This window comes from Enterobacter sp. WCHEn090032 (assembly GCF_003986875.1).
Lineage (GTDB): Bacteria > Pseudomonadota > Gammaproteobacteria > Enterobacterales > Enterobacteriaceae > Enterobacter > Enterobacter sichuanensis.
Genome location: NZ_RXRN01000005.1, coordinates 57,672 through 115,342, shown reverse-complemented (window position 1 = coordinate 115,342; position 57,671 = coordinate 57,672). Strand labels below are relative to the sequence as shown.

The window sequence follows — 57,671 nt, the reverse complement described above, 5'->3', positions numbered from 1 at the left end:
CACTGGTCGCTGATGGCCGACGTCGATGACTACGGCGAGTGGAAAACCGGGAAACGCATCACCGGGATCAGCTTCTCCGGCAACATCTTCTTCCTGAAGCTGGGGCTGGCGATTGCCGGGGCAATGGTCGGCTTCCTGCTCTCCTGGTACGGCTACGATGCCGGGGCGAAAGCGCAAAGCGCGGATGCGATTAACGGTATTGTCCTGCTGTTTACCGTCATTCCGGGCATCGGGTATCTCATTACCGCAGGCGTGGTGCGTCTGCTGAAGGTTGACCGTGAAACGATGAAGCGGATCCAGGAGGACCTGGAGAAGCGTCGCAACAACTATCGCGAGCTGAACGAGTATCAGGAACTCAGCATCGCTGAGACAAAATAAGGAAAGTCGCATGCAAACCTGGCCAAACCCGTTTATTGAACAACGCGCCGATCCGTATATTTTGCACCACGAGGGGCAATACTATTTTATCGCCTCCGTGCCGCAGTACGACAGGCTGGCGATCCGTCGCGCGGACTCGCTGGAAGGGCTACGCGACGCTGAAGAGGTGACGGTCTGGCGAAAACCCGAGACCGGCCCGATGAGTCAACTCATCTGGGCCCCGGAACTGCACCACATCGACGGCAAGTGGTACATCTATTTTGCCGCGGCGCACACGCAGGCGCTCGATGCGCTCGGGATGTTCCAGCACCGCATGTTTGCCATTGAATGTGCCGACCGCGATCCGCTTACCGGCAGGTGGGTGGAAAAAGGGCAAATCAAAACCCCGTTCGATACCTTCGCCCTGGACGCAACCACCTTTGTTCATCAGGGTAAGCGCTGGTATCTGTGGGCGCAAAAAGCGCCGGATATCAACGGAAACTCCAACCTCTACCTGTGCGAAATGGCGAACCCGTGGACGCTGAAAGGCGAGCCAGTGATGCTCAGCAAGCCGGAATATGACTGGGAATGCCGTGGGTTCCGGGTCAACGAAGGCCCGGCGGTACTGGTTCACGACGATAAGCTGTTTATCAGCTATTCCGCCAGCGCCACCGATGAAAACTACTGCATGGGTCTGGTGTGGATAGACCGCAACGCCGATCCGCAAAACCCGGCGAACTGGCACAAATCTCCGCGCCCGGTATTCGCCACCAGCTATGAAAACCGCCAGTACGGGCCGGGCCATAACAGCTTCACGAAGACCCCAGACGGGGAACATGTGCTGGTGTATCACGCCAGAAACTACACCGAAATAGAAGGCGATCCGCTATACGATCCCAACCGCCACACCCGCCTGAAGCGCGTTCGCTGGAACGAAAACGGGATGCCTGATTTCGGCATCCCGCCTGCGGATACGCTTTAATCGTTACGGCGCGCTGGCTTACACCAGCGTGCCGTAAATCGTCAGCAGCGCCACCACAACCACCACCACAAACGAGGTCTTCTTCGCCATTGAGACGGCGGCTTTCGGCGTTTCAATTTTGTCGGTATGCGGCTCGCGCGCCAGGGAGAACTGCGCCAGACGTGTTAACACCTGGTACTGTGAGGTATGGCGGTCGGCAAGAGAAGCGAACCATGCGGGCAGCGCTTTTTCGCCGTGGCCAATTAACGCATACACCACGCCCACCAGACGCACCGGGAGCCAGTCGAGCACATGCAGGATGGCATCAATCCCGGACAGCAAACGTTCATGCGGCGTCAGGTAACGGGCAAGCCAGGTCTGCCAGGCGCGAAGAAAAGCATACCCCATCAGCAGGACCGGTCCCCACGGCCCGCCCACCACAAACCAGAACAGCGGCGCCAGGTAGTAGCGGAAGTTAATCCACAGCAGCGCGTTTTGCAGCTCGCGCAGGAATTCGCGTTCATCGCAATCCGGCGGCACGCCGTGGATCAGCGTCAGTTCGCTCGCCATGGCACCGCGCGCGTGGGCATCATCACGCGACGCGGCTTTAAGATAAGCGTGGTAGTGCAAACGCACCTTCCCTGCGCCAATGCACAGGACACCGAGCAGGATCCACACCACCAGCAGCGGCACGTTGAAAAACAGTCCGTACAGCGAGCGCAGCAGCAGGAAGGTAATGACCATCACCCCGGCCATCATCAGCAGCGTACGCAGCATAGAAAAGTGCTTAATCCGGCGGAAAAGCACCTCCAGCCGGTGGTCCAGATGCCAGTGCTCGCCGAGTTTAAACAGGCGTTCAGCGATGATAACCAGCAGCATGGTAAACAACGTCATGGTATCTCCTTATTCTGACGACGCGTTGAGCATGGCGCGAAACCGGGGCCAGTCAAAGGCCGGTCCAGGATCGGTTTTTCGCGTCGGGGCAATATCACTGTGTCCCGTAATATTGTCGGCGATGGCCGGATAGCGCCCGATAAGCACGCGGGTCACGGCCACTAACTGTTGATACTGTGAATCGGTATAGGGCGTGGTATCCGTGCCTTCCAGTTCGATGCCGATGGAGAAATCGTTGCAGCGTTCGCGCCCATGATACAACGACACCCCGGCATGCCAGGCGCGCTTATCAAAAGGAACGTACTGAACCACTTCACCATCACGGCGAATCAGGCAGTGAGCCGACACGCGCAGATGCGCAATCTCAGCGAAGAAAGGATGCGCATCGGGATCTATCGTTCCCGTGAATAACGCGTCAATCCACGGACCGCCAAATTCACCCGGCGGGAGACTAATATTATGAATAACCAGCAGTGTGGGCTTTTCATCCTCCGGGCGGCAGTCGTGGTGCGGCGAGGGCACATGCCGCGCATCCACCAGCCATCCGTTTTCTAACAACATGCTGGAACTCCTTATGTATGGTGCTGTTACTCGGTTCAGAGTAGCATGTTTCAATATTATGATTCGTTACCAATTTGGAGTTTTATCATGCCGCCTCGCCGCTACAACCCCGACCACCGACGTGAAGCGCTTCTGGAACGTATTAATATGGATATTCCGGCAAGCGTCGCCCATGCCCTGAAAGAAGACCTGGGCGGCGACGTGAATGCCGAAAAGGATATTACCGCACAATTGTTGCCAAAAGAGACACGCTCTCACGCGGTGATTATCACCCGTGAAGAGGGCGTTTTTTGTGGCAAGCGCTGGGTTGAAGAGGTCTTTACCCAGCTGGCGGGCGATGATGTGCAGATCGTCTGGCATGTTGAAGACGGCGATGCGATCGCCGCAAACCAGCCGCTGTTTGAACTCGACGGCCCGTCCCGCGTGCTGCTGACCGGCGAACGTACCGCCCTTAACTTCGTCCAGACGTTGTCCGGTGTGGCAAGTGAAGTCCGTCGCTACGTTAACCTGCTGGCTGGCACCCGTACCCAGCTGCTGGACACTCGCAAAACGCTGCCGGGCCTGCGTACGGCGCTGAAATACGCGGTACTCTGCGGCGGTGGCGCAAACCATCGTCTGGGATTATCTGACGCCTTCCTGATTAAAGAGAACCACATTATTGCCTCTGGCTCCGTGCGTCAGGCGGTGGAGAAAGCCTTCTGGCTGCACCCGGACGTGCCCGTTGAAGTGGAGGTCGAAAACCTGGAGGAGCTCGACCAGGCAATTAAGGCCGGGGCTGATATCATCATGCTCGATAACTTCGAAACAGAGCAGATGCGCGAAGCCGTCAAGCTCACCAACGGCCAGGCACAGCTTGAAGTGTCCGGGAACGTCACCTTCGACACGATCCGTGAGTTCGCCGAGACGGGCGTGGATTACATCTCCGTCGGGGCTCTGACCAAACACGTTCGTGCTCTCGACCTTTCCATGCGTTTCAAATAATGATGGCTCCCCTCTCCACCTGGAGAGGGGAATGCCTGCCCCGCTCGCAATTCCGTTGTACTTCTCTGCAACGCAGAATGAATTCTCTGAAGCCCCTTTCCCGTTCCCTTTTTTGCCCCTCGTTTCTGCCCTTTCGCGCTGACAAAGTAGCGCCACTTAACCTAAGGAGCAGATATGGACAAACAACACGGATTCACGCTCATTGAGTTGATGGTGGTCATTGGCATTATTGCGATTCTGAGCGCCATCGGCGTCCCCGCCTATCAGAACTACCTGCGCAAAGCGGCGCTGACCGATATGTTGCAAACCTTCGTCCCCTACCGCACCGCCATTGAGCTGTGCGCACTGGATCATGGCGGCGTGACAGGCTGTGACGGCGGCAGCAACGGCATCCCTTCCCCGACGACAACGCGTTATATCTCGGGCATGAGCGTAACGCAGGGCGTCGTGTCATTAACGGGCCAGGAGAGCCTGACCGGGCTGGAGGTGGTGATGACGCCCCAGTGGAGCAGCGGCAACGGTATGACGGGCTGGAAACGCAGCTGCAATATCAGTAACGACAGCGAGCTCAAACAGGCCTGCGAAGACGTTTTCCGCTTCGACAATAACTGAGGAGCGGCTAATGAAAACCGATCAACTCGTGGCACTTTGTCTGCGCCATCATGCTCTGCTGCTCACCAGCGACAGTGACAGGGTAAGCATCGCCGTCGTGGGAACCCCCGCCAGTGAACTGATGGAAGCCCTGCGCTTCGCGACCCAGAAACGGGTTGATATCGAGTGCTGGAGCGCAGAACGCATGGAAAAACACAGGCAGCTCATGTCGCAATCGCATCTGCCCGTCGTTTCGCAAACACACTCAACGGTCGATATCCTCAACCACACGCTGCAGCAGGCAATAAACCAGCGCGCATCCGACATTCATATCGAACCGGGAGAGCATGCCTGTCAGATCCGTTTACGTATCGATGGGGTGCTTTACCCGCAACCTCCGCTTTCCGCCTCGCTGGCCAGCCAGTTCAGCGCACGTTTAAAAGTGCTGGGTAATCTGGATATTGCAGAGCGCCGCTTACCGCAGGACGGTCAGTTCACGATTGAGCTGGCAAACGAGCCGGTCTCATTTCGGATTGCCACGCTTCCCTGCAGCGGTGGCGAGAAAATTGTACTGCGTCTTCTGCATCAGGTTCAGCAGGCGCTGGAACCGAAAGCGCTCGGCATGAGCGCTGAACAACTGGCCCGTTTTAATGGGGTACTCCACCAGCCGCAGGGGTTGATTCTGGTCACCGGCCCCACCGGCAGCGGCAAAACCGTGACGCTCTACAGCGTGTTGCAGGCGCGTAACACCCCGGAGGTCAACATCTGTAGCGTGGAGGATCCCATTGAGATCCCGCTGGCGGGGTTAAACCAGACACAGATAAATCCCCGGGCGGGTTTAACCTTTCAGAGCGTGCTCAGGGCGCTGCTGCGTCAGGATCCCGACATCATTATGGTTGGTGAAATTCGTGACGGTGAAACGGCCGGGATTGCCATTAACGCCGCGCAGACCGGACACCTGGTGCTGTCGACACTGCACACGAACTCAACAACGGAAGCCCTGACGCGTCTGGAGCAGATGGGCGTGGCGCGCTGGATGATATCTTCCGCACTCTCGATGGTAATTGCCCAGCGTCTGGTCCGGCGTCTGTGTCCCCACTGTCGTCGGGAAGCCAGCGAACATGCAGATTTACCTCGCACAGAGTGGCCCAGACCGCTTCCCCGCTGGCAGCCCACCGGCTGCGATCGCTGTTATCACGGTTTTTATGGCCGGGTGGCCATTTTTGAAGTGCTCACGATCGACAATGACCTGCGACAGGCCATTGCCCGCGGAGCGGGAACAGAAGTGATCGAGGCGAGCGCCCGGCAGACGGGAATGGTTTCTCTTTTTGAGCACGGCTGCATGGCTGTTGAAGAAGGGTTGACCACGATTGAAGAGTTGATTCGCGTCCTGGGCATGCCCGATGCCTGCTAACCGGCTCTGGCGCTGGCGAGCGCTCACCCAGCAAGGAGAACCCCGAAGCGGGACGCTCTGGGCTACAGACCGCAATGCGGCCTACAGCAGGTTGATGCGTCACGATCTTCATCCTCTGACGCTGACCCGCTGCGCGCAGCGACACCGCTGGCGGCCACATCACTGCTATGAGATGTTTCGCCAGCTCGCCACGCTGCTGCAGGCTGGGCTGACGTTGTCCCACAGCCTGCAAATGCTGGCAGACCAGCATCCGTCAAAACCCTGGCAGGCGCTGCTGCAAAGTCTTGCTGATGAACTCAGTGAAGGATGCCCCTTTTCTGAGTCACTCAAAAAGTGGCCTGCGGTTTTTAGCCCACTGCATGTCTCGATGGTAAAGGTCGGAGAGCTAACCGGGAAGCTGGAGGCGTGCTGTCGTCAGCTCGCACAGCAACAAAAAGCGCAGCAGCAACTCAGTGCGAAAGTGAAAAAGGCGCTGCGCTACCCGGCGATCGTTCTGACGCTAGCCGCCCTCGTCGTGCTGGCGATGGTCACCCTGGTCTTGCCCGAGTTCGCCGCGATCTACAAAACGTTTAACACTCCGCTCCCGTGGCTGACACAAAAGGTCATGGCAATGGCAGCATTTATGCAGTCCTACGCCCTCGTGTTGTTTGCCGTGATACTGGCAACCGTCGCTGGCGCGTGGGCTCTGCGGCAGAATCCTCGCTGGCAGCGCATTCTGATGCATATGCCAGTGATGGGGTCGCTGGCACAGGGCCAAAAGCTGGGACACATTTTTACCGTTCTGTCGCTCACGCAGCAGGCGGGGATTGCCTTTTTGCAGGGGCTGGAGAGCGCAGAGGAGACCGTTGATAGTCGGTACTGGCAGGGAATACTCCACACGATTCGGGAGGACGTTGAAAAAGGTTTCCCCGTCTGGTCATCCTTTCAGAGAGCGGCCATGTTTACCCCGCTGTGTATCCAGCTTTTACGAACCGGTGAAATGTCTGGAGCACTGGACAGCATGCTGGCAAATCTGGCCCGCCATCACACGGAACAGACCTTGCAACGGGCCGATAATCTGGCGGCGCTTCTGGAGCCATTGCTTCTGATTGTAACGGGGGTCATCATCGGCACGCTGGTGGTCGCCATGTACCTGCCGATTTTCCATCTGGGGGATGCGATGAGTGCGGGATAGTGCTGACGTGCTGGCGCACGGAGATGCGCCAGCGAAAACTCTTACAGGCTGTTGAAAACGCGGTTTTCCTGTTCCTGAACGCGAATAAACGTCGTGCGTTTCGTCAGCTCTTTCAGGCGGGATGCCCCCACGTAGGTGCAGGCGGAACGCAGGCCACCGAGGATATCACGTGCGGTATTTTCAACCGGGCCGCGCAGGGGCAGCTTCACGGTTTTGCCTTCTGCCGCGCGGTATTTTGCCACGCCACCAACGTGACGGGTCATTGCAGACTCAGAGCTCATTCCATAGAACAGCATAAATTTCTCGCCGTTCTCTTCAACCACGGTACCACCGCTCTCTTCGTGACCGGCCAGCATGCCGCCGAGCATCACGAAGTCCGCGCCGCCGCCGAAGGCCTTGGCGACATCACCCGGCATGGTGCACCCGCCGTCGCTGATGATCTGGCCGCCCAGCCCGTGCGCCGCATCGGCACATTCAATAACCGCGGAGAGCTGAGGATAACCGACGCCGGTCTTAACGCGCGTGGTGCACACGGAGCCCGGCCCAATGCCCACTTTCACGATATCTGCACCGGAGAGGATCAGTTCTTCACACATTTCGCCGGTCACCACGTTGCCCGCGATGATGGTTTTCGTCGGCCAGGCTTCACGCGCCTTGCTGACGAACTGCACGAAGTGCTCGGAGTAACCATTCGCCACATCAATACAAACGAAGCTGAGTGCCGGGTTCGCATTCAGGATCTGTTTGGTCTTTTCGAAATCGGCATCCGAGGTCCCGGTGGAGACCATCACATGCTTCACCACATCAGCAGACGCGGACGCAACAAATGCATTCCACTCTTCAGGGCTGTAATGTTTGTGTACGGCAGTCAGAATGTCGAACTGTGCCAGGGCGGTTGCCATCTCAAAGGTTCCCACAGTATCCATGTTGGCAGCGATGATCGGCACGCCAGACCAGGTCTGACCGGAATGTTTAAAGGTGAACTGACGTTCGAGTTCAACGTCTGAGCGACTTTTCAGTGTAGAGCGTTTAGGGCGGATGAGAACGTCTTTGAAACCTAACTTCAGATCTTCTTCGATACGCATGTGCGGATTCCTGGGGTTAGAGGCAAATATGTTAAAAGCACAACTCCAGTGACGTTATCATACGCACTAATACCTGCTCCGCAAGACTGCGAAATTCTCTTTTTTTACGCTACAATCCTATAAATTTACCTGGTAAAAAGCCGGTAAACAGGGCTAAACAGTTGCTGGCGCACCTTAGAGTTTTAATCAACTGATTTTAATAATGAATAATTCCCAGGATTTGATTTAATGGGGTATATCGTTGCATTAACCGGCGGCATCGGTAGTGGTAAAAGTACCGTTGCGGACGCGTTCTCTCGTCTGGGTATCACGATTATTGATGCCGATATCATTGCCCGTCAGGTGGTAGAACCTGGTACACCCGCGCTAAAGGCTATCGAACACCACTTTGGTCAGAGCATCCTCACTGCGGATGGCACGCTTAATCGCCGCCAGCTTCGTGAGCGCATTTTTGCTGATGCGTCGGAAAAGCGCTGGCTTAATGCCCTGCTCCACCCCATTATCCACCAGGAAACCCAGCGTCAGATTGCTGCGGCCAACTCACCCTACGTAGTGTGGGTCGTTCCACTGCTGGTGGAAAATCAGCTGCAGAAGAGAGCCGATCGGGTGCTGGTGGTTGATGTCTCTCCCGAAACGCAGATCCAGCGAACCATGACGCGTGACCACGTCTCACGTGAGCATGCTGAACAAATTCTTGCCGCCCAGGCCACGCGCGCTCAGCGCCTTGCCGTTGCGGATGATGTCATTAATAATAACGGCGCACCAGATGCCATTGCATCGGATGTTGCCCGTCTGCACGCGCAGTATCTGACGTTCGCCGCGCAGGCCGTTGCACAGGAAAAACCATAATGTCGACACACATCCTTTTTGAGCATCCGCTCAACGAAAAAATGCGTACCTGGCTGCGCATCGAATTCCTCATTCAACAGCTTTCACAACATTTGCCTGTTAACGATCATGCCACGGCGCTGCACTTCTTCCGCAATGTGGGCGATCTGCTGGATGTGATTGAGCGCGGCGATGTCCGCACAGAGTTGCTCAAAGAGCTGGAGCGTCAGCAGCGTAAATTGCAGGCATGGGCTGAAGTTCCGGGAGTGGATGTAAGCCGTATCGATTCACTTCGTCAGCAGCTTAAAACCAGTAGCAGCAATCTGATGGCCGCGCCGCGCGTCGGTCAGTTTTTGCGTGAAGATCGTCTGATCGGTCTGGTGCGCCAGCGCCTGAGCATCCCTGGCGGTTGCTGTAGCTTCGATCTGCCGACGCTTCACATGTGGCTACATATGCCGCAAGCGCAGCGTGACGTGCAGGTAAACAGCTGGCTGAAAAGCCTGGAGCCCCTGCAACAGACGCTGTCGCTGATCCTCGATCTGATCCGTAACTCAGCGCCGTTCCGCAAACAAACCAGCCTGAATGGTTTCTACCAGGATAACGGCGATGATGCCGATCTTTTGCGCCTGAATGTATCGCTTGGCGAACAGCTTTACCCACAGATTTCCGGGCATAAGAGCCGTTTTGCAATTCGCTTTATGCCGCTGGACAGTGAGAATGGCACCGTGCCGGAACGTCTCGATTTTGAACTGGCCTGTTGTTAAGGAGTGCCGATGTCTGATATCACCACCGTTAACTGCCCAACCTGTGGCAAAACCGTTGTCTGGGGCGAAGTGAGCCCGTTCCGCCCATTCTGCTGCAAACGCTGTCAGCTCATTGATCTGGGCGAATGGGCGGCGGAAGAGAAACGTATTCCAAGCGAAGGCGATCTCTCGGACAGCGATGACTGGAGTGAGAACCAGCAGTAGTCTGTAAAGCCTGCTGGCGCTTCGCTTAGCAGGCCTACGGTTGTGCGACTAACCGCAGGATCACAGGCTCATTAGCCGGCGGGAATTTTTCGGCATCACTTGCCTGAAGTTCAACCCAGTTACCCGGCTGCCCCTCTTTTCCCCAGGGTTCGCCTTCCCAGTTTTCCACCAGCCAGAACCACAGCGTGATGTGCCTGTCCGGGAACTGGTACTCGAGCTTATCAAACAGCGTGGCGCCAAGCGGAGTGATCCCCACCTCTTCCTGAAGCTCGCGAACCAGCGCCTGTTCCGGCGTTTCACCTGACTCGATCTTTCCGCCGGGAAACTCCCATTTGTTTGCCATATGGGCGTCGGCAGCGCGCTGGGTAATGAAGATTTGGTTTTGCGGGTTGCGAATAATCCCGACGGCAATTTGCAGTATTTTCATATTGTCACTTCCATAAAAAAGGCGCAGATGTCTGCGCCTTTTTGTTTTTTTATGAGCTTAGTTCAGACGGCCGTGGCACGCCTTGTACTTTTTACCGGATCCACATGGGCACGGATCGTTACGACCCACTTTACGATCCCCGGTCTGCGCGGCGATTGCTGCGGCGGCTTCGCTGTCGTCAGTCTGGTGGCTCAGCTGCTGCATCTGTGCCAGACGCTCAGCTTCTTCGCGACGCTGCTGCTCCATCGCTTCCACTTCTTCCGGCATACGCACCTGAACCTTGCTCAGGGTGCTGATCACTTCATACTTCAGCGACTCCAGCATAGAGGCAAACATAGCGAAGGACTCACGCTTGTATTCCTGTTTCGGATCTTTCTGCGCATAGCCACGCAGGTGGATACCCTGACGCAGATAATCCATCGCGGCCAGGTGCTCTTTCCACAGGGAGTCCAGGGTCTGCAGCATCACGCCTTTTTCGAAGTGACGCATCATCTCAGCGCCAACGACCTCTTCCTTACGCTTGTATACGTCCAGCGCGGTTTCAAAGATACGTTCGCGCAGGGTTTCTTCATGCAGCTCAGGCTCTTTGTCCAGCCACTCTTTGATTGGCAGATCGAGGTCAAAGTCGTTTTTCAGACGTTCCTGCAGGCCTTCGATATCCCACATCTCTTCCAGAGACTGCGGTGGAATATGCGCATCGATTGTCGCCTTAAACACATCCTCACGGATGCTGTTGATGGTTTCGCTTACGTCAGACACGTCCAGCAATTCGTTACGCTGGGTGTAAATTGCGCGACGCTGATCGTTAGCCACATCGTCATATTCCAGCAGCTGCTTACGAATATCGAAGTTGCGGCTTTCCACTTTACGCTGTGCGTTAGCAATCGCTTTGGTGACCCACGGGTGCTCGATAGCTTCGCCAGGTTTCATACCCAGCTTACGCATCATGCCGGACACACGGTCGGAGGCGAAAATACGCATCAGCGCATCTTCCATCGACAGGTAGAAGCGGGAAGAACCGGCATCCCCCTGACGACCCGCACGACCACGCAGCTGGTTATCGATACGACGAGATTCGTGACGCTCGGTACCGATGATATGCAGACCGCCGGAGGCCAGAACCGCGTCATGACGAACCTGCCAGTCGGCCTTGATCTGCGCAATCTGTTCAGGGGTTGGGTTTTCCAGCTCTGCCACTTCCGCCTGCCAGCTACCGCCCAGCATAATATCGGTACCACGACCCGCCATGTTGGTGGCGATGGTCACCGCAGCCGGATAACCCGCCTGTGCAACGATTTCCGCTTCTTTGGCGTGGAATTTGGCGTTCAGAACGTTGTGTTTGATACCCGCTTTCGTCAGCTCGTGAGAGACCACTTCGGATTTTTCAATGGAGATGGTCCCCACCAGCACCGGCTGGCCTTTCGCGGTACGCTCGCGAATATCTTCGATGATGGCCTGAATTTTTTCCGCTTCAGTCATGTACACCAGGTCCGGCATGTCCTTACGGATCATTGGACGGTTGGTTGGAACGACCACGGTATCCAGCTTGTAGATGGAGCTGAATTCAAACGCTTCGGTATCTGCCGTACCGGTCATCCCTGCCAGCTTCTCGTACAGGCGGAAGTAGTTCTGGAAGGTGATGGAGGCCAGCGTCTGGTTTTCGTTTTGAATATCCACGCCTTCTTTGGCTTCAACGGCCTGGTGCAGACCGTCAGACCAGCGACGTCCCTGCATGGTACGGCCGGTGTGTTCATCAACGATAATCACTTCGCCGTCTTTCACGATGTAGTCGACGTCGCGGGTGAACAGCGCATGGGCGCGCAGGGCGGCAGTCACGTGGTGCATCAGCATGATGTTGCTCGGGGAATAAAGAGATTCACCCTCTTCCATGATGCCTTCAGCCACCAGCAGCTCTTCAATTTTCACCAGACCACGTTCGGTCAGGTTCACCTGACGCGCTTTTTCATCTACAGAGAAGTGGCCTTCACCCTGGAAGGTGTCGGAGTCTTCTTTTTCCTGACGCAGCAGGTGTGGAATGATTTTGTCGACTTTACGGTACATCTCAGAGCTGTCTTCAGCCGGGCCGGAGATGATCAGCGGTGTACGCGCTTCATCGATCAGGATGGAGTCCACCTCATCCACCAGCGCATAGTGCAGTTTACGCTGGACGCGCTCTTCAGGGCTGAACGCCATGTTGTCACGCAGGTAATCGAAGCCGTATTCGTTGTTGGTGCCGTAGGTGATATCCGCGTTGTACGCTTCACGTTTAGCTGGCGCGGGCAGACCGGACATGTTGATACCCACCGTCATCCCGAGGAATTCGAACAGTGGACGGTTGTTTTCGGCGTCACGCTGTGCCAGATAGTCGTTGACGGTGACGACGTGTACGCCTTTACCGGTCAGGGCGTTCAGGTATGCCGGCAGCGTTGCGGTCAGGGTTTTACCTTCACCGGTACGCATTTCCGCGATGCAGCGCTCATTGAGCACCATACCGCCCAACAACTGAACGTCGAAGTGACGCATGCCAAATACACGCTTACTCGCTTCACGCACCACGGCGAACGCTTCCGGGATCAGGCTTTCTAAGGTTTCGCCTTTTTCCAGACGCGCGCGGAATTCTGCCGTTTTCGCTTTCAACTCATCATCAGAGAGCTTCTCCATCGCCGGTTCCATACCGTTGATGACAGCAACAGCTTTGCGCATACGGCGCAGGGTACGATCGTTACGACTACCAAAAACTTTAGTTAACAATTTGATTAGCATAATAAATTCTCAAACGCCCCATTGCGGGCAGATAAATTAAGGTATTGAAAAAGTTAATTTAGCTGAGGCGCTGAGGCCCGGCGCGAATGCCGTGAGCCTGGCTAATCCATGTTGTGACAGAGAATAAGACGGGAGAAACGAGCGCACGTTGCGCTGTCTGGCGAACCATGACCGGCGGCTGACTGTCCTGCGTGAGCAGCGCGTTAAGCGTGTCCAGCAGGGCAAGATGCTGCGCCTGAACCGGCAGCGTCTCTTCAGCAACAGGCATTGCATGCGGTGCCATTGCAAATGACAGATGACGAATTACCGTACGGATTGCATGCTGGTGCCAGTAATCAACGGAGAAATTCGGGCGGCGATTGGCTTCAAGCCACGCAAGGTTAGTAAAGTTAACTCGCGTGTTGAGATCGTGTTTGGTTGTGGAGGTCTTCGCCGGCGTCGCCGCTTCGGCACTGTTGCTGAGCGCAGGCAAGCCGAGACTCGCCGCGACCATCCCTAATAAGAGATGCGGCCAGAAGTAACGTCTGCCAAATTGTCGCCAGCGCGTCAGTATTCCGCTCACTTGCTCCACCACATAAGCCAGCCCGGTACAGGCTGAATTCAGTTATTTTTTTAAGCGCCCAGATATTACCACTAAAGCCAATACACATCAGCAGGAATGAGGTGCCGCCGCGGGGAAAAACGGTCAAGAATGCAGCTAACGCACACATTTTCTGCGCAGAGTAAATAAGGGATAACGCAGGGGGCAATCAACGAAGGGTAAAAATAAAAACGACTGGTCTCCCTGGTCGGAGAGAGTACCAGGTTAACCAGTCGATTTTTTTACGAAACGGGATGAACCGTTACGCCAGAACCATGTTTGGTGCTTTGAAAGCCAGCGGCAGTTCCGCTTCGTCTTCAAAGGTCACATATTCCCAGGCTTCCTGTTTTGCCAGGACGGCCTGCAACAGTTTGTTGTTCAGTGCATGACCGGATTTGAACGCGGTAAATGCACCAATGATGTTGTGACCACACATGAACAGGTCGCCGATAGCGTCCAGCATTTTGTGACGAACGAATTCATCTTCAAAACGCAGGCCGTCTTCGTTCAGTACGCGATAATCGTCAACAACGATGGCACAATCGAAGCTGCCGCCCAGGCACAGGCCGCGGGACTGCAGATATTCGATATCACGCATGAAGCCAAATGTACGGGCTCGGCTGATCTGACGCATAAACGCATCGGCAGAGAAGTTCATCGCATAGCGTTGGGTGCTTGCATCAATCGCCGGATGGTTAAAGTCGATGGTAAAGTCCAACGAGAAACCATTGTACGGTTTGAATTCAGCCCATTTGTCGCCATCTTCGACGCGAACGGTCTCTTTGATGCGAACAAATTTCTTCGCGCAGTTCAGTTCTTCGATGCCGGCATCCAGCAACAGATAAACGAACGGAGCAGCACTGCCATCCATAATCGGGATTTCTGGCGCATCGACTTCAACAATAATGTTGTCGATACCCAGCCCCGCCAGGGCGGCGTTCAGGTGCTCTACGGTAGAAATCCGCACGTCATGCTCGTTCACCAGACAAGTACAGAGCATAGTATCACGCACAGATTTGGCATCGGCCGGAAAATCTACCGGTGGATTCAAGTCAGTGCGACGATAGATGACCCCGGTATTGGCCGGCGCAGGGCGTAACGTCAGTGTGACTTTCTTGCCGGTATGTAAACCGACACCCGTCGCCTGAACGATACGTTTAAGTGTCCTTTGTTTGATCATCGTATAATCTCGCCAAATTAACTATCCAACCGAGAGTGTATATCACTAACGGTGGGCCAGTTTAGCACAAAGAGCGCAAATCCCCAAATTCCAGCCAATTCTTAGTCAGCTTGCTTACGCAGGAACGCCGGGATATCCAGATAATCTGGCTCTTTCGCCGTTTGCGGCGTTGGGTCGTTCACCACCTTCGCGGCCGGTTTCTGCTCCTGAGTCAGAGGAGACATTCCGTGCTGCTGGTAACGATCCATTACCGGTTGCTGAGTCTGTTTGTTGGTCACCAGGGTGATCTCAGGACGCTTGTCCATGCCGATACCGGTCGCCACAACAGTCACGCGCAGTTCGTCGTTCATTTCAGGGTCAAGAGACGTACCGATTACCACCGTCGCATTGTCAGAGGCGAACGCACGGATGGTATTACCCACGGTTTCGAACTCATCCAGACGCAGGTCAAAGCCAGCAGTAATGTTGACCAGCACACCGCGCGCGCCAGACAGATCGATATCTTCCAGCAGTGGAGAAGAGATAGCCATTTCAGCCGCTTCTTCTGCACGGTCTTCACCGCTCGCCACGCCAGAGCCCATCATCGCGTAGCCCATTTCGGACATCACGGTGCGAACGTCAGCAAAGTCGACGTTCATCAGGCCAGGACGGGTAATCAGTTCAGCGATACCCTGCACCGCGCCTTTCAGCACGTCGTTTGCTGCACCGAACGCGTCCAGCAGAGAGATACCGCGACCCAAAACTTTCAACAGTTTGTCGTTCGGGATGGTGATCAGTGAGTCCACATGCTTGGACAGCTCGGTGATACCCTGCTCCGCGAAGGCCATACGCTTCTTGCCTTCAAAATTGAAAGGCTTGGTCACGACAGCAACGGTCAGGATCCCTAAATCTTTCGCCACTTCAGCCACAACAGGTGCTGCGCCGGTACCGGTACCGCCACCCATACCTGCTGCGATGAAGACCATGTCCGCACCTTCCAGTGCAGCGCGCAGCGCTTCGCGATCTTCTTCAGCCGCATTGCGACCCACTTCCGGGTTAGCCCCGGCTCCCAGCCCCTTGGTGATACCACCGCCGATCTGGATAGTCTGGCCTACAGCCGTCTTACGCAGTGCCTGTGCATCGGTGTTAACTGCAAAGAATTCAACACCTTCAATGCGTTCACGCACCATATGCTCTACGGCGTTACCGCCGCCGCCACCGACGCCGATGACTTTAATCACCGCGTCGTTGGTCAGTTCCATAGGTTCAAACATAATTTCTCTCTCCGTTGTGCCTGTCGCCCGAGACCGCTAATTCTCTCCGGTCTCTTAAAAAAATTAAAACTCTTTTCGCAGCCAGTTGTTCAGTCGTTTGACCCACGACCCCACTGAGACGCGTTTTTCCACTTCTGCTTCACCACTGAGATGCGTTTCCTTCCCGTAATGGAGCAGGCCAACAGCCGTTGAATAATACGGCTCCTGAGCATAATCCGTTAAACCGGTGATATTCAGCGGCGCGCCAATACGTACTTGCGTATGGAACACGCGCTGCGCACAGGCCGCAAGACCTTCAATTTGCGCTGCACCGCCGGTTAATACAATCCCCGCTGCAAGATGATGTTTCACGCCCTGCTGACGAAGCTGTTCCTGTAACTGTAAAATCTCTTCGTTGACCAGGTTGAGCAGCTCGGTATAGCGCGGCTCAATGACCTCTGCCAACGTCTGGCGCTGCAGGCTACGCGGTGGACGACCACCGACGCTTGGCACTTCAACGCTCTCATCTTTGCCAACAATAGACCCCAGCGCACAGCCATGACGCACTTTGATCGCTTCTGCATCGCTCGGTGGCGTACCGAAAGCGTAAGCGATATCGCTGGTCACCACGTTCCCCGCATAAGGGATCACTTTGGTGTGGCGCAGCGCACCGCCGGTATACACGGCCATGTCCATTGTACCACCACCAATATCGACCACACAGACGCCCAGTTCACGTTCATCTTCGGTCAGCACGGAATAACTTGCTGCAAGACCGGCGAAAATAAGTTGGTCAACTTTCAGGCCACAACGTTCAACGGCTTTTACAATGTTCTTCGCCATATCGTTGTGACATGTGATCAGGTGCACTTTTGCCTGCATACGTACGCCGGAGAGACCGACCGGGTTTTTAATGCCTTCCTGGTAGTCAATCGCGTATTCCTGCGGGATCACATGCAGCACGCGATGCTCATCGCGCACGCGCACGGACTTCGCCGTATGCACAACATTTTCAACGTCTTCCTGCGTCACTTCTTCTTCGGAAATCGGCACCATACCGATTTCGTTCTGGCAGCTAATGTGCTTGCCAGAAAGGGCCAGATAGACAGAAGAAATCTGGCAATCGGCCATCAATTCAGCCTGATCGATGGCGCGCTGGACGCATTTCACCACCGATTCAAGATCGTTTACCCCACCTTTATCCATACCACGGGACGGGCAACTGCCTACGCCAATGATATTGACCATACCGTCGGGCAGAACTTCCCCTACTAAAGCGGCAACCTTCGCGGTGCCAATCTCCAGTCCAACTACCAGTTTTCTGTCCGTCGCCTTGATCATTGTTGTTCTGCCTGTACCTGTGCCTGATTCTGTTGCTGATTAGGTTCCTCGACCGGAGCCGGTACCCAACCGACTGCTGCGCCTGAGTCATAGCGCAAATCAACGTAGCTTATCCGTTTGCCGTCAGTCTGTGCCTGCTGCTGTAAAACCGGGTAAAGTTCTACAAAACGCGCCAGACGCTTCATGGTGTCCCCGCGACCCAGGTTGAGCTTAATGCCGTTCGTTAACGTCAACTGCCAGGAGCGGCGCGCCGTCATCGCAGCATCTTTTAACGTAAACCTGTCCTTCGCCAGCACCTGACCCATTTCACGAAAACCCTGTAACACTTCGTTTTCGCTACCTTCAGGGCCATACAACATCGGTAAATTTTGCTTGTTGACACGATCGGCCGGGACGCTGAAGGAATTTCCGTCTACGTCAACCATGTGCTGATCATTCCAACGCGCAATGGGCACATATTCAACCAGATGAATCTTCAATTCATCAGGCCATTGCTTTCTTACACTCGCCTGTTTTATCCATGGCAGACGTTCAATCTGGCTCTGGATAATATTAACGTCCTGAGTCATAAAGGTGCCGGGCGACCCCAGCGCCAGAATTGACTGGCGAATATCATCGTTACGCGTGTAGTGGCGCTCACCGGTGACCACCAGCTTAGAAAGTGGCAACCGCTGCGCATCTTCCATCCAGCCCAGTACCATCCAGCCGCTGATAAACACGGTGCACAGCACCCCGAGCAGGAAAATAATGCCTGCAAGACGCGTTCCATTACTCCGGCGTGAAGAGGCGTATTCTTCTTCGTCATCGCGGTTGCGCGTGTTCAATGCAGCCTGAGACATATCAGCCCGCCTGGTCCAGAATGCGTACGACTAACTGCGAGAAGCTCATCCCCGCCTGACGAGCGGCCATCGGCACAAGGCTGTGGCTGGTCATTCCCGGGGACGTATTCGCTTCCAGCAGATAAAATTGTCCATCACGGTCCTGCATCACGTCGATGCGTCCCCAGCCGCGGCAACCCAGAATATGCCAGGCTTTAAGCACCAGGGACTGTAATTCTGTTTCACGCTCAGCATCCAGACCACAAGGGCAGAAATATTGCGTCTCATCAGAGAGATACTTTGCCTCATAATCATAGAAGGTTCCGGCCGGTTGGATACGGATTGACGGTAAAATTTCTTCACCAAGCATTGCGACGGTAAATTCCGGCCCGCTGAGCCATTTTTCAATCAGAACTTCTTCATCATGTTGAAATGCCAGCGCTAAAGCGGAGGCTAAATCGTCAGCTTTGTCGACTTTAGACATCCCCACGCTCGACCCTTCCCGGCTCGGCTTTACAATAACCGGTAAGCCCAGTTCCGCAATGCGTGTATTAACGCTATCCGGAAGGCCCAATTCAAATTCGCGACGCGTCAGTGCCACCCACGGCGCAACCGGTAATCCCGCCCCCTGCCACAGTAACTTACTGCGCAGTTTATCCATAGAGATGGCGGATGCCATCACGCCACTACCGGTGTACGGCATGCCGATTAATTCCAGCAATCCCTGCAGGGTACCGTCTTCACCCCCCCGGCCATGTAACGCGATAAAGACTTTATCGAAGCCCAGCGCTTTTAATTGCGTTACGTCGACCTCTCTTGGATCAACCAGGTGGGCATTAACGCCGCCCTCACGCAGGCCCGCCAGCACCGCAGCGCCGGAATTCAGGGAAACCTCACGCTCTGCGGAGGTACCACCAGCCAGGACAGCAATCTTATCAGCCATGATGCTCATCCTCCTGGTTTTGCGGCTTCAGTTTGATTTCCGCTAAGGTACGGGCGATTTTACCGATATTTCCCGCGCCCTGAATCAGAATCAAATCGTTACCGGTGAGGACCGGTGCCAGAATTTCCGCCACCTGTGCCGGGTCAGAAACCAGAATAGGGTCAACTTTACCGCGTCCGCGAATCGTGCGACACAGGGAACGGCTGTCCGCGCCCGGAATCGGTGTTTCGCCTGCGGAATACACGTCCAGCATCAGCAGCGTATCCACCTGTGACAGGACGCTGGCGAAATCGTCGTACAGATCGCGCGTACGCGTGAAACGGTGCGGCTGGAAGATCATCACCAGATTCTTGTCAGGCCAGCCTGCACGTGCGGCTTTAATGGTGGCGTCGACTTCGGTCGGATGGTGACCGTAGTCGTCCACCAGCATCGCAGTGCCGGTTTTACCGTTTACGGCATCCAACGGGAATTCACCGAGGAAGTCGAAACGACGCCCGGTCCCCTGGAAGCTTTCCAGCGCACGCAGGATTGCGTCGTCATCAATGCCTTCTTCCGTCGCCACGGCCACTGCCGCAGCGGCGTTAAGAGCGTTATGACGCCCCGGCGCATTCAGCGTCACGTGGAGCAGCTCTTTGTCCTGACGCGCCAGAGTGAAGTGCCCCTGCGCGCCAATCTGTTTGTACTCTTCCACGCGGACGTCAGCGTCTTCACTGAAGCCGTAAGTGGTGATTTGACGACCCACGCGCGGCAGCAGCTCGCGAATGACCGGATCGTCTACGCACATTACCGCACGTCCATAGAACGGCAGGTTATGCAGGAAGTTGATAAAGGTCTGCTTTAAGTTCTCGAAGTCACCCTGATAGGTATCCATATGGTCAGCTTCGATGTTCGTGACAATCGCCACCATCGGCTGCAGGTGCAGGAACGACGCATCGCTTTCATCCGCTTCCGCAATCAGATAACGACTGTGTCCCAGACGTGCATGCACGCCCGCGGCTTTTACCAAACCGCCGTTGACGAACGTCGGGTCAAGACCCGCTTCCGCATAAATACTGGAAACCATCGCCGTGGTCGTGGTTTTACCGTGGGTCCCGGCAATCGCAATGCCGTGACGGAAACGCATCAGTTCCGCCAGCATTTCTGCGCGGCGGATCACCGGAATGCGCGCTTCATGGGCGGCAACGATTTCCGGGTTGTCAGAGGAGATGGCGCTCGATACCACCACCACGCTCGCATCGCGCACGTTTTCCGGGCGATGGTTGAAATAGATAGTCGCCCCAAGTGACGCCAGCTGCTGCGTAACAGGGTTTGGCGCCAGGTCAGACCCGCTGATCTGATAGCCTTCGTTAGCTAACACTTCGGCAATACCGCCCATGCCAGCACCACCGATGCCAACAAAGTGAATGTGCCGGACGCGACGCATCTCGGGCACGATTGAACGCAGTTTTGCCAGTTGTTGTGTATTCATTCTCTAAACGCCATCGACTACTTAAAATTCGTGCCGCGCTTCACGCGCTGCGAGGGTTAAGCCTGGGATGCCAGGCTCACTTCTTTTGCCACCCGTTCAGTCGCATCAGGAATAGCGGTCGCGCGCGCGCGTTCTGCCATCTCCAGTAATACGTCTCTGTTCCAGCCCGCCAGGGTGGTGGCGACCGCGTCGGCGGTAAACTGTGGCTGCTCAAAAATTTTCGCCGCGCCGGCCTTCTCGAGCGGCAATGCGTTCCAGTACTGCTGTCTGTCTTTGTGCTGGAACGGCACAAACAGGGCCGGCAACCCGGCGGCGGCAATCTCGCTCACCGTCAGTGCACCTGAGCGACAAACGACGACATCGGCCCAGGCATAAGCGGCGGCCATGTCATCGATAAACTCGGTGACGTTATGCTGCGGCTGGCCTGCCTCGGCATAGGCCTGCTCAACGGTCTGCTGAGCGCCTTTTCCACTTTGGTGCCAGATGGTAACGGCATCGCCCAGCTTTGCGGCAACCTGCGGCATCGTCTGGTTTAAAATGCGCGCCCCCTGCGAACCGCCGACGACCAGCACACGAACCGGCCCTTCACGACCCGCCAGGCGAGCATCCGGCAGCGGCAGCGCCAGCACGTCGACACGCACCGGGTTACCCACCACGTCTGCTTTCGGAAACGCACCGGGAAACGCCTGCATCACTTTGGTGGCGATTTTCGCCAGCCACTTGTTGGTCAGGCCGGCAATACCGTTCTGCTCATGCAGCACGACGGGAATACCTAACGACCACGCGGCCAGCCCGCCAGGACCCGAGACATAGCCGCCCATGCCCAGCACCACATCAGGCTTAAAGCGCTTCATGATGGTGCGCGCCTGACGCCAGGCGTTAAAAATACGCACCGGTGCCAGCAGCATTGCCTTGAGGCCTTTGCCTCGAAGGCCAGAAATACGAATAAAGTCGATCTCGATACCGTGCTTCGGTACCAGATCGGCTTCCATGCGGTCTGCGGTTCCCAGCCAGCGTACCTGCCAGCCCTGATCCATTAAATGGTGCGCAACCGCCAGCCCCGGGAACACGTGTCCGCCGGTACCGCCTGCCATCACCATTAACCGCTTCGGTTGATTCATCGTGAACCTCGTGTAAACGCCTGGGCTTTTTCCAGACGCGTTTCATAATCTATGCGCAACAACAGCATGATGGCCGTCGACATAATCAACAGACTGGAACCACCATAACTGATCAACGGCAACGTCAGACCTTTGGTCGGCAGCATGCCCGCTGCGGCCCCGACGTTAACCAATGCCTGGAAACTAAACCAGATACCAATTGAGCAGGCTAAGAAGCCTGAGAAGCGGTGATCGATCTCCAGCGCTTTCCGGCCGATGGACATGGCACGGAAAGCGACGAAGAATACCATTAATAACGCTAATACCACACCGATATAACCCAGTTCTTCCGCAATAATGGAGAAGATGAAGTCAGTGTGCGCTTCCGGTAAATACTCCAGTTTTTGAACCGAGTTGCCCAGACCCTGTCCCCAGACTTCACCGCGCCCAAAGGCCATCAGCGACTGCGTCAGCTGGTAACCACTGCCGAACGGGTCTTCCCACGGGTTCCAGAACGAGGTCACACGGCGAATACGGTAAGGCTCGGCGAGGATCAGCAGCACAACCGCTGATATCCCCATCCCGATGATAGCGATGAACTGCCACAGTTTTGCGCCCGCCAGGAACAGCATGGCCAGCGTCGTTACAAACAGTACGACCACCGTACCCAGGTCAGGCTGCGCCAGCAGTAACACCGCCAGCACCAGAATCACGCCCATCGGTTTTAAGAAGCCGCGCAGGTTGTTACGCACTTCATCCACTTTACGCACCAGGTAGTTCGCCAGGTAGCAGAACAGGGAAAGCTTGGTAAATTCCGCAGGCTGAATACGCAGCGGGCCAAAGGCAATCCAGCGGGATGCCCCGTTAACGGAGCTCCCGACGACCAGAACAATCAGCAGCATAATAATCGAGGCGATCAGCATCGCCGTACTGTGCCGCTGCCAGAACTCCATCGGCAGACGCAGGGTGACCAGCGCCAGGCAGAACGCCAGGATGATGTACAGGCCATCACGCTTGGCAAAGAGGAAAGGATCGTTCGCCAGACGCTGCCCGACGGGCATGGAAGCAGACGTCACCATGATAAAGCCGACCGCCGCCAGTCCCAGCGTGAGCCAGAACAGCGTGCGATCGTACATGATCAGGCTGTCGTTATCTTTCTGACGAGAGCCCATCACCCAGCCTTTGAGTGCCGCAAACAGCCATACCAGGATCCCAAATCCTGGCAGGCGCGGCATTTTCAGGCGAGGGAGAGATAAACGCATCAGCCTAACTCCTTCGCCAGTCGGGTAAAGACATCACCACGCTGTTCGAAATTCTTGAATTGATCGAGGCTGGCACACGCCGGAGAGAGCAGCACCATATCGCCTGGCTTCACGCGAGGGGCAATCAGCCGCATCGCCTGTTCCATGGTTTCGGTCTGCTCGGCAATCTCAGGGCGCAGCTCAGCCAGCTCGCCGCCGTCACGGCCGAAGCAGTACAGGCGGATGTTATCACCTGAGAGATACGGCTTCAGGGAGGAGAAATCGGCAGATTTGCCGTCGCCGCCCAGCAGTAAATGCAGAGTACCGTCAACGTGCAGGCCGTTCAGCGCGGCCTCGGTGCTTCCCACGTTGGTGGCTTTGGAGTCGTTAATCCAGCGCACGCCGTTATGCTCCAGCGCGAGCTGGAAACGGTGCGCCAGACCGGAAAACGTGGTCAACGCTTTCAGGCTGGAGGAGCGTGGCAGCCCGACAGCGTCCGCCAGCGCCAGCGCCGCCAGCGCATTGGTATAGTTATGCTGACCAGAAAGTTTCATCTCTTTCACGTTCAGCACTTTCTCACCTTTCACACGCAGCCAGGTTTCGCCCAGCTGACGGTTCAGATGGTAATCACCCATGGTGATGCCAAAACTGATGCAGCGCTCATCCGCGCCGCGCACCGGCATGGTCAGCGCATCATCTGCATTAACGACGCAAACCTTTGCATTCTCATAAACGCGCAGCTTGGCGGCACGGTACTGCTGCAGACCAAATGGATACCTGTCCATATGATCTTCAGTCACGTTGAGGATCGTCGCAGCGGCAGCATGCAGGCTGGATGTGGTTTCCAGCTGGAAGCTTGAAAGCTCGAGGACATACAGCTCACAGCCTTTGTCCAGCAGCATCAGCGCCGGCAGGCCGATATTACCGCCGACTCCGACGTTCATGCCCGCCGCTTTCGCCATCTCACCCACCAGGGTGGTGACGGTGCTTTTCCCGTTAGAACCAGTAATCGCGATAACCGGTGCCTGCGCTTCGCGGCAGAACAGCTCGATATCGCCGATAATCTCAACGCCAGCATCCGCGGCAGCGCTCAGTGAAGGATGTGCCAGCGCCATACCCGGGCTTGCGACAATCAGATCGGCTGCCAGCAGCCAGTCATCATTCAGACCACCAAGGTGGCGTTCAACCTGTTCCGGCAGTTTTTCCAGACCCGGCGGAGAGACACGCGTATCCATCACGCGCGGCGTCACGCCACGCGCAAGGAAAAAGTCCACGCAGGACAGGCCCGTGAGACCTAACCCGATGATAACGACCTTTTTGCCCTGGTAATCTGCCATGATTAACGTACCTTCAGCGTTGCCAGGCCAATCAGCACCAGCATCAGCGAAATAATCCAGAAGCGCACAATGACGCGCGGCTCCGGCCAGCCTTTCAGTTCATAGTGATGGTGAATAGGCGCCATACGGAAGATGCGCTGTCCGCGCAGCTTGAAGGAGCCGACCTGTAAAATCACCGACAGGGTCTCAACCACAAACACGCCACCCATGATCACCAGCAGGAATTCCTGACGCAGCAGCACAGCAATAATGCCAAGCGCGCCGCCCAATGCCAGTGAACCAACGTCACCCATAAAGACCTGCGCCGGATAGGTGTTGAACCACAGGAAGCCCAGCCCTGCGCCGACAATCGCCGTACAGACAATAACCAGCTCACCCGCGTGACGCAGATAAGGGATGTGCAGGTAGTTCGCAAAGTTCATGTTACCGGTCGCCCACGCCACCAGTGCAAAACCGGCGGCTACAAAGACGGTTGGCATAATGGCCAGGCCATCCAGACCGTCGGTCAGGTTCACCGCGTTACCGGTACCCACAATCACGAAGTAGGCCAGCAGGATATAAAACAGCCCCAGCTGTGGCATCACGTCTTTAAAGAACGGCACGACCAGCTCGGTCGCTGGCGTGTCTTTACCTGCCAGATACAGCGCGAAGGCCACGCCCAGCGCAATCACCGACATCCAGAAATATTTCCAGCGCGCGATCAGCCCCTTGGTATCTTTGCGAACGACTTTACGATAATCATCAACAAAACCGATGATCCCATACCCCACCAGTACCGTCAGCACACACCAGACATACGGGTTGGACGGGTACGCCCACAACAGCACGGAAACGACAATGGCGGTCAGGATCATGATCCCACCCATGGTCGGCGTACCGCGCTTGCTGAAGTGCGATTCCGGACCGTCGTTACGCACAACCTGACCGAAAGAGAGTTTTTGCAGACGGGCAATCATGCGCGGGCCCATCCACAATGAGATGAACAGCGCAGTCAGCAGGCTGACGATGGCGCGAAACGTCAGATAGGAAAAGACGTTAAAGCCTGAATAATATTTGACCAAATGTTCGGCCAGCCAAACTAACATGTCCCGTTCTCCTGTAATGCGTGCACAACCTCTTCCATGGCGGCACTACGTGAACCTTTCACTAACACTGTCACAATTTGTTTTTCTGTAATTAATGCCTTAAGGCGCTCAATCAACGCGGCTTTATCGGCAAAATGTTCACCAACGCCGCTGGCCTGGCTAATCGCCTGGCTCAGTTTTCCTGCGCTCAGGACGCAGTCCAGCCCTGCCGCTTTCGCCGCTTCCCCTACCTGGGTATGACAGGCTTCGCTTTCGTCGCCCAGCTCTGCCATATCACCGACCACCATGATGCGGTAGCCCGGCATCTCCGATAACACCTGCACCGCCGCCGTCATGGAGCCAACGTTCGCGTTGTAGGAGTCATCCAGCAGCAGTTTGTTTTCCGCAAGCTGGACGGGGAACAGGCGTCCCGGGACGGCTTTTAAGTTTGCCAGCCCGTTTTTAATTGCCTCATGTGATGCGCCCACCGCGGTCGACAACGCCGCTGCCGCAAGGGCATTGGCAATGTTATGGCGGCCCGGAAGCGGCAACAGCACATCCACGCCCCCTGTTGGGGTCATGAGCGTGAATTCCGTACCCTGCGACGTCACATGAATATTGGTCGCGGTAAAATCACTGTTGGCCGCATTTGGCGAGAAGCGCCAGGTTTTACGCGAGCCAATGATGCTCTGCCAGTTCAGCCAGTCATTGTTATCGGCATTCATAATGGCAATGCCGTTTGCCGGCAGACCGGTGTAGATCTCACCTTTCGCTTTCGCCACACCTTCCAGTGAACCAAAGCCTTCCAGATGCGCAGCCGCCAGGTTATTAACCAGCGCGGCTTCCGGGCGAGTCAGGCTCACGGTCCAGGCGATTTCCCCCTGGTGGTTAGCTCCTAACTCGATCACGGCAAATTCATGCTCTTTGGTCAGGCGAAGTAATGTCATCGGCACGCCGATGTCATTATTGAGGTTGCCCGCGGTGTAAAGCGTATTGCCGCACTGACTCAGGATTGCCGCCGTCATTTCTTTCACGGACGTTTTGCCGGATGACCCGGTCAGGGCGACGACGCGCGTCGGCACCTGCTGACGAACCCAGGCAGCCAGTTCACCGAACGCGAGACGCGTATCTTTCACCACAATCTGTGGCAGATCGCTATCCAGCTTGCGGCTAACCAGCAGCGCACCGGCGCCATTTTCTTTGGCGTTATCCGCAAAATCGTGCGCATCAAAACGCTCCCCTTTCAGGGCCACAAACAGACAGCCGGCGGTGACTTTGCGGGTGTCCGTCGTCACAGCATCAATGGTGCGATCCTGACCATACAGGTCGCCCTGCAGGATTTGAGCCGCCTGGCTTAATGAAAGGCTAATCATGCCACGACTCCCAGCAGACGTGCTGCCGTTACGCGGTCCGAGTAGTCCAGACGGCGGTTGCCGACAATCTGATAGTCTTCATGACCTTTACCCGCCAGCAGAACAACATCGTTCTCCTGAGCCTGCATGATGGTGTTCGTCACGGCTTCCGCACGGCCTTCCACGACGCGAGCACGGCCCGCGTCCAGCATGCCCGCCAGAATGTCATTGATGATGGCGCGCGGCTCTTCCGTACGCGGGTTGTCATCGGTGACAACCGGAATATCCGCGAACTGTTCCGCAATAGCCCCCATCAGCGGACGTTTGCCTTTATCGCGATCGCCGCCGCAGCCAAACACGCACCAGAGTTTACCGGTGCAGTGCAGACGCGCCGCTTCCAGCGCTTTTTCCAGCGCATCCGGCGTGTGGGCATAATCCACCACGACGGTAGGCTTGCCAGGGGCACTAAACACTTCCATACGGCCACAAACCGGTTGCAAACGCGCGGCAGTTTTAAGCAGTTCAGCCATCGGATAACCCAGCGCCAGCAGCGTCGCCAGCGCCAGCAGCAGGTTGCTGACGTTAAACGCCCCCATCAGACGGCTTTCAATTTCACCTTCCCCCCAGGAGGAGGCAAAGCGGATCGTCGCCCCGCTGTCGTGATAGTGAACCTCAACCGCTTTCAGCCAGCGACCATGGCAGTTCGGATTAATATGATCTTCCATCGACACCGCAACCGCGTCCGGCAGCGCTGCCAGCCAGCGGCGACCGACGTCGTCGTCGGCGTTGATGATGGCTTGTCCGTAATGGTGCGTGGAGTAAAGCAGCCATTTTGCGGCTTCGTAATGCTCCATATCACCATGATAATCAAGATGATCGCGGCTCAGGTTTGTGAACACCGAGGCGGCAAACTTCAGTGCCGCTACGCGATGCTGCACCAGACCGTGCGAAGAGACTTCCATCGCCGCAAAGGTGGCCCCCTGCTCTGCCAGACCGGCAAGGACATGCTGTACGTCAACCGCGGAGCCGGTGGTATTTTCTGTCGGGATGACTTTGCCCAGCAGGCCGTTACCGACAGTGCCCATGACTGCGCCGGTCTCACCCAGTAACTGGGCCCACTGCGCCATCAATTGCGTGGTGGTGGTTTTTCCGTTTGTCCCGGTCACGCCCACCAGACGCAGCTGGTCAGAAGGCTCATGATAGAAACGCCCCGCCAGCGCGGAAAGACGCTCGTTTAACTGGCTGAGATAGATAACCGGCACACCGTGCATTTCACGGATCTCGCCGTCAGTTGCCTCATCTTTGGCCTCAGCAATAATGGCAGCAACACCTTGCGCAATCGCCTGCGGGATATAACGACGCCCGTCCGCCTGATGACCGACCACCGCCACAAAAAGATCGCCAGAAGCCGCTACGCGGCTGTCCAGTACCATCTCTCGCAGTGCTCGCTCCGGTGCATTTGGCACCCACGGAGCGAGAAGGTCGCGCAAATTACGATCTGCCACCTGTACCCTCGCCTTGATTAATTACAAATTCACTTTTTTCGCCCGTCGCCAGCGCATCCGGTTCAACGTTCATGGTGCGCAATACGCCGCCCATGATGGCGCCAAACACAGGCGCAGAGACGGCGCCGCCGTAGTATTTACCCGCCTGTGGATCGTTTATCACGACCACCAGCGCAAAACGCGGATTGCTTGCAGGCGCAACGCCTGCGGTATAGGCAATGTATTTGTTGATGTAGCGGCCGTCTGGCCCCACTTTTTTCGCTGTACCGGTTTTGATGGCGATGCGATAGCCTTTAATCGCCGCCTTCACGCCACCACCGCCAGGCAGCGCCACGCTTTCCATCATATGCACGACAGTGCGAACGATAGATTCCGGGAAGATACGCTCGCCCGGAACCGGTGGATCAACTTTGGTAATCGACAGCGGGCGATAGACGCCGTAGCTGCCAATCGTTGCGTAGACTCGCGCTAACTGTAACGGGGTTACCATTAGCCCGTAGCCGAAAGAGAAGGTGGCCCTCTCTATGTCAGACCACCGTTGTTTTTGAGGATATAAGCCACTGCGTTCTCCGACCAACCCCAAATTGGTCGCCTTTCCAAGTCCAAAACGTGAGTAAGTCTCTACTAACGCTGAGGACGGCATCGCTAACGCCAGCTTTGAAACACCGACGTTACTCGACTTCTGTAACACCCCGGTCAGGGTCAATTCGCTGTAGCGCGCCACGTCTTTAATCTCGTGGCCGTTGATACGGTATGGGATCGTGTTCAGAACCGTGTTTTCATTGACGATACCGCGTTGCAGCGCCGTCATCACGACCATCGGTTTTACCGTGGAGCCGGGTTCGAACACGTCGGTAATGGCCCGGTTACGCATCGCATCTTTGGCGGTACCGGTAAAATTGTTCGGGTTGTAGGACGGGCTGTTGGCCATCGCCAGTACTTCACCGGTGCTGACATCCACCAGCACGGCGCTGCCTGACTCCGCCTTGTTGAATGCCACAGCGTTGTTCAGCTCGCGGTAGACCAGCGCCTGCAGACGTTCGTCAATACTCAGGGCCAGGTTGTGTGCCGCCTGGCTGTCCGTAGACGAGATATCTTCGATAACGCGCCCATAGCGGTCTTTACGCACGATTCGCTCACCAGGCTGGCCGGTGAGCCACTTATCGAAGCTTTTTTCAACGCCCTCAATCCCCTGGCTGTCGACGTTGGTAAAGCCAATGAGGTGAGCGGTTACTTCGCCGGACGGGTAGTAACGGCGTGACTCTTCACGCAGATGAATACCCGGCAACTTGAGTTTGCGGATGTAGTCTGCCATGTCAGGGTTAACCTGACGCGCCAGATAGATAAAACGCCCTTTCGGGTTGGCATTAACGCGGGAAGCCAGCTGATCGAGCGGCATTTTCAGCGCATCAGACAGCGCTTTCCAGCGATTGTCGAGCGTGATCCCCCCCGCGTCGTGCAGCTCTTTCGGATCGGCCCAGATCGCCTTCACCGGCACGCTCACCGCCAGAGGACGGCCAGAACGGTCGGTGATCATCCCGCGGGAAGTGGCGACTTCCTGGACACGGAGGGAACGCATGTCCCCCTGGCGTACCAGCATGTCAGGCGCGACGATTTGTAACCAGGCCACGCGACCCAGCAGGAAACCCAGCGCCAGTAAAATGCAGCCGCAAAGCAACGCAAAACGCCAACTGATAAAGTTGGCCTGTTCTTCCTGACGTTTTGGTTTTAGCGTTTTTGCCGCTGCTCTCATGCGTCGCGTTTTCCCTTATTTTTGTACTACGATATTTTCCTGGGAAGGATCAACATGCTGCAGTTGCAGCTTTTCCGTTGCGATCCGTTCAACCCGGCTGTGATCGCCGAGCGCGTTTTCTTCAAGGATCAGATTTCGCCATTCAATATCCAGCGCATCGCGTTCCAGTACCAACTGCTCGCGTTGCGCAGTCAATAAACGTGTATGGTGAGCGGTGGTCACCACCGTAACTGCCGTAACAATGATGCAAATGAACAGGCAGAGTGGCAGTTTCCCGAACCGCAAAAGATCGTCGCCGATCACGCCAGGCAAGGCATGGCGCTCGTTGCTTCCTAACGAATCCTTAACTTTGCTGAGGGTCTCTGTCACTCTGCCGATCATGCGTTCGTCCTCTCTGCGACACGCAGCACTGAACTACGGGCACGTGGATTCTCTGCCACCTCTTCTTCGCCCGGCATCAACTTGCCTAGTGCTCGCAACTGACGGCCACCCAGCTTCCTGAGTTGTTCTTCCGTCATCGGCAGCCCCGCTGGCACCTGTGGACCGCGACTTTGTTCACGCATAAAGCGTTTCACAATACGGTCTTCCAGCGAATGGAAGCTGATGATGGATAACCGCCCACCCGGGGCCAGCACGTCGAGCGAGCTTTTTAGCGCCAGCTCTATTTCCTCCAGTTCACTGTTTACCCAGATGCGAACCGCCTGGAAGGTACGGGTCGCGGGATGTTTGTGTTTGTCCTTCACCGGCGTCGCCGCCGCGATCACTTCGGCCAGCTCTTTGGTGCGAGTCATTGGCTCAATGCGGTTGCGCTCAACAATGGCGCGCGCAATACGTTTGCCAAAGCGCTCTTCGCCAAAGGTTTTGATGACCCATGCAATATCCGCTTCGTCAGCGGTCTGTAACCACTCAGCGGCAGACTGACCACGGGTCGGATCCATGCGCATGTCCAGCGGACCATCACGCATAAAAGAGAAGCCGCGTTCAGCATCATCAAGCTGAGGTGAAGAGACGCCAAGATCGAGAAGAATTCCGTCGATCTTGCCCGTCAGGCCGCGCTCAGCAACGTATTCCGCAAGCGCAGAGAAAGGTCCATGCACGATGGAAAAACGTGGATCATTGATGGTCTGTGCAACGGCAATCGCCTGCGGATCGCGATCGATTGCCAGCAGACGTCCTTCCTCACCCAGCTGGGAGAGGATCAAACGCGAGTGGCCACCGCGACCAAAAGTGCCATCAATGTAGATGCCATCCGGACGAATATTCAGGCCGTTAACAGCCTCGTCCAGTAACACCGTTTTATGTTTATAATTTTCCATCATATTTATAGAGACAAGTCCTGCAGCCGTTCCGATAATGTCGCGGAATCAGACTGCTCAGCGTCGATATCTTCCTTGACCTGTTGATACCAGGTCGTTTCATCCCACAGTTCAAATTTGTTGAACTGCCCGACCAGCATCACTTCTTTGGTCAGACCGGCATGTTGCCGTAATACAGGCGCAATCAATAATCGCCCTGCGTTATCCATCTGACATTCACTGGCATGTCCCAATAACAACCGCTGCACGCGGCGTTCCTGCGGGTTCATGCTCGACAGTCGCGACAGCTTTTGCTCAATAATTTCCCATTCAGGCAGGGGGTAAAGCAGCAGGCAGGGGGAGTTAATGTCAATGGTGCAAACCATTTGACCCGCAGCGTTCTCAATCAGCTGGTCGCGGTATCGGGTTGGTACCGATAAACGCCCTTTGCTGTCGAGATTGACTAACGTTGCTCCACGGAACATGCCAGTCTCACCCCTCCTCACCACTTTAACCCACAAATTCCCACCTAAAGGAGTTTACGGAGCGAGGGAAAAGCTTGTCAAGCCAGGACTCTCCCTGTAAGGACCCGAAAGCCCTCTATTTACAGAGATAAACACTCCTGGTTAATAACTGCACAACTGGCGAGGCAAAATTAACGTTATGAATATTTGTAAGAAAAAAACCGAATATGCACACTAGCGTTAAAGCTCACTCAATATCATCGCAGATAAATATAAAGTGTCAGTTTGCGACGCGGGCAGCATTTTATGACAGATTCTCAGGGGATAACAGTGCCAGATTCACCAGGACACACGGTAAACGCGGCGGTTAGCAGGTCAGCTGTCAAAGGAAGAGAAAAAACGTCTGAATATTCATCGACCGAAGAGGGTTTGTAACAAAGTAATACAAAAATAGCCGATTAAAAAGGCTCAGTCGTTCTTAAAAGGACAATTTAAGCGTCAGAATGAATTAAGAAAAATAGCAGATTATGATCCCTCAAGAATTATCCTAATTTCTCTCCGGGAATTATCTTCCCGAATTATCACAACAAAATGGGGCAGATTTCTCCGCCCCGAACATTTCATTTATGACGGCTTAAAATTCCGCGATGGTAGAGATTACGTTTGATACGCGTCAGGCCTGGCTTCGGTTTACGAGGCTCATCCAGACTCGCCAGCACAATCTCAAGCACGCGTTCAGCCACATCACGATGACGCTGTGCTACCGCCAGCACCGGGCACTGGAGAAAGTCCAGCAGCTCGTTATCGCCGAAAGTGGCAATGGCCAGGTCGGAGGGGAGCTTGCCTTCACGCCGTAAGGTCACATCCATTACCCCTTGCAGAAGTGCAAAAGAGGTAGTGAACAACGCCTGAGGCATCGGGTGCGTCTCCAGCCATTTCTCGAACAACTGCGCAGCGGCTTCACGTTCGTAGCTGTTGGCATAGAGGTAATGCACCTCGCGCGGATCGTCTTTCCAGGCGGTTCTGAAACCCTGCTCACGCAAAAAACTCACAGAAAGCTCAGGCAGCGCGCCAAGATAAAGCACGGTTTCCGCCGGGAACGTTCTTAGCTCAGCGGCCAGCATTTCTGCATCATCCTGATCGGCACCCACTACGCTCGTGAAATGCTCGCGGTCCAGGGCGCGATCCAGCGCGACGATCGGGAACGGGTCGTTCGCCCAGCGCTGGTAGAACGGATGCTCTGGGGGTAAGGAAGTCGACACGATAATGGCATCGACCTGACGCTGGAGCAGATGCTCAATACAGCGCATCTCGTTATCGGGCTGATCTTCCGAGCAGGCAATCAGCAGTTGATAGCCGCGCTGGCGCGCCTGGCGCTCAAGGTAGTTGGCGATACGGGTATAGCTGGTGTTTTCCAGGTCCGGGATCACCAGACCAATAGAGCGGGTGCGCCCGGCGCGCAGGCCGGCTGCGACAGCATTCGGATGGTAGTTATGTTCACGAACCACCGCCATAACTTTTTCAACGGTCTTATCGCTGACACGGTACTGTTTTGCTTTACCGTTAATCACATAGCTGGCCGTTGTTCGTGACACGCCGGCTAGCCGGGCGATTTCATCCAGTTTCACAATTGCCCCTTAAAAAAAGAAAAGAGTCCATGGCCCTGTCAAGGTTATGGTTAAATCTTTTAACATCTAAACGCAGAAAAGCCTTCGCGGCAACCGCTTTTATCTGCGTTGTCGGCTGATTACGCAAAAAAAAGCCCGGCTTTGGTGACCGGGCAGAAAGAGGCGAACCTTTTTGACAACTAACGCATGATTTTCTCGCCGCGTGACAGACCCACTACACCCGATCTCGCCACCTCAACAATTTTGGCTACATCCCGCACGGATGCCAGGAAAGCATCCAGCTTGTCGCTCGTCCCCACCAACTGCACCGTATAAAGAGAAGGCGTGACGTCGATAATCTGTCCGCGGAAAATATCCGCATTGCGTTTGACTTCTTCACGCCCGTAGCCACTGGCCTGAATTTTCACCAGCATGACCTCACGTTCAACGTAGGCCCCCTGCCCCAGCTCGCTCACGCGCAGTACGTCGACCAGTTTATGCAGCTGTTTTTCAATTTGCTCAAGGACTTTCGCGTCGCCGACGGTCTGGATCGTCATACGCGACAGCGTTGGGTCATCCGTCGGGGCGACAGTCAGGCTTTCAATGTTATAGCCGCGCTGTGCAAAAAGCCCAATGACGCGCGACAGGGCGCCAGACTCGTTTTCCAGTAAAACAGACAATATCCGGCGCATATCAGGTTCTCTCCGTTTTGCTTAACCACATTTCATCCATACCCCCACCACGAATATGCATCGGATAAACGTGCTCGGTGCCATCAACAATGACATCCATAAAGACGAGGCGGTTGTTTTTAACGTGTTCAAGCGCTTCTGCGAGCTTCGTTTCCAGCTCAGCCGGCTCAGTCACACGCATGCCAACATGGCCGTATGCTTCAGCAAGACGAACAAAATCCGGTAGCGATTTCATGTATGACTGTGAATGACGGCCAGAATAGATCATATCTTGCCACTGCTTCACCATGCCGAGGTAGCCGTTATTCAGGTTCAGCACGAGAACCGGCAGTTCATATTGCAGCGCAGTCGACAGCTCCTGAATGTTCATCTGGATACTGCCATCTCCGGTCACGCAGACGACGGTTTCATTCGGCAGCGCCAGCTTAACGCCCAGCGCGGCGGGCAGACCAAATCCCATCGTTCCTAAACCACCCGAGTTGATCCAGTGTCGCGGTTTATCAAATGGATAATACAGGGCGGCAAACATCTGGTGTTGTCCTACATCGGAGGTCACATATGCTTCACCTTTGGTCAGCCGCCACACCGCTTCGATAACCGCCTGCGGCTTAATGTTTTCACTGTGCGTGTCATATTTCAGACACTGACGCGCACGCCACTGTTCAATCTGCTGCCACCAGTCGCGGATCTCATCCAGCGGCTGGGTAGCACTCTCCTGCCCCAGCAGCTCCAGCATTTGTTCCAGGACCTGTCGGGCATCCCCGACGATCGGCACGTCAGCCGACACCGTTTTTGAGATTGACGTCGGATCGATATCAATGTGCAGGACGGTCGCGTTCGGACAATACTTCGCCAGATTGTTGGTCGTGCGATCGTCAAAGCGCACGCCTACGGCAAAGATCACATCAGAATGGTGCATCGTCATGTTGGCTTCATAGGTGCCGTGCATGCCCAGCATACCCAGTGCCTGACGGTGGGTGGCGGGAAATGCCCCCAGCCCCATCAGCGACGATGCAACAGGAAGGTTAAGCTTTTCAATGAGTTCACGCAGCTGGACTTCGCAGGCAGCATTGATCGCGCCGCCACCAACATAGACAACCGGTTTTTTAGCTGCCAGAAGCGTTTGCAACGCGCGCTTAATTTGACCTTTATGGCCTTGCGTGGTTGGGTTGTAGGAACGCATGCTCACCGATTCCGGCCAGACGTAAGGCAGTTTGTTGGCCGGGTTCAGGATATCTTTAGGCAGATCGACTACGACCGGCCCCGGACGCCCGCTTGCCGCCAGCCAGAAGGCTTTTTTCAGTACGCCTGGAATGTCTTCGGTTTGCTTGACCAGGAAGCTGTGCTTCACTACGGGACGCGAAATCCCGACCATGTCGCACTCCTGAAACGCATCGTAGCCAATCAGTGAGGTTGCCACCTGCCCGGAGAGGATCACCAGCGGAATAGAGTCCATATACGCCGTTGCAATGCCGGTAATGGCGTTTGTCGCGCCGGGACCGGACGTGACTAAGACCACGCCCACTTCACCCGTCGCACGCGCCAGGCCGTCAGCCATGTGGACCGCCGCCTGCTCGTGACGTACCAGAACATGGTCAATGCCCCCAACCGTATGCAGCGCATCATAAATATCAAGGACCGCGCCGCCAGGGTAGCCGAACACTTGCTTCACGCCCTGGTCGATCAGCGACCGGACGACCATTTCCGCGCCAGACAACATCTCCATGCTTTGCCTCCAGGCATTGTGTTACAGACGGACTGCCGAAATCATTTCCGCACCGTCTTATGATTGGGATAAACCAATCTTATATTTTTGCAGAGTGTTCTTTACCTTAACCGCTCGTTTTGTGGCAGGCAATTAGCAAACCCGGGGAGACAATCGGTGCCAGAAGCAGAAAAAGCAGCCGTTAACGGAAGATATGGTTAATTCATCTGAGAATGGAGGATGGGATGACGAATCATCGCTGAAAAGCGCGACAATGCAGGAAATCATCTATTTTTGCGAACCAGACAGCCGCCCGAGAAAAAGCACAACAGAATAAAATATCACTACGCTTAATAAACACAGGATAAACCACATAACCTGATGCGATTTATCCTGATGCGTTTACCGGCGACAAATGCTAACAAGTAACTCTTCCATCCACTGATGACCTTTATCCCGCCCCGCCGCTTCATGCCAGGAGAGATAGCAGGTTCGGCTATTAAGCTTAAGCGGCAGTGGCAAAATTTGCAGATTTAAGGGCTCAGAAAACTCTTCTGCCAGCCAGCGTGGCGCAATGGCCACCAGGTGTGTCTGGGAGACCACATTTAATACGCTGACCATCGCCATGCCCTGATAGGCTACACACGCCTGTTTATCCGCCGTGTCATACCACGGCAGGCTAAAAGAAGCGTACCTGTCGAGAGCAACAACGGCGTGCTGCTCGTTATAAACATCACTTTCTCGTAGCGGAGAAGTCAGGCGCGGATGTTTTTTACTGGCGACCAACACCATTTCATCTTTAAACAGCGGTACGCAGGAAAATTCAGGCCGGCGGAACTCTTCATATCCCAGGACAAATTCGATCTCCTGATAACGTAGCTGATGTTCGGTGTTTTGATTAAGAGAGGATTTAAAGACCAAATTGATATTCGGCGCGATCTCTTCCACCTTATTATATATTATCGACGTTAAATAATTATCTAATGGGCTACAGACACAAAGATGAAAAACGCGTTCGCTGCTTAAGGGTTCAAAACCCGAGCCCGGCAGCTCATTTTGTACCAGCTGCAGCGCCTGGCGGATTGAGCCGAATAGCTGGAATGCACGCGCCGTGGGCTGAATCCCCCTGCCATAGCGGACGAACAGTTCATCGTTAAACATAACCTTGAGCCTGGCGACGGCATTACTGACCGCAGGCTGTGACATCCCCAACGTTTGTGCCGCGCGGGTGATATTCTGTTCCTGCATGACAGCATCAAACACCGTCAACAGATTCAGGTCCACGGTACGTAACTGCGGTTTAATCCCATCAGCAGCTTGAGCTTGTTTAATATTATTTTCTGGCACTTCAGACTCCACTGTCACGCTACACTCCCTTTGCCAACGCATTGTAATAATCTCGAAAAATATGATTTATCATGCAAATATGACCAGCGAAAGAGAATTGTTTAAAATTCGGAATATATAAAGACACTAAAAGAACGGCAATAAAAGGCGTAAATGATATGTTTAACTTTAGGATTGAGATGAAACCATAAACCAAACAAATATACAATTCCCCGAGAGTTAATGATGACTTAAGTATTATTAAACTGTTATTACCGCTGCACCTCATTACGTTAACAGGCTGTTATTCACACTCTTTTACCGAAAGGCCTGAATTGATTCATCGAACTTATAACTTAATGATATTAAAACCCTTTACGCCTGCAACACACTTAACAACGGCACCTTTCCGGTTTAAACAAATTATTTTTATTTAATTCTGCAACCTTTTTTTAAGTCCAAAAATAGACAATTAAACAGGTCAAAAAACACAAAACCAGCACAATTAGCTAAAGCAAACAGACTGCACGTATTGGCTGTCAGCGCCGTTTTTATCCTCAGGGGTTGACATGAACGGGCGTATCCAGTACCACTAAAAGCATATTGAATTTAACGGAGCACGATTCATGATTCGCACCATTCGTTTCACCGGTCTACTACTACTAAACGCATCCACTGTGCGCGGTAGACTGGCGGGCGAAATTCAGCGTTGAATCGTCACCAGTAAGACTAAAACCCGCGCCATTGCGCGGGTTTTTTTATGCTCGTAGCAAGGCGCCCTAAGACTGACAAGGACCTAACCCATGAGCCAGCAAGTCATTATTTTCGATACCACTTTACGTGACGGTGAACAGGCATTACAGGCAAGCCTGAGTGTTAAAGAGAAACTGCAGATCGCGCTGGCTCTCGAACGTATGGGTGTCGACGTGATGGAGGTCGGTTTCCCTGTCTCGTCTCCGGGTGATTTCGAATCCGTACAGACCATCGCCCGCACCATCAAAAACAGCCGCGTCTGTGGCCTGGCACGCTGTGTAGAGAAAGACATCGACGTCGCAGCCGAGTCGCTGAAAGTCGCCGAAGCGTTCCGTATCCATACCTTTATTGCGACCTCGCCAATGCATATCGCGACCAAATTGCGCAGCACGCTGGATGAGGTAATTGAACGTGCCGTGTATATGGTTAAGCGCGCACGCAACTATACCGATGACGTTGAATTCTCCTGTGAAGATGCAGGCCGTACGCCAATTGAAGACCTGGCGCGCGTGGTGGAAGCGGCCATCAACGCGGGCGCAAAAACCATCAATATCCCGGACACCGTCGGCTACACCATGCCATTTGAATTCTCCAGCATCATTACCGGTCTGTATGAGCGCGTACCGAATATTGATAAAGCCATTATCTCCGTTCATACCCATGACGATTTAGGCCTGGCCGTCGGTAACGCCATCGCCGCGGTACATGCTGGCGCACGTCAGGTTGAAGGGGCGATGAACGGCATCGGTGAGCGCGCAGGTAACTGCTCGCTGGAAGAAGTGATCATGGCGATCAAAGTGCGCAAAGACATCATGAACGTGCACACCCGCATTAATCACAACGAAATCTGGCGCACCAGCCAGACCGTCAGCCAGATTTGCAACATGCCAATTCCGGCCAACAAAGCCATTGTCGGAACTGGCGCCTTCGCGCACTCCTCCGGTATTCACCAGGATGGCGTGCTGAAAAACCGCGAAAACTACGAAATCATGACCCCGGAATCTATCGGTCTGAATCAGGTGCAGTTGAACCTGACCTCGCGTTCCGGGCGTGCGGCGGTGAAACACCGTATGGAAGAGATGGGCTATAAGGACAGCGATTACAACATGGATCAGCTGTACGACGCGTTCCTGAAACTGGCCGACAAAAAAGGTCAGGTGTTCGACTATGACCTGGAAGCGCTGGCCTTTATTAACAAGCAGCAGGAAGAGCCGGAGCACTTCCGTCTGGATTACTTCAGCGTCCAGTCCGGCTCCAGCGACATCGCCACGGCGTCCATCAAACTGGCCTGCGGGGATGAGATTAAAGCAGAAGCGGCTAACGGTAACGGCCCTGTCGATGCCATCTACCAGGCGATTAACCGCGTCACCGAATATGACGTTGAGCTGGTGAAATATGACCTGACGGCCAAAGGCCACGGCAAAGATGCGCTGGGGCAGGTGGATATCGTCGTCAATTACAACGGCCGTCGCTTCCACGGCGTAGGTCTGGCGACCGACATCGTGGAATCTTCCGCCAAAGCGATGGTGCATGTCCTGAACAACATCTGGCGCGCCGCCGAAGTCGAGAAAGAGTTGCAACGCAAAGCTCAGAATAAAGAGAACAACAAGGAAACCGTGTAATGTCGAAGAATTACCATATTGCTGTGTTGCCGGGTGACGGTATTGGCCCGGAAGTGATGGCACAGGCGCTGAAAGTACTGGAAGCCGTTCGCGCGCGTTTTGCGATGAAAATCACCACCAGCCACTACGATGTGGGCGGTATTGCGATTGATAACCACGGCACGCCATTGCCGAAAGCCACCGTTGAAGGCTGCGAAAATGCCGATGCCGTGTTGTTTGGTTCCGTCGGTGGCCCCAAATGGGAACACCTGCCGCCCGCAGAGCAGCCCGAGCGTGGTGCGCTGCTGCCGCTGCGTAAGCATTTTAAGCTGTTCAGCAACCTGCGTCCGGCGAAGCTGTATCAGGGGCTGGAAGAGTTCTGCCCGCTGCGCGCGGACATCGCCGCAAATGGGTTCGATATTCTGTGCGTGCGTGAACTGACCGGCGGGATCTATTTCGGTCAGCCCAAAGGACGTGAAGGCAGCGGCCAGCATGAAAAAGCGTTCGATACCGAGGTGTATCACCGTTTCGAAATTGAACGTATCGCTCATATCGCGTTTGAGTCTGCGCGCAAGCGCCGTCATAAAGTGACCTCTATTGATAAAGCGAACGTGCTGCAGTCTTCCATTTTATGGCGCGAGATCGTCAGTGAAGTCGCTAAGCAGTACCCGGACGTTGAGCTGTCGCACATGTACATCGACAACGCGACCATGCAGTTGATCAAGGATCCTTCGCAGTTTGATGTCCTGCTGTGCTCCAACCTGTTCGGGGACATTCTTTCGGACGAGTGCGCAATGATCACCGGCTCGATGGGCATGCTGCCATCCGCAAGCCTGAACGAAGAAGGGTTTGGCCTGTACGAGCCGGCAGGCGGTTCCGCCCCGGATATCGCGGGCAAAAACATCGCGAACCCGATTGCGCAGATCCTCTCTCTGGCCCTGCTGCTGCGCTACAGCCTGGATGCAGGCGATGCGGCAACCGCAATTGAAAACGCCATTAACCGGGCGTTAGAAGAAGGCGTCCGTACCGGTGATTTAGCACGCGGCACGGCGGCAGTCAGTACTGATGAAATGGGCGACATTATTGCCCGCTATGTCGCGCAAGGGGTGTAATCATGGCCAAAACCTTATATGAAAAATTGTTTGATGCGCACGTTGTTTACGAGGCACCAAACGAAACCCCGCTGCTGTATATCGACCGACATTTGGTACACGAGGTGACCTCTCCTCAGGCATTTGACGGCCTGCGTGCGCACAAGCGTCCGGTACGTCAGCCGGGAAAAACCTTCGCCACGATGGATCACAACGTTTCCACCCAGACCAAAGACATTAATGCCTCGGGTGAGATGGCACGTATCCAGATGCAGGAGCTGATTAAGAACTGTAACGAGTTTGGCGTTGAGCTTTACGATCTGAACCACCCTTATCAGGGCATCGTTCACGTGATGGGACCTGAACAGGGGATTACCCTGCCGGGCATGACCATCGTCTGCGGTGACTCCCATACCGCGACCCACGGTGCGTTTGGCGCCCTGGCGTTCGGGATTGGTACCTCTGAGGTTGAACACGTGCTGGCAACACAGACCCTGAAGCAGGGCCGCGCCAAAACCATGAAGATTGAAGTGAAGGGTAAAGCTGCGCCGGGTATTACTGCAAAAGATATCGTGCTGGCGATCATCGGTAAAACCGGCAGCGCGGGCGGTACCGGCCACGTGGTGGAATTCTGCGGCGAGGCTATCCAGGCGCTGAGCATGGAGGGGCGTATGACCCTCTGCAACATGGCCATTGAGATGGGTGCCAAAGCCGGTCTGGTCGCGCCAGATGAAACGACCTTTAACTATGTGAAGGGGCGTCTGCACGCGCCGAAAGGTCAGGATTTTGACGACGCGGTGGCGTACTGGAAAACCCTGAAAACCGACGACGGCGCAACCTTTGATACCGTCGTCACGCTGCAGGCAGAAGAGATTGCACCTCAGGTGACCTGGGGCACCAACCCGGGCCAGGTGATTTCCGTTAACGACACGATTCCTGACCCGGCGTCCTTTACCGATCCGGTGGAGCGTGCCAGTGCGGAAAAAGCGCTGGCCTATATGGGCCTGAAGCCCGGTGTACCGTTAACCGACGTGGCCATTGATAAGGTATTTATCGGTTCCTGCACCAACTCCCGTATTGAAGATTTACGGGCGGCTGCAGAGATTGCCAAAGGCCGCAAAGTGGCGCCGGGCGTGCAGGCGCTGGTCGTTCCAGGCTCCGGTCCGGTGAAAGCTCAGGCGGAAGCCGAAGGTCTGGATAAGATCTTCATCGAGGCAGGTTTCGAGTGGCGCCTGCCTGGCTGCTCCATGTGTCTGGCGATGAACAATGACCGCCTGAATCCGGGCGAGCGTTGCGCTTCCACCAGTAACCGTAACTTTGAAGGCCGTCAGGGCCGCGGTGGGCGTACCCACCTGGTCAGCCCGGCAATGGCCGCCGCTGCGGCAGTCACCGGCCATTTCGCCGATATTCGCAGCCTGAAATAAGGAGACAATCATGGCAGAGAAATTTACCCAACATACCGGCCGGGTTGTCCCCCTGGACGCCGCTAACGTCGATACTGACGCGATCATTCCGAAACAGTTTCTGCAGAAAGTAACGCGTACCGGTTTTGGTGCCCACCTGTTTAATGACTGGCGTTTCCTGGACGACAAAGGCGAAGTGCCGAATCCCGAGTTCGTTCTGAATTTCCCGGAATACAAAGGGGCCTCCATTTTGCTGGCGCGGGAAAACTTCGGCTGCGGCTCATCCCGTGAGCACGCGCCCTGGGCACTGACCGACTACGGTTTTAAAGTGGTTATCGCCCCAAGCTTCGCGGACATCTTTTACGGCAACAGCTTTAACAACCAGCTGCTGCCGGTCACGCTGAGCGACGAACAGGTCGATGAACTGTTCGCGCAGGTTAAGGCGAATCCGGGGATGTCGTTTGAGGTGGATCTGGAAGCAGAAGTGGTTAAAGCGGGCGATAAAACCTACCGCTTTAGCATCGATGCGTTCCGTCGTCACTGCATGCTGAACGGTCTGGACAGTATTGGTCTGACCCTGCAGCACGAAGATGCCATTTCAGCCTACGAGAAAAAACAGCCAGCGTTTATGGGCTAAAGGCAATGGCCCGCAAATAGCGGGCCATTGATAAGGGTGCGTTGAGGCTCAACCGCTCTGGCGAGGCGGGGCAACGTCCCCCGCCAATACCGCTAACGTTTTGCTTCGTAAGCCAACACTGCCGCCAGCTCCGTTTTCTCCTGTCTGAAGTGCAACTCGCACAGCGAGTCGCGCACCATCCAGGTGAAGATCAACAGCGTCGTACAGATCAGAAACAAACCTAACAGCAGAGTACGTTTTGGCATTCCAGCCTCCTTATTGCTTTTCGGCAATGAAGAGACTAACCTCGCAATGTTGGTTGTGAAGTTGGTCTCCCCATCAGTTTATTGATGTGGGACTCTCCACTGTTTGCCTCTTGCGAAAGCCTGAGGCAAACAGCCTCAAGCACCCGCCACGCACTCTATTCCCCTTCTTCGTACCTGTCAGAAAGTCGTTCCATTTCGTGAAGCCGTCTTCCAGAATCAAACGTCTTTGACCCGGCAGGTCAGCCCAAGCGTAACCACCGAAATCGCCGCCATCATCCAGTACACCGAGGCATGTCCGTAACTTTGCGCCAGCGCCCCCTGAATCACGCCCGCCAGGATCACCCCGGTCGAAATACTGTTGGTAAAAAGCGTCGTTGCCGAGCCCGCGCGGCCAGGCATTAAGTCCTGGAACCAGAGCATGCCAATACCGGCGACAATGCCAATAAACACAGCGTTGAACAGCTGCAGCGCCAGTAACGCTTCGCGCGAATGAAAAAGGATCAGTCCCGCGTAAAACAGTACCCCAGCCGCCACCGCCACGATCATCATCCGACGCTTTCCGAAACGCTTGACGTAGTAACCCGCCAGAATCATTGCCGGAATTTCCAGCCCGGCCGCGGTCCCCATTAAGATCCCGGCGAGCTTGTCCGGCAAGCCCAGATCGCTGCTGATCCACAGCGGCATATCGATGATGTACATGGTGTTGCAGGTCCACATCAGCGTGGAGGCAATAAACAGCATCCGGACGTTTTTGTCCTGCCAGCCGCTCACCTCGGTGATGGGTTTATCCGTCGTCTGTTCAACGCGGGCCACGGACGGCAGGGCAAAGGCGATCAGGAGCAGACTGATGGCAAAAATCCCTGCGGCGATAGAGAACATGGCGGTAAAGCCATAGTTCAGTGCCAGCATAAAGGCCAGCGGCGGGCCAATGACCCACGCCAGCGAGAGCTGCGCACGCATCACTGAGCTGAACATCACCACTTCCCGCGCCGAGTTATCGGCATATTCCCGGGCCAGGGCGAACAGCTGCGGCATGGCGGTGTTCGCCAGCGAGGCCAGCAGCACGCCACAGGTAATGAGCGTCAGGTAGTGCCGATTGAAAGCAAAGAGCAGCGCGTTACCCACGGCCATGGCGCAGCAAAAGAGGATCAGCTTACGACGATCGCCCTGGCTGTCCGAACGTTTCGCCAGCGCGAGACTGACCAGGATCCCGGCAACGGCGTTGACGGTATAAAACAGCCCCACCCAAAACGGCTGCGCGCCCACCTCGCGGCTGAGAAAGAGGCTCAGCGTCGGTGCCTGCAGCGCCCCCGCCACGCCCATCATAAAGGCCACCAGCATAAAAGCGGCATAGACGCCATTCAGGCGTCGCCCCATCGTCATCAACCAGAGCATGCGCAAGTCCTTGTGAAAGCGGATCAAAACCGGGTGAAAGAATAAACGAAAAAAGCCAGCAAAAACATTTTGCTGGCGGGTGATAAGCACCAATACTCAGTCACACATGATCGAGGCGAGTTAGCGAGAAGAGGTCGGTTTCGTAACATCCCACTGCATCAGCTCTTCCAGTATTTTCAGCCGTTGCTCTGCACACTGGCGGGCCAGCCAGGACGTTCCTTTTGTCGCTGAAAAATAGTGCTGATAAAACTGACGTGCGGTAGACCTCTTCATAATTTACCTCCTCACTTCATCGGTAAGGATTATTGGCTTAATATAGGGATTAATAAATTGCTGATTTTTTGTCAGGAGTTCCCCTTTTATGCCTTCTGGTCGACTGCAACAACAATTTATCCGCCTCTGGCAGTGCTGCGAGGGGCAATCGCAGGAGACCACGCTGAACGAGCTGGCCGACCTGCTGAGCTGCTCCCGCCGCCATATGCGCACGCTGCTCAATACCATGCAGCAGCAGGGCTGGTTAAGCTGGGAAGCGGAGGCTGGACGCGGCAAACGATCGCGCCTGACCTTCCTCTATACCGGGCTGGCGTTGCAGCAGCAGCGCGCCGAAGACCTGCTGGAGCAGGACCGAATTGACCAGCTGGTGCAGCTGGTGGGCGATAAAGCCGCGGTGCGCCAGATGCTGGTTTCCCATCTCGGACGCAGTTTCCGCCAGGGCCGTCACATCCTGCGGGTCCTCTACTATCGCCCGATGAAAAACCTGTTGCCCGGCACGGCCTTACGCCGCTCAGAAACCCATATGGCCCGACAAATCTTCAGCGGCCTGACGCGGATAAATGAGGAAAATGGGGAACTGGAAGCAGATATCGCTCACCACTGGCAGCAACTTTCCCCGCTTCACTGGCGCTTTTTTTTACGCCCCGGCATCCACTTTCATCATGGCCGCGAGCTGGAAATGCACGACGTCATCACCTCTCTGGAACGCGCCCGCACGCTGCCGCTCTACTCGCATATTTCGCGCGTCCACTCGCCAACGGCATGGACGCTGGATATTGAGCTTTCACAGCAGGACCAGTGGCTTCCCTGGCTGCTGGGCTATGTGCCGTCAATGATTTTGCCCGGCGAGTGGGAATCGATGAACAATTTTGCCAGCCTGCCGATAGGTACCGGGCCCTACGCCGTCTCCCGCAATAATAACAACCAGCTGAAAATCCGCGCGTTTGATGACTACTTTGGCTATCGGGCACTGATCGACGAAGTGAATGTGTGGGTATTACCGGATCTGAATGAAGAGCTGAGCGCCGGCCTGACGCTGGAAGGTCCAACCACGGGAGAAAAGGCCGTGGAGAGTCGCCTGGAGGAGGGATGCTACTATCTGCTGTTCGACAGCCGCACCCACCGCGGGGCCAACCCGGCCGTCCGTAAGTGGATCAGCCATATACTGTCCCCTTCCAACCTGATCTACCATGCGGAAGAGCAGTATCAGACCTACTGGTTCCCGGCGTACGGCCTGCTACCGCGCTGGCACCATGCCCGCCCGGCGCACGCCGACAAACCTGCTGGGCTGGAGTCCATCTCACTGACCTACTACCGCGAGCATGTGGAGCATCGTTTTATCGCCAGGATCATGACCAGACTGCTGGCAGCGGAAGGCGTCAGGCTGGAGATCAGGGAAGTGGATTATCACGAATGGCACCAGGGGGAGATAACCAGTGATATCTGGCTGAACAGCGCCAACTTCACCCTGCCGCTCGATTTTTCATTATTCTCGCACCTTTATGAAGTCCCGCTGATCCAGCACTGCATCGATCGTGACTGGCAACAGGATGCCGCCCGGTGGCGTGCGGGCGAGATGAATCTTGCCGTATGGTGCCAGCAGCTACTGGCTGAACAGGCGATCGTTCCCTTGATCCACCACTGGCTGATGATCCAGGGACAACGCAGTATGCGAGGCCTGCGGATGAATACTCTGGGCTGGTTCGATTTCAAATCGGCCTGGTTTGCCCCGCCGGAACCATAACGCTTTCGTAATATTCACCAAATCATTACAATACCGCCGTTCTCAACGGGGTGCTGCATCACAGATGTGCGCTGAGATAATACCCGTCGAACCTGATCCGGATAACGCCGGCGAAGGGATTTGAGGCTGTCGCTCAAAATCCTTTGCCACTCAACCCTGAGGTGCAAAGTGTTAAAAAAAGTTCTTCCCCTGCTGGCGCTGTTTGCGCTGCCTGCTTTAGCTAAGCCCGTTCTGACGGTCTACACCTACGACTCTTTCTCTGCCGACTGGGGTCCTGGCCCGGTCATCAAAAAAGCCTTTGAAGCGGACTGCAACTGCGAACTGAAGTTCGTGGCGCTGGAGGACGGCGTTTCCCTGCTCAACCGTCTGCGCATGGAAGGAAAAAACAGCAAAGCGGATGTGGTGCTCGGGCTCGATAACAACCTGCTGGAGGCCGCCTCGCAAACCAACCTCTTTGCCAAAAGCGGCGTAGCGGCAGAAGCCGTTAACGTGCCTGGCGGCTGGAAAAACGACACCTTTGTGCCGTTCGACTACGGCTACTTTGCTTTTGTCTATGACAAAAACAAACTGAAAAACCCGCCGAAGAGCCTGAAAGAGCTGGTGGAAAGCGACCAGAAATGGCGTGTAATTTATGAAGACCCACGCACCAGTACGCCGGGTCTGGGCCTGCTGCTGTGGATGCAAAAAGTCTACGGGGACAAAGCGCCCCAGGCGTGGCAGAAGCTGGCCGCCAAAACCGTGACGGTGACCAAAGGCTGGAGCGAAGCCTATGGCCTGTTCCTGAAAGGCGAAAGCGACCTGGTGTTGAGCTACACCACCTCTCCGGCTTACCACATTATCGCCGAGAAGAAAGATAACTATGCCGCCGCTGATTTTGCTGAAGGGCATTATCTGCAGGTGGAAGTGGCCGCGCGTACCGCCGCCAGCAAACAGCCGGAGCTGGCAGAAAAGTTCCTGAAATTTATGGTATCACCCGCCTTCCAGAACGCCATTCCGGCAGGGAACTGGATGTATCCCGTCACGAATGTTGCGCTACCTGCAGGGTTCGAGCAGTTGACCAAACCAAAAACCTCGCTGGAATTTACGCCGCAGCAGGTCGCCGCGCAGCGTGCAGCATGGGTAAGTGAATGGCAACGCGCCGTCAGCCGTTAATTCCCGGCTGGTTACTGCCCGGGCTGCTCGCCGCCAGCGTGATGGTGGCGGTCAGTCTGGGTGCCTTTCTTGCGTTGTGGTTTAACGCGCCAGAGAGCGACCTGCTCGCGCTCTGGCACGACAGCTATCTCTGGCACGTCATCCGTTTTTCATTCTGGCAGGCGTTTCTGTCTGCCCTGCTGTCGGTCATTCCGGCCATTTTTCTTGCGCGCGCGCTCTATCGCAGGCGTTTCCCCGGCAGGCAGGCCCTGCTGCGCCTGTGCGCCATGACCCTGATCCTGCCCGTGCTGGTGGCCGTTTTTGGCATTCTGAGCGTTTACGGCCGCCAGGGCTGGCTGGCCTCTCTGTGCGGCCTGCTTGGTTTTGAATGGACCTTCTCGCCTTACGGGCTGAAAGGCATTTTGCTGGCGCACGTGTTTTTCAATATGCCGATGGCGACACGCCTCTTTTTGCAGGCGCTGGAGAACATTCCCGGCGAACAGCGTCAGATTGCCGCCCAGCTTGGTATGCGCGGCATCTCATTCTTCCGCTTTGTCGAATGGCCGTGGCTGCGCCGCCAGCTCCCGCCCGTAGCGGCATTGATCTTCATGCTCTGCTTTGCCAGCTTTGCTACCGTGCTTTCACTCGGCGGCGGGCCGCAGGCCACCACCATTGAGCTGGCGATTTACCAGGCGCTGAGTTACGACTACGATCCTGGACGCGCCGCGCTGCTGGCGATAGTCCAGATGACGTGCTGTCTGGCTCTGGTCATGCTCAGCCAGCGCCTGAGTAAAGCCATTCCCCCGGGCAGTAATCAGATAGCGGGCTGGCGCGATCCGCAGGACAGCCTGCACAGCCGCATCTCCGATTTTCTCCTGATTGCGCTGGCGCTGGCGCTGCTGCTGCCGCCGCTGCTGGCCGTTATCATTGACGGTCTGAACCTCAATCTTCTGTCCGTTCTGCAACAGCCTGTCCTCTGGCAGGCCACCGGGACCTCGCTTCGCATTGCGCTGGCGGCCGGGCTGCTGTGCGTCATGCTGACCATGATGCTGCTGTGGAGCAGCCGTGAACTCTATGCCCGGCACGCCCGAAAGGCCGGACACGCGCTGGAGCTGACAGGCATGCTGATTCTGGCCATGCCAGGCATCGTGCTGGCGACGGGCTTCTTCCTGCTGTTCAACAGCACCCTCGGCCTGCCGGACAGCGCTGACGGCATTGTGATCTTTACCAATGCGTTAATGGCCATCCCTTACGCGCTCAAGGTACTGGAAAACCCGATGCGCGACGTCAACAGCCGCTACAGTTTGCTCTGTCAGTCGCTGGGGATGCAGGGCTGGCAACGGCTGAAAGTGGTGGAATTACGCGCGCTAAAACGCCCGCTGGCGCAGGCGCTGGCGTTTGCCTGCGTGCTCTCCATTGGTGACTTTGGGGTCGTGGCGCTGTTTGGCAATGACAATTTCCGTACGCTGCCCTACTGGCTGTATCAGCAAATCGGCTCTTACCGCAGCCAGGACGGCGCGGTTACCGCACTGTTACTGCTGCTGCTGTGCTTTGCTTTATTTACCGTAATCGAAAAACTTCCGGGGCGTAATGTTAAAACTGACTGATGTAACCTGGCTCTATCAGCATCTGCCGATGCGCTTCACGCTCTCCGTGCGCCAGGGAGAGATGATTGCCGTGCTCGGACCAAGCGGAGCGGGCAAAAGCACGCTGCTTAATTTGATTGCGGGTTTTCTGCAGCCGGCGAGCGGATCGATAGTCATTGAAAACCGGGACCATACCCACACGCCGCCCGCAAAACGCCCTGTCTCCATGCTGTTTCAGGAAAATAACCTGTTTACCCATCTGACAGTGCGGCAGAACATTGCTCTCGGGATGGATCCGGGACTCAAGCTGAACGCAGCCCAACGTCAAAAGCTGGAGAACATTGCCACACAGATGGGGATCATCGGGTTTATCGACAGACTGCCGGGCGAGCTCTCCGGCGGCCAGCGTCAGCGCGTGGCGCTGGCGCGGTGTCTGGTGCGCGAACAGCCGGTACTGCTGCTGGATGAGCCGTTCTCTGCGCTCGATCCCGCCCTGCGCCAGGAGATGCTGGCGCTGGTGCAGGACGTCTGTCAGCGCCAGCAGCTGACGATGCTGATGGTGTCGCACAGCATCGAGGATGCCGCACGGATTGCGCCGCGATCGGTAGTGATCGCGGAGGGACGCATTTTGTGGGATGGAGCAACAGAAGCGCTGCTGAGTGGTAAAGCGGGGGCGTCTTCATTGTTGGGCATTCCTGCGGCCTGATGCCCTCACCCTGCCCCTCTCCCATGTACAGTCTGGGGAGAGGGAAAACAACATCAACGGCTCACAACCTTCAACAGGATCTCACCGTACACCGGCATCAGCGGGTGACGAATCAACGCCACCAGAGCCACCACCGCCACGCCCAGCGTCAGCGGCGCCAGCCACAACAGGCGAGCGCGGGGAAGATAGCGCGTCAGGCGATCGATATTCGCTTTCGCGCTGCGCCACAGACGCCAGCACAGCCATGCCGCCAGCCACAGCAGCAGCGCGGTACCCAGCAGCAGCCACTTAAACTCGCCGCTTTGCATACCGTCAGGAATATCGATGGCCGCACCCGCGAGGATCCCCGGCAGGAAGTAGAACGGCGGCCAGAAGACGCAGCCGATAATATTCGGCACTACGAATTTTGCGACCGGCAGATCCAGCATCCCGGCGACCATGGGAACCAGCGGACGCGTGGGGCCGACAAAGCGGCCGACGAGAATGGTAAACATGCTGTGCTGGTGCAGCGCATGCTCGGTTTTATCCAGCAAGGCTTTGTTCTTTTTCATGAACGACCAGCGGTGCAGCGGCTTCTTAAAGCGCCAGCCCAGCCAGAAGGAGATCCAATCGCCCAGCAGACAGCCGACGATCCCGGCCAGCCACGCCTGCCAGAAATTGACCTCACCGCTACCAATCAGCGCGCCAAGCCCTGCCATCATCACGGTGCCGGGCAGGATTAACCCCACGAGCGCCAGCGATTCCAGAAAGGCCACCAGCGCCACGGCGATGAGCGAATACATAACGGACTGGGTAATAAAGTGTTCCAGCAATGCCTGCATAACTATTCCGGTCAGAAAACGAATCAGCGATTCTGCTTAGCGCCCCGCACCGCGTCAAGGCAACAATTGTCTGAATAGTTTACAGGTTGCTTTGAGCATTCACCTGTTTGTTTATCTTTTTTTACCGTTCATTCACAACCCGCGCGGAATTCGCTCGGGCTGGCGCCGGTGCACTTTTTAAACACGCGAGAAAAATAGAGCTGATCTTCAAAGCCTACGTTGCGCCCCACGGTGGCGATCGGCATCCGGGTGGTGCTGAGCAGAAGCTTCGCCTGGCTTATCCGCTGATCCTCACGCCAGCTCAGCACGCTGACGCCAAGCTGCTGACGAAACAGATGCGACAGCCGCGACGGTGAGAGACAGACATGCTGGGCAACGCTGGCGATATCAAACTGGCTATCGGCCAGATGGTCACTGATGTACTGGCAGGCATCGCGCACGCGGTTATCCAGCGGCGGATTCAGCGATGCGTTAATCGCCTCCATCCGTCGCAGCAGCAGTTGTTCAAGCAGGTTAATCGCCAGCAGTTCGGCATAACGGCCTCCTGCCTGCCCCGCCTCAATAATCTGCGCAAAAAGCTCGCGAAACTGCGCCAGATGCGCCTCATCCGGGCGGTAATAACCGGTGTGCGCAAAAATGGCTGGCCATGAAAGCCACTCCTGCCAGTAGGCGCGCGGACGGAAGTAGACCCACTGGTGATACCACTCTTTGGCATCCGGGTGACGGCCGTAATGGTGGATCTCTCCCGGAGGGAACAACAGGATGTCACCGGGGCGGCAGATGAACTGCTGGTCACCATTCTTGATAACTCCCTCCCCTCGCACGGTCAGGTTGAGAATATAACCTTTCATCCCGAGCGGTCGGTCAATGTAAAAATCGAGATATCCCTCAGCCTCGATAGGGGTCAGCCCCGCCACAAGGTGCGCGTTAAACGAGTATCCCGGCAGCAGGGGATCGTTTTGCGTTTCGGCCATAGATTCAGTTCTCCCAAGGGTCCTGAAGGAAACCAATTGTCCATATCATTAAAAGCAGGTCAAAAATGGTCTGCGAAAAGATCTCAAAAGCGTTATGCCTCTTTTACGTCCGCCATGTTTCAGCCTTTCCCCCTGATTTCTCCGCCAGAGTAGGCAGATAAGCAGTAACAAAAGTGTCTATAAGTGCGGCAGAAATGTCCACATTGAATATTTGCACGGCGTCACACTTTCCGTTGTAACAGCAATTTAGTCCATAAGATTAGCGGATCCTGCCTGACGATTTTCGCCCCCAGTCTCTAATGTTCTTCCATACCTGTTTTTTCGATGGAGCAACACCATGGCAATTGCGATTGGCCTCGATTTTGGCAGCGATTCGGTTCGCGCGCTGGCAGTGGACTGTACGTCCGGCCAGGAGATAGCAACCAGCGTTGAGTGGTACCCGCGCTGGCAAGAGGGGCGCTACTGCGATGCGCCAAACAACCAGTTCCGTCACCACCCGCGTGACTACATTGAGTCGATGGAAGCGGCAATCAAAACCGTCCTTGCTGACCTGACTGAGGCCCAGCGGGCAGAGATTGTCGGGATTGGCGTCGACAGCACCGGCTCCACGCCCGCCCCTGTGGATGCCGAAGGGCGCGTACTCGCGCTGCGCCCGGAGTTTGCCGACAACCCGAACGCCATGTTCGTGTTGTGGAAAGACCATACCGCCGTGGAAGAGGCCGAAGCCATCACCCGCCTGTGCCATCAGCCAGGTAAAACAGACTACTCGCGCTACATTGGCGGGATTTACTCCAGCGAATGGTTCTGGGCCAAGATCCTGCACGTTACCCGCACGGACGCATCGGTTGCCCAGGCAGCCGTCTCCTGGATTGAACTGTGCGACTGGGTTCCCGCCCTGCTCTCTGGCACCACGCGGCCACAGGATATCCGCCGCGGCCGCTGCAGCGCCGGGCATAAATCCTTGTGGCACGAAAGCTGGGGCGGCCTGCCTCCGGCGGCGTTCTTCGATGAACTCGACCCGATCATCAACAAAAACCTGAAATACCCGCTGTTTACCGACACCTTCACCGCCGATATTCCCGTCGGCACGCTTTGCGAAGAGTGGGCGACGCGTCTTGGCCTGCCGCAGAACGTGGCGATCTCCGGCGGCGCGTTTGACTGCCATATGGGCGCCGTCGGTGCCGGCGCGCAGCCTAATACGCTGGTGAAAGTGATTGGCACCTCAACCTGCGACATCCTGACGGCGGATAAAGCCACCGTCGGCGAGCGTGCGGTGAAAGGCATCTGCGGCCAGGTTGATGGCAGCGTGGTGCCGGACTTCATCGGCCTCGAAGCCGGTCAGTCCGCGTTTGGCGATATCTACGCCTGGTTTGGTCGCGTGCTGGGCTGGCCGTTGGATCAGCTGGCGGCCTCGCATCCAGAACTGAAAGCGCACATTGCCGAGAGTAAAAAACAGCTTCTGCCGCAGCTCACGGACGCCTGGGCAAAAAATCCGTCTCTCGATCACCTGCCGGTAGTGCTGGACTGGTTTAACGGTCGCCGCACGCCATTTGCCAACCAGCGCCTGAAAGGGGTTATTACCGATCTCAATCTCGCGACCGACGCACCGGCGCTGTTCGGTGGCCTGATTGCCGCCACCGCCTTCGGTGCCCGCGCGATTATGGAGTGCTTCACCGACCAGGGCATCGACGTGAATAACGTGATGGCGCTGGGGGGCATTGCCCGTAAAAACCCGGTCATCATGCAGGCCTGCTGCGACGTGTTGAACCGTCCACTGCAGATTGTCGCCTCCGATCAATGCTGCGCGTTGGGCGCAGCGATATTCGCCGCCGTGGCCGCCGGTGTTCATGCCGATATCCCGACTGCGCAGCAGCACATGGCAAGCGCCGTGGAAAATACGCTCCAGCCGCGTACCCAGCAGGCACAACGCTTCGAACAGCTTTATCAGCGCTACCAGCAATGGGCAAAAAGCGCCGAACTTCACTATCTCCCTGTCGCCGCCCCGGCCAAAAGCACCGCGGACACTACGGCAACCCTGACCCATTAAGGACACGATGATGACCATTTTTAATAATTATGAAGTGTGGTTTGTGATTGGCAGCCAGCATCTGTACGGACCACAGGCGCTGCAACAGGTAACGAAACACGCGGAGCACGTTGTTAACGCGCTGAATGCGGAAGCCAAACTGCCCTGCAAACTGGTGCTGAAACCGCTGGGCACGACGCCGGATGAGATCACCCATATCTGCCGCGACGCGAACTACGATGATAAATGCGCCGGTCTGGTGGTGTGGCTGCACACCTTCTCACCGGCCAAAATGTGGATCAACGGTCTCTCCATCCTTAACAAACCGCTGCTGCAGTTCCATACCCAGTTCAACGCCTCCCTGCCGTGGGACAGCATCGACATGGACTTCATGAACCTGAACCAGACCGCGCACGGCGGCCGTGAGTTCGGCTTCATCGGCGCGCGTATGCGTCAGCAGCACGCGGTGGTCACCGGCCACTGGCAGGACAGCCATGCACAACAACGTATCGGCTCCTGGATGCGCCAGGCGGTCTCTAAACAGGACACCCGCCATCTGAAAGTGGTGCGTTTTGGCGACAACATGCGTGAAGTGGCGGTGACCGACGGCGACAAAGTGGCCGCGCAGATCAAGTTTGGCTTCTCCGTCAACACCTGGGCCGTGGGCGACCTGGTACAGGTGGTGAATGAAATCAGCGACGGCGACGTCAGCGCGCTGGTGGATGAGTACGAAAGCCGCTACCGCCTGACGCCTGCGGCACAAATCAACGGCGACAAGCGCCAGAACGTGCTGGATGCGGCGCGCATTGAGCTGGGCATGAAGCGCTTCCTGGAACAGGGCGGTTTCCACGCCTTTACCACGACGTTTGAAGATCTTCATGGCCTGAAACAGCTGCCCGGCCTGGCAGTACAACGTCTGATGCAGCAGGGCTACGGCTTTGCCGGGGAAGGCGACTGGAAAACTGCCGCTCTGCTTCGCATCATGAAGGTGATGTCGACCGGTCTGCAGGGCGGCACCTCCTTCATGGAGGACTACACCTACCACTTCGAGAACGGCAACGATCTGGTGCTCGGCTCACACATGCTTGAAGTGTGCCCTTCTATCGCGGTGGAAGAGAAGCCGATCCTCGACGTGCAGTACCTCGGCATTGGCGGTAAAGCCGATCCGGCACGTCTGATCTTCAACACCCGTACCGGCCCGGCCATCAACGCCAGCCTGATCGATCTGGGGGATCGTTTCCGCCTGCTGGTGAACTGCGTTGATGCCGTTGAAACGCCCCATTCTCTGCCAAAACTGCCGGTCGCTAACGCCCTGTGGAAAGCACAGCCGGATCTGCCAACCGCGTCAGAAGCGTGGATCCTGGCCGGCGGCGCGCACCATACCGTCTTCAGCCACGCGCTGGATCTGAACGACATGCGTCAGTTCGCCGAGCTGCACGACATCGAACTGACCGTGATTGATAACGATACCCGCCTGCCGGCTTTCAAAGACGCGCTGCGCTGGAACGAAGTTTATTACGGTTCAAAACGCTAAGCCCTGAATGCCCGGTGGCGCTGCGTTGACCGGGCCTACGATTCTGTAGGCCGGCTAAGTGAAGCGCCATCCGGCAGGAGACAACAATGTTAGACGATCTCAAACGTCAGGTTCTTGAAGCTAACCTGGCGCTGCCGAAACACAATCTCGTCACCCTCACCTGGGGCAACGTGAGCGCCGTTGACCGCGAAAAAGGCGTCTTCGTGATCAAGCCTTCCGGCGTGGATTACACGGTGATGACCGCAGACGATATGGTCGTTGTCAGCATCGAAACGGGTGAAGTGGTGGAAGGGAACAAAAAGCCCTCCTCCGATACGCCAACCCACCGGTTGCTGTACCGTTCATTTCCGACCATCGGCGGTATTGTGCATACCCATTCGCGCCATGCCACCATCTGGGCGCAGGCGGGCCAGTCCATCCCGGCGACCGGCACCACCCACGCAGACTACTTTTATGGCACCATCCCCTGCACGCGCCTGATGACCGACGCTGAAATTAACGGCGAGTACGAGTGGGAAACCGGCAACGTGATTGTTGAAACCTTCGAGAAACAGGGAATCGACGCGGCGCAAATGCCCGGCGTGCTGGTACACTCCCACGGCCCGTTCGCCTGGGGTAAAAACGCGGAAGATGCGGTGCATAACGCGATTGTGCTTGAAGAAGTTGCCTATATGGGGATCTTCTGTCGCCAGCTGGCGCCACAGCTGCCGGACATGCAGCAAACCCTGCTGGATAAGCATTATCTGCGCAAGCACGGTGCAAAGGCGTACTACGGGCAGTAAGCTGTATATATCCCCAGCATAAAACATTCAACCAGGCTATAATCAGGCCTGGTTTTGTTTTATGGGATAACGGCGTGGCGCAGGCGCAAGAAGGCTTTTTACTGACCCGACACTGGCGGGATACCCCTCAGGGTACTGAAGTGGAATTCTGGCTGGCAACGGATAACGGCCCGCTGCAGGTCACGCTGCCCCCGCAGGAGTCCGTCGCGTTTATTCCTGAAGCGCATGTCGGGAAAGTAAAGCAGCTGCTGCGCGGCGAAAACGGCTGGCGTTTGACGCCGCTTGAACTGAAAGACTTCCACCGTCAGCCAGTTTTCGGCCTCTACTGCCGCGCACATCGCCAGCTGATGCGCTATGAAAAACTGCTTCGTGAAGCGGGCGTGACGCTCTACGAAGCCGATATCCGCCCACCTGAACGCTTTCTGATGGAGCGGTTTATTACCGCTCCCGTCTGGGTCGATGGCTCATTGCAAAACGGCAAAATTAGCAACGCGCGCCTGAAGCCGAACCCGCACTACCGCCCGCCACTAAAATGGGTGTCGCTGGACATTGAAACCACCCGCCACGGTGAACTGTACTGCATCGGTCTTGAAGGCTGCGGCGATCGCGTTGTCTATATGCTTGGGCCGCCGAACGGTGATGCCTCCGCGCTGGATTTCCGGCTTGAGTATGTTAACAGCCGGCCACAGCTGCTGGAGAAGCTCAACCAATGGTTTAACGACTACGATCCCGACGTCCTGATCGGCTGGAATGTGGTGCAGTTCGACCTGCGCGTACTGCAAAAACACGCCGAGCGGTATCGCATCCCGCTGATGCTCGGGCGCGGCAACAACGAGCTGGAGTGGCGCGAACACGGTTTTAAAAACGGCGTCTTCTTCGCCCAGGCGACTGGCCGCCTGATTATCGACGGCATTGAGGCGCTGAAATCCGCCTTCTGGAATTTCTCTTCCTTCTCCCTTGAAGCGGTCGCACAGGAGCTGCTTGGCGAGGGCAAATCCATCGACAACCCCTGGGACAGAATGGATGAGATTGACCGGCGCTTTCACGAAGATAAACCGGCGCTCGCCACCTATAACCTGAAAGATTGCGAGCTGGTCACGCAGATTTTCCACAAAACCGAGATTATGCCGTTTTTGCTGGAGCGTGCGACGGTGAACGGTCTTGCGGCTGACAGGCACGGCGGCTCCGTGGCGGCCTTTAGCCACCTCTACTTCCCCCGGATGCACCGGGCAGGCTATGTCGCCCCTAACCTCGGCGAGGTGCCGCCGCAGGCCAGCCCTGGCGGTTACGTTATGGATTCCAGGCCAGGACTGTATGACTCCGTACTGGTCCTCGATTACAAAAGCCTCTATCCGTCGATTATCCGCACCTTTCTGATCGATCCCGTCGGGTTGATTGAGGGCATGGCCCAGCCGGATGATGAACACAGCACAGAAGGCTTCCTCGGCGCCCGCTTCTCGCGGGAAAAACACTGCCTGCCTGACATTGTGGGAAATATCTGGCACGGCCGCGACGAGGCAAAGCGCCACGGCAACAAGCCACTCTCACAGGCGCTGAAAATCATCATGAATGCCTTTTACGGGGTACTGGGCACCAGCGCCTGTCGCTTCTTCGACCCACGGCTGGCCTCCTCGATCACCATGCGCGGGCACGAGATTATGCGCCAGACAAAAGCGCTGATTGAATCTCAGGGCTATGACGTCATCTATGGCGACACGGACTCCACCTTCGTGTGGCTTAAGGGCGTGCATTCAGAAGAGGATGCCGCGCGCATCGGCAAAACGCTGGTCGAATTCGTGAACGGCTGGTGGCAGGAGCATTTGCAAAAAGCGCGGCTAACCAGCGCGCTGGAGCTGGAATTTGAAACCCATTTCGCCCGCTTTTTAATGCCCACGATTCGCGGGACCGAGCAGGGCAGCAAGAAACGCTACGCCGGACTGATTCAGGAAGGCGACGCGCAGC

53 protein-coding genes and 1 riboswitch (2 of these 54 cut by a window edge) are annotated in these 57,671 nt (G+C 55.9%); of the genes, 22 read left to right on the top strand and 31 right to left on the bottom strand.

What is annotated here, in order from left to right; genetic code table 11:
- Together EKN83_RS05995 and EKN83_RS05990 are read left to right on the top strand one after the other, a co-directional pair.
- Positions 1-378: the 3' portion of a glycoside-pentoside-hexuronide (GPH):cation symporter gene (locus EKN83_RS05995; RefSeq protein ID WP_095449645.1), read on the top strand. Its footprint begins 1,020 nt before the window's first position; 378 of the gene's 1,398 nt are visible here — the last part of the coding sequence; the start codon falls outside the window, past its left edge; its stop codon occupies positions 376-378.
- A gap of 10 nt (positions 379-388) precedes the next feature.
- Positions 389-1,339, top strand: a complete 951-nt coding sequence (locus EKN83_RS05990) for a family 43 glycosylhydrolase (RefSeq protein ID WP_126800505.1) — start codon at positions 389-391, stop codon at positions 1,337-1,339.
- Positions 1,340-1,357: 18 nt separating this feature from the next.
- Here the strand turns inward: EKN83_RS05990 and ampE are convergent, their stop codons facing one another.
- The gene (gene ampE / locus EKN83_RS05985) at positions 1,358-2,212 is read right to left on the bottom strand and encodes a beta-lactamase regulator AmpE (RefSeq protein ID WP_045284785.1); all 855 of its coding nucleotides are present in this window, start codon (positions 2,210-2,212) and stop codon (positions 1,358-1,360) included.
- A gap of 9 nt (positions 2,213-2,221) precedes the next feature.
- Complete coding sequence (gene ampD / locus EKN83_RS05980; protein ID WP_095449644.1) at positions 2,222-2,773, bottom strand: 1,6-anhydro-N-acetylmuramyl-L-alanine amidase AmpD; 552 nt, start codon at positions 2,771-2,773, stop codon at positions 2,222-2,224.
- Between the two features lie 87 nt (positions 2,774-2,860).
- Between ampD and nadC the strand changes: the two genes are divergently transcribed.
- From nadC to hofC, 4 genes are all read left to right on the top strand, one after another.
- Positions 2,861-3,754, top strand: a complete 894-nt coding sequence (gene nadC, locus EKN83_RS05975; protein ID WP_045284787.1) for a carboxylating nicotinate-nucleotide diphosphorylase — start codon at positions 2,861-2,863, stop codon at positions 3,752-3,754.
- A gap of 174 nt (positions 3,755-3,928) precedes the next feature.
- A complete protein-coding gene (gene ppdD, locus EKN83_RS05970; RefSeq protein WP_025756768.1) occupies positions 3,929-4,366 on the top strand; it encodes a prepilin peptidase-dependent pilin in 438 nt (145 codons plus the stop codon).
- 10 nt (positions 4,367-4,376) lie between these two features.
- Positions 4,377-5,759 (top strand): type II secretion system protein GspE, encoded by a 1,383-nt coding sequence (gene gspE / locus EKN83_RS05965; protein WP_126800504.1) that lies wholly within the window; start codon positions 4,377-4,379, stop codon positions 5,757-5,759.
- Positions 5,749-6,933 carry a protein transport protein HofC gene (gene hofC, locus EKN83_RS05960; RefSeq protein WP_126800503.1) on the top strand — a complete coding sequence of 395 codons (1,185 nt, stop codon included), beginning with the start codon at positions 5,749-5,751 and terminating at the stop codon, positions 6,931-6,933. Before gspE ends, hofC begins: the two co-directional genes overlap by 11 nt.
- Before the next feature lie 41 nt (positions 6,934-6,974).
- On the opposite strand, the gene EKN83_RS05955 is transcribed toward hofC, so the two are convergent.
- Complete coding sequence (locus EKN83_RS05955; protein WP_025756765.1) at positions 6,975-8,018, bottom strand: GMP reductase; 1,044 nt, start codon at positions 8,016-8,018, stop codon at positions 6,975-6,977.
- A gap of 228 nt (positions 8,019-8,246) precedes the next feature.
- On the opposite strand from EKN83_RS05955, the gene coaE reads away from it, so the two are divergent.
- From coaE to yacG, 3 genes are read left to right on the top strand one after another with little or no spacing between them, the layout of a single operon-like run.
- Complete coding sequence (gene coaE / locus EKN83_RS05950; protein WP_126800502.1) at positions 8,247-8,867, top strand: dephospho-CoA kinase; 621 nt, start codon at positions 8,247-8,249, stop codon at positions 8,865-8,867.
- A complete protein-coding gene (gene zapD / locus EKN83_RS05945) occupies positions 8,867-9,610 on the top strand; it encodes a cell division protein ZapD (RefSeq protein WP_126800501.1) in 744 nt (247 codons plus the stop codon). The genes coaE and zapD overlap by 1 nt, the downstream gene beginning before the upstream one ends.
- A gap of 9 nt (positions 9,611-9,619) precedes the next feature.
- Positions 9,620-9,814, top strand: a complete 195-nt coding sequence (gene yacG, locus EKN83_RS05940; RefSeq protein ID WP_025756762.1) for a DNA gyrase inhibitor YacG — start codon at positions 9,620-9,622, stop codon at positions 9,812-9,814.
- Positions 9,815-9,848: 34 nt separating this feature from the next.
- Here yacG and mutT read toward each other — a convergent pair whose 3' ends face one another.
- From mutT to leuO, 23 genes are all read right to left on the bottom strand, one after another.
- The gene (gene mutT / locus EKN83_RS05935; RefSeq protein ID WP_025756761.1) at positions 9,849-10,241 is read right to left on the bottom strand and encodes an 8-oxo-dGTP diphosphatase MutT; all 393 of its coding nucleotides are present in this window, start codon (positions 10,239-10,241) and stop codon (positions 9,849-9,851) included.
- Between the two features lie 57 nt (positions 10,242-10,298).
- Positions 10,299-13,004, bottom strand: a complete 2,706-nt coding sequence (secA, locus tag EKN83_RS05930; RefSeq protein WP_025756760.1) for a preprotein translocase subunit SecA — start codon at positions 13,002-13,004, stop codon at positions 10,299-10,301.
- A 58-nt stretch (positions 13,005-13,062) separates the two neighbouring features.
- The gene (gene secM, locus EKN83_RS05925) at positions 13,063-13,566 is read right to left on the bottom strand and encodes a secA translation cis-regulator SecM (RefSeq protein ID WP_185857654.1); all 504 of its coding nucleotides are present in this window, start codon (positions 13,564-13,566) and stop codon (positions 13,063-13,065) included.
- Between the two features lie 280 nt (positions 13,567-13,846).
- Positions 13,847-14,764, bottom strand: coding sequence for a UDP-3-O-acyl-N-acetylglucosamine deacetylase (gene lpxC / locus EKN83_RS05920; protein ID WP_025756758.1), 918 nt, complete (start codon positions 14,762-14,764; stop codon positions 13,847-13,849).
- A 101-nt stretch (positions 14,765-14,865) separates the two neighbouring features.
- Positions 14,866-16,017 (bottom strand): cell division protein FtsZ, encoded by a 1,152-nt coding sequence (gene ftsZ, locus EKN83_RS05915; RefSeq protein ID WP_008501978.1) that lies wholly within the window; start codon positions 16,015-16,017, stop codon positions 14,866-14,868.
- A 63-nt stretch (positions 16,018-16,080) separates the two neighbouring features.
- Positions 16,081-17,337 (bottom strand): cell division protein FtsA, encoded by a 1,257-nt coding sequence (gene ftsA, locus EKN83_RS05910; RefSeq protein ID WP_025756757.1) that lies wholly within the window; start codon positions 17,335-17,337, stop codon positions 16,081-16,083.
- Positions 17,334-18,176 carry a cell division protein FtsQ gene (ftsQ, locus tag EKN83_RS05905; protein ID WP_025756756.1) on the bottom strand — a complete coding sequence of 281 codons (843 nt, stop codon included), beginning with the start codon at positions 18,174-18,176 and terminating at the stop codon, positions 17,334-17,336. The genes ftsA and ftsQ overlap by 4 nt, the downstream gene beginning before the upstream one ends.
- 1 nt (position 18,177) lies before the next feature.
- Positions 18,178-19,098, bottom strand: a complete 921-nt coding sequence (locus tag EKN83_RS05900; RefSeq protein WP_126800499.1) for a D-alanine--D-alanine ligase — start codon at positions 19,096-19,098, stop codon at positions 18,178-18,180.
- Positions 19,091-20,566 carry a UDP-N-acetylmuramate--L-alanine ligase gene (murC, locus tag EKN83_RS05895; protein WP_025756754.1) on the bottom strand — a complete coding sequence of 492 codons (1,476 nt, stop codon included), beginning with the start codon at positions 20,564-20,566 and terminating at the stop codon, positions 19,091-19,093. The genes EKN83_RS05900 and murC overlap by 8 nt, the downstream gene beginning before the upstream one ends.
- A gap of 56 nt (positions 20,567-20,622) precedes the next feature.
- Positions 20,623-21,687, bottom strand: a complete 1,065-nt coding sequence (murG, locus tag EKN83_RS05890; RefSeq protein WP_025756753.1) for an undecaprenyldiphospho-muramoylpentapeptide beta-N-acetylglucosaminyltransferase — start codon at positions 21,685-21,687, stop codon at positions 20,623-20,625.
- Positions 21,684-22,928: a cell division protein FtsW gene (ftsW, locus tag EKN83_RS05885; protein ID WP_025756752.1), complete on the bottom strand. Its 1,245-nt coding sequence runs from the start codon at positions 22,926-22,928 to the stop codon at positions 21,684-21,686. The genes murG and ftsW overlap by 4 nt, the downstream gene beginning before the upstream one ends.
- A complete protein-coding gene (gene murD / locus EKN83_RS05880) occupies positions 22,928-24,244 on the bottom strand; it encodes a UDP-N-acetylmuramoyl-L-alanine--D-glutamate ligase (protein WP_045284795.1) in 1,317 nt (438 codons plus the stop codon). The genes ftsW and murD overlap by 1 nt, the downstream gene beginning before the upstream one ends.
- A gap of 2 nt (positions 24,245-24,246) precedes the next feature.
- Positions 24,247-25,329, bottom strand: a complete 1,083-nt coding sequence (gene mraY, locus EKN83_RS05875) for a phospho-N-acetylmuramoyl-pentapeptide-transferase (RefSeq protein ID WP_008501985.1) — start codon at positions 25,327-25,329, stop codon at positions 24,247-24,249.
- Positions 25,323-26,681, bottom strand: coding sequence for a UDP-N-acetylmuramoyl-tripeptide--D-alanyl-D-alanine ligase (gene murF, locus EKN83_RS05870; protein ID WP_126800498.1), 1,359 nt, complete (start codon positions 26,679-26,681; stop codon positions 25,323-25,325). Before murF ends, mraY begins: the two co-directional genes overlap by 7 nt.
- A complete protein-coding gene (gene murE, locus EKN83_RS05865; RefSeq protein WP_025756749.1) occupies positions 26,678-28,165 on the bottom strand; it encodes a UDP-N-acetylmuramoyl-L-alanyl-D-glutamate--2,6-diaminopimelate ligase in 1,488 nt (495 codons plus the stop codon). The genes murF and murE overlap by 4 nt, the downstream gene beginning before the upstream one ends.
- A complete protein-coding gene (locus tag EKN83_RS05860) occupies positions 28,152-29,918 on the bottom strand; it encodes a peptidoglycan glycosyltransferase FtsI (protein WP_047957749.1) in 1,767 nt (588 codons plus the stop codon). Before EKN83_RS05860 ends, murE begins: the two co-directional genes overlap by 14 nt.
- Positions 29,919-29,933: 15 nt before the next feature.
- Entirely contained in the window at positions 29,934-30,299 is a 366-nt protein-coding gene (gene ftsL / locus EKN83_RS05855; RefSeq protein WP_025756747.1) for a cell division protein FtsL, read from the bottom strand.
- Positions 30,296-31,237 (bottom strand): 16S rRNA (cytosine(1402)-N(4))-methyltransferase RsmH, encoded by a 942-nt coding sequence (gene rsmH / locus EKN83_RS05850; RefSeq protein WP_023310390.1) that lies wholly within the window; start codon positions 31,235-31,237, stop codon positions 30,296-30,298. The genes ftsL and rsmH overlap by 4 nt, the downstream gene beginning before the upstream one ends.
- Before the next feature lie 2 nt (positions 31,238-31,239).
- On the bottom strand, positions 31,240-31,698 hold the full coding sequence (mraZ, locus tag EKN83_RS05845; RefSeq protein ID WP_021240528.1) for a division/cell wall cluster transcriptional repressor MraZ: 459 nt from the start codon (positions 31,696-31,698) through the stop codon (positions 31,240-31,242).
- Positions 31,699-32,297: 599 nt separating this feature from the next.
- Entirely contained in the window at positions 32,298-33,305 is a 1,008-nt protein-coding gene (cra, locus tag EKN83_RS05840) for a catabolite repressor/activator (RefSeq protein WP_014168621.1), read from the bottom strand.
- 179 nt (positions 33,306-33,484) lie between these two features.
- Positions 33,485-33,976 (bottom strand): acetolactate synthase small subunit, encoded by a 492-nt coding sequence (gene ilvN / locus EKN83_RS05835; protein WP_014882536.1) that lies wholly within the window; start codon positions 33,974-33,976, stop codon positions 33,485-33,487.
- A gap of 1 nt (position 33,977) precedes the next feature.
- A complete protein-coding gene (ilvI, locus tag EKN83_RS05830) occupies positions 33,978-35,702 on the bottom strand; it encodes an acetolactate synthase 3 large subunit (protein WP_025756746.1) in 1,725 nt (574 codons plus the stop codon).
- A 381-nt stretch (positions 35,703-36,083) separates the two neighbouring features.
- Positions 36,084-37,070: a transcriptional regulator LeuO gene (gene leuO / locus EKN83_RS05825; RefSeq protein WP_261775527.1), complete on the bottom strand. Its 987-nt coding sequence runs from the start codon at positions 37,068-37,070 to the stop codon at positions 36,084-36,086.
- 563 nt (positions 37,071-37,633) lie between these two features.
- Here leuO and leuL point away from each other — a divergent pair.
- The 5 genes from leuL (at position 37,634) to leuD (ending at position 42,492) form a co-directional block, all read left to right on the top strand.
- A complete protein-coding gene (gene leuL / locus EKN83_RS23665; RefSeq protein WP_071530973.1) occupies positions 37,634-37,720 on the top strand; it encodes a leu operon leader peptide in 87 nt (28 codons plus the stop codon).
- Positions 37,721-37,810: 90 nt separating this feature from the next.
- Complete coding sequence (leuA, locus tag EKN83_RS05815; protein WP_025758002.1) at positions 37,811-39,382, top strand: 2-isopropylmalate synthase; 1,572 nt, start codon at positions 37,811-37,813, stop codon at positions 39,380-39,382.
- Positions 39,382-40,473: a 3-isopropylmalate dehydrogenase gene (leuB, locus tag EKN83_RS05810; RefSeq protein WP_025758003.1), complete on the top strand. Its 1,092-nt coding sequence runs from the start codon at positions 39,382-39,384 to the stop codon at positions 40,471-40,473. The genes leuA and leuB overlap by 1 nt, the downstream gene beginning before the upstream one ends.
- Positions 40,474-40,475: 2 nt before the next feature.
- A complete protein-coding gene (gene leuC, locus EKN83_RS05805) occupies positions 40,476-41,876 on the top strand; it encodes a 3-isopropylmalate dehydratase large subunit (protein ID WP_047957747.1) in 1,401 nt (466 codons plus the stop codon).
- 10 nt (positions 41,877-41,886) lie between these two features.
- Positions 41,887-42,492 (top strand): 3-isopropylmalate dehydratase small subunit, encoded by a 606-nt coding sequence (leuD, locus tag EKN83_RS05800; RefSeq protein ID WP_025758004.1) that lies wholly within the window; start codon positions 41,887-41,889, stop codon positions 42,490-42,492.
- A 92-nt stretch (positions 42,493-42,584) separates the two neighbouring features.
- On the opposite strand, the gene EKN83_RS05795 is transcribed toward leuD, so the two are convergent.
- The 3 genes from EKN83_RS05795 to sgrT all read right to left on the bottom strand — a co-directional run bounded on the left by EKN83_RS05795 (position 42,585) and on the right by sgrT (position 44,405).
- Positions 42,585-42,737 carry a Hok/Gef family protein gene (locus EKN83_RS05795; RefSeq protein WP_010427008.1) on the bottom strand — a complete coding sequence of 51 codons (153 nt, stop codon included), beginning with the start codon at positions 42,735-42,737 and terminating at the stop codon, positions 42,585-42,587.
- Between the two features lie 216 nt (positions 42,738-42,953).
- Positions 42,954-44,132 (bottom strand): sugar efflux transporter, encoded by a 1,179-nt coding sequence (locus tag EKN83_RS05790; RefSeq protein ID WP_126800497.1) that lies wholly within the window; start codon positions 44,130-44,132, stop codon positions 42,954-42,956.
- 120 nt (positions 44,133-44,252) lie between these two features.
- Positions 44,253-44,405 (bottom strand): glucose uptake inhibitor SgrT, encoded by a 153-nt coding sequence (sgrT, locus tag EKN83_RS05785; protein ID WP_052685734.1) that lies wholly within the window; start codon positions 44,403-44,405, stop codon positions 44,253-44,255.
- Between the two features lie 88 nt (positions 44,406-44,493).
- On the opposite strand from sgrT, the gene sgrR reads away from it, so the two are divergent.
- The 4 genes from sgrR to thiQ all read left to right on the top strand — a co-directional run bounded on the left by sgrR (position 44,494) and on the right by thiQ (position 49,572).
- Positions 44,494-46,149 carry an HTH-type transcriptional regulator SgrR gene (sgrR, locus tag EKN83_RS05780; protein ID WP_095449630.1) on the top strand — a complete coding sequence of 552 codons (1,656 nt, stop codon included), beginning with the start codon at positions 44,494-44,496 and terminating at the stop codon, positions 46,147-46,149.
- A gap of 36 nt (positions 46,150-46,185) precedes the next feature.
- Positions 46,186-46,286, top strand: a riboswitch (TPP riboswitch).
- A gap of 31 nt (positions 46,287-46,317) precedes the next feature.
- Positions 46,318-47,301: a thiamine ABC transporter substrate binding subunit gene (gene thiB, locus EKN83_RS05775; RefSeq protein ID WP_025758006.1), complete on the top strand. Its 984-nt coding sequence runs from the start codon at positions 46,318-46,320 to the stop codon at positions 47,299-47,301.
- The gene (gene thiP / locus EKN83_RS05770; RefSeq protein ID WP_126800496.1) at positions 47,277-48,887 is read left to right on the top strand and encodes a thiamine/thiamine pyrophosphate ABC transporter permease ThiP; all 1,611 of its coding nucleotides are present in this window, start codon (positions 47,277-47,279) and stop codon (positions 48,885-48,887) included. The genes thiB and thiP overlap by 25 nt, the downstream gene beginning before the upstream one ends.
- Positions 48,871-49,572, top strand: a complete 702-nt coding sequence (gene thiQ, locus EKN83_RS05765) for a thiamine ABC transporter ATP-binding protein ThiQ (RefSeq protein WP_104556399.1) — start codon at positions 48,871-48,873, stop codon at positions 49,570-49,572. Before thiP ends, thiQ begins: the two co-directional genes overlap by 17 nt.
- Positions 49,573-49,625: 53 nt before the next feature.
- Here the strand turns inward: thiQ and EKN83_RS05760 are convergent, their stop codons facing one another.
- Both EKN83_RS05760 and araC read right to left on the bottom strand, forming a co-directional pair.
- Entirely contained in the window at positions 49,626-50,393 is a 768-nt protein-coding gene (locus tag EKN83_RS05760; protein ID WP_025758008.1) for a DedA family protein, read from the bottom strand.
- 128 nt (positions 50,394-50,521) lie between these two features.
- On the bottom strand, positions 50,522-51,367 hold the full coding sequence (araC, locus tag EKN83_RS05755) for an arabinose operon transcriptional regulator AraC (protein WP_047957739.1): 846 nt from the start codon (positions 51,365-51,367) through the stop codon (positions 50,522-50,524).
- 337 nt (positions 51,368-51,704) lie between these two features.
- Between araC and araB the strand changes: the two genes are divergently transcribed.
- The 4 genes from araB to polB form a co-directional block, all read left to right on the top strand.
- Complete coding sequence (gene araB / locus EKN83_RS05750; protein ID WP_126800495.1) at positions 51,705-53,414, top strand: ribulokinase; 1,710 nt, start codon at positions 51,705-51,707, stop codon at positions 53,412-53,414.
- Positions 53,415-53,424: 10 nt separating this feature from the next.
- Positions 53,425-54,927, top strand: a complete 1,503-nt coding sequence (gene araA / locus EKN83_RS05745; RefSeq protein ID WP_025758011.1) for an L-arabinose isomerase — start codon at positions 53,425-53,427, stop codon at positions 54,925-54,927.
- 86 nt (positions 54,928-55,013) lie between these two features.
- Complete coding sequence (gene araD, locus EKN83_RS05740; RefSeq protein ID WP_025758012.1) at positions 55,014-55,709, top strand: L-ribulose-5-phosphate 4-epimerase; 696 nt, start codon at positions 55,014-55,016, stop codon at positions 55,707-55,709.
- A 74-nt stretch (positions 55,710-55,783) separates the two neighbouring features.
- Positions 55,784-57,671: the 5' portion of a DNA polymerase II gene (gene polB, locus EKN83_RS05735; RefSeq protein ID WP_126800494.1), read on the top strand. The gene runs 470 nt beyond the window's last position; the window shows 1,888 of its 2,358 coding nt (coding positions 1-1,888); it begins with the start codon at positions 55,784-55,786; its stop codon lies beyond the right edge, outside the window.

Excerpts from the sequence above, each read along its gene's own strand:
- EKN83_RS05990 (WP_126800505.1), top strand. The coding sequence starts at position 389 with ATGCAAACCTGGCCAAACCCGTTTATTGAACAACGCGCCGATCCGTAT.
- ampE (WP_045284785.1), bottom strand. The coding sequence starts at position 2,212 with ATGACGTTGTTTACCATGCTGCTGGTTATCATCGCTGAACGCCTGTTT.
- ampD (WP_095449644.1), bottom strand. The coding sequence starts at position 2,773 with ATGTTGTTAGAAAACGGATGGCTGGTGGATGCGCGGCATGTGCCCTCG.
- nadC (WP_045284787.1), top strand. The coding sequence starts at position 2,861 with ATGCCGCCTCGCCGCTACAACCCCGACCACCGACGTGAAGCGCTTCTG.
- ppdD (WP_025756768.1), top strand. The coding sequence starts at position 3,929 with ATGGACAAACAACACGGATTCACGCTCATTGAGTTGATGGTGGTCATT.
- gspE (WP_126800504.1), top strand. The coding sequence starts at position 4,377 with ATGAAAACCGATCAACTCGTGGCACTTTGTCTGCGCCATCATGCTCTG.
- hofC (WP_126800503.1), top strand. The coding sequence starts at position 5,749 with ATGCCTGCTAACCGGCTCTGGCGCTGGCGAGCGCTCACCCAGCAAGGA.
- EKN83_RS05955 (WP_025756765.1), bottom strand. The coding sequence starts at position 8,018 with ATGCGTATCGAAGAAGATCTGAAGTTAGGTTTCAAAGACGTTCTCATC.
- coaE (WP_126800502.1), top strand. The coding sequence starts at position 8,247 with ATGGGGTATATCGTTGCATTAACCGGCGGCATCGGTAGTGGTAAAAGT.
- zapD (WP_126800501.1), top strand. The coding sequence starts at position 8,867 with ATGTCGACACACATCCTTTTTGAGCATCCGCTCAACGAAAAAATGCGT.
- yacG (WP_025756762.1), top strand. The coding sequence starts at position 9,620 with ATGTCTGATATCACCACCGTTAACTGCCCAACCTGTGGCAAAACCGTT.
- mutT (WP_025756761.1), bottom strand. The coding sequence starts at position 10,241 with ATGAAAATACTGCAAATTGCCGTCGGGATTATTCGCAACCCGCAAAAC.
- secA (WP_025756760.1), bottom strand. The coding sequence starts at position 13,004 with ATGCTAATCAAATTGTTAACTAAAGTTTTTGGTAGTCGTAACGATCGT.
- lpxC (WP_025756758.1), bottom strand. The coding sequence starts at position 14,764 with ATGATCAAACAAAGGACACTTAAACGTATCGTTCAGGCGACGGGTGTC.
- ftsZ (WP_008501978.1), bottom strand. The coding sequence starts at position 16,017 with ATGTTTGAACCTATGGAACTGACCAACGACGCGGTGATTAAAGTCATC.
- ftsA (WP_025756757.1), bottom strand. The coding sequence starts at position 17,337 with ATGATCAAGGCGACGGACAGAAAACTGGTAGTTGGACTGGAGATTGGC.
- ftsQ (WP_025756756.1), bottom strand. The coding sequence starts at position 18,176 with ATGTCTCAGGCTGCATTGAACACGCGCAACCGCGATGACGAAGAAGAA.
- EKN83_RS05900 (WP_126800499.1), bottom strand. The coding sequence starts at position 19,098 with ATGGCTGATAAGATTGCTGTCCTGGCTGGTGGTACCTCCGCAGAGCGT.
- murC (WP_025756754.1), bottom strand. The coding sequence starts at position 20,566 with ATGAATACACAACAACTGGCAAAACTGCGTTCAATCGTGCCCGAGATG.
- murG (WP_025756753.1), bottom strand. The coding sequence starts at position 21,687 with ATGAATCAACCGAAGCGGTTAATGGTGATGGCAGGCGGTACCGGCGGA.
- ftsW (WP_025756752.1), bottom strand. The coding sequence starts at position 22,928 with ATGCGTTTATCTCTCCCTCGCCTGAAAATGCCGCGCCTGCCAGGATTT.
- murD (WP_045284795.1), bottom strand. The coding sequence starts at position 24,244 with ATGGCAGATTACCAGGGCAAAAAGGTCGTTATCATCGGGTTAGGTCTC.
- mraY (WP_008501985.1), bottom strand. The coding sequence starts at position 25,329 with ATGTTAGTTTGGCTGGCCGAACATTTGGTCAAATATTATTCAGGCTTT.
- murF (WP_126800498.1), bottom strand. The coding sequence starts at position 26,681 with ATGATTAGCCTTTCATTAAGCCAGGCGGCTCAAATCCTGCAGGGCGAC.
- EKN83_RS05860 (WP_047957749.1), bottom strand. The coding sequence starts at position 29,918 with ATGAGAGCAGCGGCAAAAACGCTAAAACCAAAACGTCAGGAAGAACAG.
- ftsL (WP_025756747.1), bottom strand. The coding sequence starts at position 30,299 with ATGATCGGCAGAGTGACAGAGACCCTCAGCAAAGTTAAGGATTCGTTA.
- rsmH (WP_023310390.1), bottom strand. The coding sequence starts at position 31,237 with ATGATGGAAAATTATAAACATAAAACGGTGTTACTGGACGAGGCTGTT.
- mraZ (WP_021240528.1), bottom strand. The coding sequence starts at position 31,698 with ATGTTCCGTGGAGCAACGTTAGTCAATCTCGACAGCAAAGGGCGTTTA.
- ilvN (WP_014882536.1), bottom strand. The coding sequence starts at position 33,976 with ATGCGCCGGATATTGTCTGTTTTACTGGAAAACGAGTCTGGCGCCCTG.
- ilvI (WP_025756746.1), bottom strand. The coding sequence starts at position 35,702 with ATGGAGATGTTGTCTGGCGCGGAAATGGTCGTCCGGTCGCTGATCGAC.
- leuO (WP_261775527.1), bottom strand. The coding sequence starts at position 37,070 with ATGCGTTGGCAAAGGGAGTGTAGCGTGACAGTGGAGTCTGAAGTGCCA.
- leuL (WP_071530973.1), top strand. The coding sequence starts at position 37,634 with ATGATTCGCACCATTCGTTTCACCGGTCTACTACTACTAAACGCATCC.
- leuA (WP_025758002.1), top strand. The coding sequence starts at position 37,811 with ATGAGCCAGCAAGTCATTATTTTCGATACCACTTTACGTGACGGTGAA.
- leuB (WP_025758003.1), top strand. The coding sequence starts at position 39,382 with ATGTCGAAGAATTACCATATTGCTGTGTTGCCGGGTGACGGTATTGGC.
- leuC (WP_047957747.1), top strand. The coding sequence starts at position 40,476 with ATGGCCAAAACCTTATATGAAAAATTGTTTGATGCGCACGTTGTTTAC.
- leuD (WP_025758004.1), top strand. The coding sequence starts at position 41,887 with ATGGCAGAGAAATTTACCCAACATACCGGCCGGGTTGTCCCCCTGGAC.
- EKN83_RS05795 (WP_010427008.1), bottom strand. The coding sequence starts at position 42,737 with ATGCCAAAACGTACTCTGCTGTTAGGTTTGTTTCTGATCTGTACGACG.
- EKN83_RS05790 (WP_126800497.1), bottom strand. The coding sequence starts at position 44,132 with ATGCTCTGGTTGATGACGATGGGGCGACGCCTGAATGGCGTCTATGCC.
- sgrT (WP_052685734.1), bottom strand. The coding sequence starts at position 44,405 with ATGAAGAGGTCTACCGCACGTCAGTTTTATCAGCACTATTTTTCAGCG.
- sgrR (WP_095449630.1), top strand. The coding sequence starts at position 44,494 with ATGCCTTCTGGTCGACTGCAACAACAATTTATCCGCCTCTGGCAGTGC.
- thiP (WP_126800496.1), top strand. The coding sequence starts at position 47,277 with ATGGCAACGCGCCGTCAGCCGTTAATTCCCGGCTGGTTACTGCCCGGG.
- thiQ (WP_104556399.1), top strand. The coding sequence starts at position 48,871 with ATGTTAAAACTGACTGATGTAACCTGGCTCTATCAGCATCTGCCGATG.
- EKN83_RS05760 (WP_025758008.1), bottom strand. The coding sequence starts at position 50,393 with ATGCAGGCATTGCTGGAACACTTTATTACCCAGTCCGTTATGTATTCG.
- araC (WP_047957739.1), bottom strand. The coding sequence starts at position 51,367 with ATGGCCGAAACGCAAAACGATCCCCTGCTGCCGGGATACTCGTTTAAC.
- araB (WP_126800495.1), top strand. The coding sequence starts at position 51,705 with ATGGCAATTGCGATTGGCCTCGATTTTGGCAGCGATTCGGTTCGCGCG.
- araA (WP_025758011.1), top strand. The coding sequence starts at position 53,425 with ATGACCATTTTTAATAATTATGAAGTGTGGTTTGTGATTGGCAGCCAG.
- araD (WP_025758012.1), top strand. The coding sequence starts at position 55,014 with ATGTTAGACGATCTCAAACGTCAGGTTCTTGAAGCTAACCTGGCGCTG.